Source organism: Blautia caccae, from assembly GCF_040095955.1.
Lineage (GTDB): Bacteria > Bacillota > Clostridia > Lachnospirales > Lachnospiraceae > Blautia > Blautia celeris.
On the sequence record NZ_JBBMFP010000027.1, the window covers coordinates 1 to 57671 of the forward strand.

A 57671-nucleotide genomic window follows, 5' to 3' on the forward strand; every position below is an offset into this window, starting at 1 on the left:
TCAGGAAGGAATCCAGGCTTGAAACTAAGAAAAAACAGATAAAGAGCAATCACCAGGAAGAAATTATAGGTAAATCAAGAAAAAATCCATGTCGGAAACTTAGAAAAGCAGATAAAGAGCAATCACCAGAAAGAAATTATAGGTAAATCAAGAAAAAATCCATGCCGGAAACTTAGAAAAGCAGATAAAGAGCAATCACTAGGAGGAAATTATAGGTAAACAGGAAAAAATCCGTGCCGGAAACAATGAAAACACAGATAAGGCTCTACCAACCAGAAGAAATAAAATCTCATCAGCCGAAAGTACGTTTGAGTACCCCAAAAATTCAAGTCAGAATCTTAATGAAACAAATAATTTCAAAGACGGAAAGAAGTACAGTCAAACAAAGTAGAAATCAAGGCATATGAAAAACAGGGCGGCAACCAAACGTAAAATTCAATTTTCACGTTTGACTGCTGTCCTGTTAAGCTTTAGTCTTACATAGAAACTTGATACACCGCACACCCGTGTTCAGGCAGCACAGCGTTTATTTCCTGATTTACACTCCTGTGGGTAGTTCCATCCCACAAATCGGTGAGATCCACATCCCCATGAAATTCCTTTCCGATTTCATCCAGGCTGGCACAGACAGAAGCCTCCCTGTCTCCTAAATTAAACAGAGCAATATATAAAGTCACTTCCTTTTCATCACAGGCAATCCAGACAGCCTTCTCTTCATTCAGACAAATTTGTCTGGGTCGGCAGGAGGGCGGCAGAAGTGCCAGAACTCTGCGGTTGGTGAGCAGGGACAGTGTCCAGTCATCCATTTTGGTCAGCTCTGCGCCCAGCATGAGGGGCGAGCCGAAGAGGCACCAGAGTGTCATCATGGTACGCTGCTCTTCTCTGGTGAAGTTTGTCATCCGTTCCTTTCCGAATCCTTTTCCAATCCAGCCAAGGGGGAGCATGTCGCAGTCAGGATAACATCCCTCGGAAACCTGTGTCTGCCACAGTTCGCAGCGGCGGAACATATCCTTTAAGTATTTCCATTCATCCCAGAAATCATCTGTTATGCGCCACATATTGGCATATTTCTCATAATGCCATGCCCTGTCTATGAGAGCGGGGCCCGGGGAGAGGGAGAATACAATGGGGCGGCCGCAGTGTTTGATGGCATTTGCCAGCATCTCCACTTCATGGGCAGCATTATACTGATTTTCCCGGTGGGGGCTTTGGTTGCAGGTGTTGCAGATATCATCGCATTTGATAAAGTCCACCCCCCAGGAGGCATACAGTTCCAGCAGAGAATCATAGTAAGCCTGTCCTGCGGGAGAGTTATGCAGTCCGTACATGTCGGGGTTCCAGGGACAGATGGAGGAGGGATTGGCAGCCATATCGGCGGTCACGTCACTCCCCTTTATTTTCATATGGTTCTGGGCTGCCATACGGGGGATTCCCCGCATGATATGAATGCCGAACTTCAGTCCCAGGCTGTGCACATATTCGGCCAGAGGGCCGAATCCCTTTCCGTCTGCAGAAGAGGGGAAACGCTCCGGGTCAGGCAGCAGGCGCGAATACTCGTCTATCTCCAGCTCCGAGAACGGGATATACTGGAACTGTTCCCTCATGGAACCGGCTTTGTGGGCATACCACTGGATATCAACCACAATATACTCCCAGCCGAAATCCCTCAGATGAGCAGCCATATAATCGGCATTGGCCTTTACCTGTTCCTCATTTACCGTTGTGTCATAATAGTCATAACTGTTCCAGCCCATAGGCGGAACCTTGGCGAAACTGTTTTTATTCATAAGAACCTCCTGATGTTGGTGATACGCGAAAACAGGTAGAAATTTGACTTCTATTGTTTCCTTTGACTTATCCTATATCAGTAATTATAATAAGAGTGTGCAAAAAACAAAAGAATAGAAATTTGATATGAAGAGGTAAATTTTTGATGGAGTACAACAGGGGTATCTTCGGTGTCCTGAATCAGGATGACATGGAAGAACAGCCGCTTGTCCTTCTGGACGGCGGTGTGGAGCGTCGGTGCGGGGAGGCATATGATTTTATAAATGACAGCAGGCCGGGGTACGAAGGCTTTCTTTTCCAGTACACGCTTTTGGGGGAGGGTGTGTATGAGAAAAACGGGTTCAGGCACGCCGTAGGACGCGGCCGGGGATTTCTCATACAGTTCCCGGAAAAAAGCAGATACTTTCTGGAACATGACAGGGAAGAGCCGTGGGAGTTTCTGTATCTGCATTTTCAGGGAAACACGGCCCTGCCTTTTGTAAGAAAAATAAAACACATATGCCCGGAGATCATGTCCCTGGATGAGAACAGTCCCCCTGTCCGCATGGCCCTGCATCTGCAGAAGCGCCTGACAAGCGGGGAGCGTCTGCAAAAATACGAAGGCGGTGAGTTTCTGTACCGTTTTCTCTGCGCCCTTTTAAGGGAAACGGAGCATCCGGTTACGCAGAAGAAAAGCTCCTCTGTACAGAAGGCAGCGGAGATTATGGAGGAGGAGTACAGGAGGCTTGGCGGAATAGAGGAGCTGGCAGCCAGGCTGGATATCTCCCCGGCACATCTCTCAAGGGCATTCAGGGAAGAGATGGGGACAACACCTCTGGCTTATCTTACAGGGCTTCGCCTGCAGTCAGCTATGAATGACCTGCTGGGAACGGAGCACGGCATTGACAGCATTGCCAGAACAAACGGGTTTTCCAATGGGAATTACTTCGCCAAAATATTCAGAAAACATGTCGGCATAAGCCCCGGCAGTTACAGGGAGAGCAATGGCAGTAAATACAGCAGGAAAGGAATGGGAGAATGAAGAAAATGGGAATGATCTTCGGCAGTTTGATTTTTGTGCTGGCCGCCGTGCTGGCGGTCCTTGCCGTAACCGACGCGCAGAAAAGCAGGTTACTTCAGCAGGAGATGAAGCGCATGGACAAACAGATAAGCAAAATGCAGAAATCCTCCGAATCTATGGAAAAGGAGTTGGAGGAACTGAAAAAGGAAACCGAAAAGCGCGCGTTGGAGGCGGCTGAAGGAGATACCGCAGAAGCGGGCCAAAACGGGGAAACAAAAGAAGACAGCCTGTCTGCTGAAGCCGGAAAAAATGCCCGGGATGCCGATGATACAGCAGCGTTATCCGCCGCAGAACCGAGGAGTAACGGAAGAAAAGTAGCCATCGACCCCGGGCACCAGGGCCCCGGAGCAGATACAGGCGGTACAGAACCCCTTGGCCCGGGTTCTGAAGAGATGAAGGATAAATTCGCGTCAGGCACCCAGGGCGTCTACACCGGAGTTCCCGAATATGAGCTGACCCTGGCAGTCTCCAAACAGCTTCAGACAGAGCTTCAGAGCCGAGGATATGAGGTGATCATGACAAGGGAGGACAACGACACAGCCGTAAGCAATGTGGAGCGCGCGCAGATTGCCACGGAAAACGGAGCCCGGATCCTGGTCAGGATTCATGCGGACGGCAGCGAGGACAACAGCGCAAACGGTGCCATGACCATGATTCCATCTGCCGAGAACCCATATGTGGGGCAGCTTCATGAGGAGAGCAGCAGGCTGGGTGAAAATATCATCAATGCTTACTGCCGGGCAACGGGAATCAGGAACAACGGCGTAAGACTCTATGACAATATGACAGGGATCAACTGGAGCACAGTACCGGTCACCATTCTGGAGATGGGTTTCATGACCAACCAGAGCGATGACGAGAAAATGCAGGACCCTGATATGCAGAAAAATATGGTACAGGGGATTGCGGACGGTATCGATGCCTATTTCAGCCCATAACGGCAGTTTACGGCAAAGGGCTGGTACGGCCCACGGCATGAGATTTCCGAAACTGCGAGGGAGATACTTTGAAATGCTTTTTAAAAGCCCTGCTCAGATGGAATTCATCATAAAATCCAAAGTTGACGGCAGCCTCATGGAGAGTAGCCTCCGGCTGGTGCGTCAGGAAATGCCCAGCCATTTCCAGTCTGGTCTCCATCTGGTAAGCGTAGAACGTTTTTTGGCAAGCTTTCCGGAAGCGGTTGTTCAAGGTGCGGGCACAGATAAAATGCGCCTCCGCCATTTCCCCGGCAGTGTAAAAAGTCTGAGGATTTGACTGAATCTGCCTGCATACTTCCTCTACCAGCGGGTCAGAGGGCTGCCTGTCCCCGGAAACTGTATGCAGTTCTGCGATTTCACACAAAAGCAGGTTGAAAAGCAGGGAGAGGCGGCAGAGCTTTTCCGGGCTGTCTGACCAGAAGACAGATATGAGTTCCTCAAAATACATGCGGATATGCGGATGGTGCCGGCAGTGCAGCAGGGTATGGCATGGAAGAAACTTGGATGATTCCATTTCTTCCATGTCATTTTTTTCGCCTGTTTCAGCAGCCGTGGGAAGTACGTGAAAATACATGTGCCTGTTTCCGGGGTTACAGAGTTTTTCACCCCGGTGATGCCTTCCTGCGCTGAGGATCAGCAGGTCATCCCGGTGCATTTCATAGATATGCCCGTCTTCTATGATCTCCCATTCTCCATCCAGCATATAGAGAAAATCATGTTCTGCAAGAATACGGTCAGGGTGGACCATACCGTTTACAGATGTGATATAGTTGGCGCTGGTAATCCGGCGATGTGCCATTTTTTCTAAAAGCAGCATGGGACTCCCTCCTTTTTCAATGACGTTTTCCATATTATACATGTTATGTTCCTCATTGGCAATGGATATGGGAATGTAGTTTTGATACACTTACCATGACAAGAACAATACGGTACATTCCCGGGCGTGGCCCAAAATTTATTTGGGGGCCGCGCTTCCATGCCGGGATTCAAAAACAGAAACAGATGGAGGATGAATCACATGAACAGACAGGATTTCAGCAGACCGCTTTCCCTTAGAAGTGTACAGGTAACCGATGATTTTTGGAAAAAAGAGATGGAGCTGGTGAGGACCAAAATGCTTCCTTATCAGTGGGATGCCCTGAATGACCGGGTGGAGGGTGCGGCACCCAGCTACTGCATGAGAAATTTTAAAACAGCCGGAAAGAAAAATCTGGAAAGAAAAGAGATGGGGGATGCGTATCAGGAGCCGTCCTACACCTTCCGCGGTTTTGAGGCGCTTCCCGAGGACCCGGAGCATCTGGAAGATAAATTTTACGGATTTGTATTTCAGGACAGTGATTTTTATAAATGGATCGAGGCGGTGGGATATTCCCTCACCCAGCACCCGGACCCGGAGCTTGAAAAGACAGCGGACGCTGCCATTGACATTGTCTGCGCGGCCCAGCAGGAGGACGGCTACCTGGACACCTACTATATCCTGAACGGCAGGGATAAAATATTTACAAATCTGAAAGACCACCATGAGCTTTACTGTCTGGGACATTTAATAGAAGGGGCAGTGGCTTACTATCAGGCTACAGGAAAAGATAAGCTGCTGAGAGCGGCCATGGGATATGCGGACTATGCCGCAGCACATTTCGGACCGGAGGAAGGAAAATGCAAGGGCTATCCGGGGCATGAAATAGCGGAGATGGCCCTTGTCCGTCTGTATGAGGTGACAGGAAATGAAAAATATCTCAACCTGGGACGTTTCTTTGTAGATGAAAGAGGAGCCAGACCATACTATTTCGATAAAGAGCATCCGGAGTGCGTCAAAAATTCTCCGGACGGCCTCCGCTATGCATACAATCAGGCACACATCCCGGTACGTGAGCAGGACGAAGCTGTGGGGCATGCGGTGCGCGCGGTTTATCTCTACGCAGGGATGACGGATATGGCAAGGATAACACAGGATGAAAGCCTTTATCACGCCTGTGAAAAATTATGGGACAGTATGGTGGAACGCAAGATGTATATTACGGGCGGCATAGGCGGCACACACATAGGGGAGGCGTTTTCCTTTAACTATAACCTGCCGAATGACACTGCATACGCGGAGACCTGCGCAGCCATCGGCCTTGTATTTCTGGCGAGAAGAATGCTGGAGATCAAGCCTGTTTCACAATATGCGGATGTGATGGAGCGCGCTCTGTACAACTGTGTGCTCAGCGGTATGGCTTTGGACGGCAGAAGCTTCTTCTATGTAAATCCGCTGGAAGTAAACCCGGAGGCCTGCTGCATGGATGAAAGAAAAGCCCATGTAAAGCCGGTGCGTCAGAAATGGTTCGGCTGTGCATGCTGCCCTCCCAACCTGGCAAGAATGCTGAGTTCCATAAGCTCTTACGCCTACACGGAGACAGAGGATACCCTGTTCGTGCACCTCTACATGGGAAGTATCATTAAAAAACAGGTAAACAGAAAAGAACTCACCATTACAGTATCCTCAAAGCTTCCCAAAAGCGGGCAGGTGGAAATAGAGGTGAGCGGGGAATCGGTACCATTTACCATAGCCCTCCGCATACCGGACTGGTGCGGGGAGGGAGATACCGGATTCTCCATCGAAGGGGTGAGGGACAGTGAGTGTACCAGAAAAGACGGATATCTGTATGTGACAAGATGCTGGCAGCCGAAAGAGCGCTTATCCCTTAAGTTTGCCATGGATGTGAAGATCATGGAGGCAGACCCGAGAGTCAGGGAGGATATCGGCAAAGTGGCTGTGACACGAGGCCCCATGGTATACTGTCTGGAGGAGGCTGACAATGGTACGGACCTGCACCTGCTGACGCTGGACTGCGGCAAAGAGGTAGAGACTGAGGAATTTACAGTTGCCGGGGAGCAGGTGATCGCTGTTGTCATGGATGGGTTCAGGCAGCAGGTACAGACTTCACGAAAGGGCCTGTACCATCCTCTGAAAACGGCTGTGAAGGAACCGGTTAAGCTGCGTTTCATACCATATTATGTCTGGGCAAACCGGGGAAAAAATGAAATGACCGTTTGGGTCAGACAGGAAAAATAGAAAAAGGCGTAAAAAAGAAAAAAATATCACATAAAATCGAAAAATAATCCATTTTTTTTCAGGGATGATTCGATTATAATGTACTCAGTCAAAGAAAGAAGAAAAAACACGGATTATATAAAGATTAAAAAAAGGAGAATGATTTTATGTGTGTGCAGGTCTGTTTTAAAGAAATCGACGAAATTGTGAAGTTTGTCAACAAAGTATCTGAGGCGCCCTTCCAGATTGATGCCTGCTGTGGCAGCTATATGGTAGATGCCAAATCCATTATGGGAATGATGGCGATCGGTGCAGGGAAGAAAGTAGAACTGAAAATCTATTCAGATGAAGGAATCGGAAATCTGGAGCAGTTGATCCGTACGTATGCTGCGTAAATAGAGAGATTCCCCCTGTCCCGCAAAAGAAAATAACCCTGTCTGCATAGCAGTTTGATTGGCCCCTTGTCAAGTAGGCAAGGGGCTGACCCTTGCTGCTGCGCAGGCAGGGCTTTTTACGCAGAAAACTGAGCGTATTTTTTCGGGGAAATACCCACTGCCTTTGTAAAAGATTTCAGGAAATTGCTGTAATCCCCGAAACCGCAGCGGATGCAGGCATCTGTGACGGAATACCCCTCAGATAGGTATGATTTGGCAAGAGTGATACGTTTGGCTGTGATGTATTTGTTGATAGTGGTACCCGTCTCACTTTTGAATATCCTGCACAGATAAGAGGTACTGATATAAAAATGTTTTGCCAGCCGCTCAATACTCAGATCCTCCGCAATATGCTGGTTAATGTAAGAAAGGATGGCGTCCATCTGTTCATGATGGCTTCCGGCAGGTTCATGCCTGGGCAGGTCATGGTCGCAGTTTCGCAAAAAAATACCGTTTAAAAAGGTCATAAGCTGAAGAAAGACGGCATGGTCCAGGATATCCTGTCCATAGCCTTCGTTCTCCGACAGTTTATGTATGAAATACAGGAAACGTTTCTGTTCTTCCGGGGACAGGGATATCTTGTGTCCGAAGTTGGTATTTCTGCAGGTAAAGCAGTAATTCAGGTCTGTCTTTCCGGTACAGCATCGTTTCAGGTAATCGGGATAGATGGATACAATGATCCGTTCATGCTTCACATTGTCAACCTGGGACAGGTAATGGCTCTCATATTGGTTAATGAAAAAAATGTCTCCGGGATTAAAATTATAAAACCGGTTATCAATCAGAAACTGTTTTCCGCCGGAGACAGAATAATAGATTTCATAGCAGTCGTGGATGTGGATATCCATGGGCTTTTCATAGCTGTACAGATGCGCGGCGGAGAAGGTCTGCGTTTCAATACAGGAGCGGATGCCCTCCTTACAGGAACTGCAGAGTTTCATGACGGTTCCTCCTTTGATCATTAATATCTTCCAGTATAAGATATCAGTGTAAGATTTGCAAGATTTCTGAAAGAAAAACACAGGAAACAGAAAATCTGTCATGATAAGATGGGTATAAAGATTCAGAGCGTGTCTGAAAATCCATTCCGATGATCTGCACGCTCCAGGGAAAGCAAAAGAAAGGCAGGAATCACAATGGAACTCAGAACAGCAGCATCACCAAGAGATGTAAAACACTATACAACCCAGCGCCTCAGAGAAGAATTTTTAATACAGAATGTATTTGTACCCGATGAGATCAGACTGGTATACAGCCACATTGACAGGATCATCACAGGTTCCGCCACCCCGGCAGAAAAAGAACTGAAGCTGGTGGCAGGCCAGGAGTTAAGAGCGGAATATTTCCTTCAGAGACGTGAGATGGGCGTGATCAATATCGGAGGTCCGGGCTGCATCTGTGTTGACGGCAGAACCTTTGAAGTGGCACCGCGGGAAGGCATGTACATTGGCATGGGAAAAAGAGATATCACATTTTCCAGTACAGATAAGGAAAATCCCGCCAAGTTCTACATCAACAGTGCGCCTGCCCACACTTCTTATCCCACAGTGCTCATAAAGCGTGAGGGAACGCCGGAGGAAGATGTGGTAATCATAAAAGAGGAGAACAAGGTGGAATTGGGAAGTCTGGAGCAGTCCAACCACAGGACCATCTGCAAATATATTCTTCCGGGACAGGTGGAGAGCTGCCAGCTGGAAATGGGAATGACAAGCCTGGAACCGGGAAGTGTGTGGAACACCATGCCCTGCCACACCCATGACAGAAGGATGGAAGTGTATCTGTATTTTGATATGCCGGAGGATGCCTTTGTTATGCACTATATGGGAGAACCACAGGAGACAAGGCATATTGTCATGAGAAATGAGGAGGCTGTGATCTCCCCCAGCTGGTCTATCCATGCAGGTTCGGGCTCCAGGAATTATACATTTATCTGGGGAATGGTGGGCGAAAACCAGGATTTTGATGACATGGACGGTATCAGAAATGAAGACATTCTGTAACAGCAGACAGGAAAACAGAAAGGAGATTCCATATGGAAACAAATAAATTATTTTCTTTAGAGGGAAAAGTTGCCCTCGTGACAGGAGCAGCTTACGGCATAGGATTTGCCATTGCGGAGGCTTATGCGGCAGCCGGCGCCAAGATCGCGTTTAACTGCAGGGGCCGGGAGCATATGGATAAGGCGCTGGCGGACTATAAGGCAAAAGGCATTGAGGCCAGAGGCTATATCTGTGATGTGACAGATGAGGCACAGGTTGAAAATATGGTGGCTGACATTGAAAAAGAACTGGGCACTATTGACATTCTTGTGAACAATGCCGGTATCATCAAGAGGATTCCCATGACAGAGATGAAAGCAGAGGAGTTCCGCCAGGTGATTGACATTGACTTAAACGCCCCGTTTATTGTGTCTAAGGCGGTGATTCCCGGTATGATCCGTAAGGGACACGGCAAGATCATCAACATTTGTTCCATGATGAGCGAGCTGGGCCGCGAGACCGTTTCCGCCTACGCTGCAGCAAAAGGCGGCCTGAAAATGCTGACCAAAAATATTGCATCCGAGTACGGCGAATACAATATCCAGTGTAACGGCATCGGCCCCGGTTATATTGCCACACCTCAGACAGCACCGTTAAGAGAGACACAGCCGGACGGAAGCAGACATCCCTTTGACCAGTTCATCCTTGCAAAGACACCGCAGGCACGCTGGGGAACCCCGGAGGACCTGATGGGACCTGCTATTTTCCTGGCTTCTGATGCGTCCGACTTTGTAAACGGCCACATTCTCTATGTGGACGGCGGCATTCTGGCATACATTGGAAAACAGCCGTGACAGAAAACAGATAAATTTCAATCGTTACGAACCATTCATCAAGTGAGGAGTAAAAAATCATGAAAATCGCATTAATAAATGAAAACAGCCAGGCAGCTAAAAACGGAATGATCTGCAGTGCGCTGAAAACAGTAGTGGAGCCAATGGGCCATGAAGTCTGTAACTACGGTATGTATACCGCAGAGGATGACTGCCAGCTCACCTATGTGCAGGTGGGAATCCTTGCGGCGGTTCTGTTAAATTCCGGCGCGGCTGATTATGTCATCACAGGCTGCGGCACAGGAGAGGGAGCCATGCTGGCCTGTAATTCCTTCCCGGGAGTCATCTGCGGCCATGTGGAGGACGCTCTGGACGCATACACCTTTGCCCAGATCAATGACGGCAATGCCATTGCCATTCCGTTTGCAAAGGGATTCGGATGGGGCGGTGACCTGAATCTCCAGTATATTTTTGAGAAGCTTTTTGTGGAGGAAAGCGGTCAGGGATACCCGAGAGAACGGGCAGTTCCGGAAAAACGCAACAAACAGATTTTGGACAAGGTAAAAGAAGTCACATACAGAGACCTTCCCGAAATTCTGGAGAATCTGGACCGGGAGCTTGTAAGAGGAGCCCTGGGCGGTGAGAAATTCCGGGAATATTTCTTTGCAGACTGCAAGTGTGACAAGATTGCAGATGCAGTAAAGAAGATACTGGACTGAACATAAAAAAGCAGAGGTATGAGATGTCAATAAGTTTAAAAGTACAGGATAAAAACGGCTTCACACTGGCAGTAGCCCGTGGGGAGAGGGAAGTAAACCTTCCTTACTCCGCCGAATACAGAGAAGGGGACCAGATCGTAGTGGAAGCGGCTGAACTGCCGGCCTTTTACTGGCTGTCCCTGGATGATGCAAGAGGGCACTCCCTGGTTTACCTGACAGGGAATATGTGGTATAAGATACCTTTTGGGGAAAAGCGTGTCAATATGTCACCCAAGACCTTTTCCGGCAGCAAACACCTGATCCACATCCGCAAAGCCTATTCCTTTGAGTATGAGGCGTACAGGAACCTGGCTTTGAATATAAATGATTGCCACGGGGAGACAAACTGCTACCCCCACGCGTCAGCCAATGTGGAGACCAGAGGCGAGTCCGTCTTCGCTGCCATGAACGCCATTGACGGAATCACTGCAGCGGCCTGCCACGGAGAATGGCCGTATGAGTCCTGGGGAATCAACCAGCGTGCAGATGCTGCCATAAAACTGGAGTTTGGGCGGACGGTGGAAGCTGACCGCATCATTCTTTACACAAGAGCGGACTATCCCCACGATAACTGGTGGAAAAAGGCCACAGTCACCTTTTCTGACGGCAGCACCATGGAACTGGAGCTGAAAAAGACAGGAGAAGCCCAGGAATTTACTTTTGAGAAAAAGAAAATAGAATGGCTGCAGATAGGAGAATTGATAAAATCAGAGGAACCATCCCCATTTCCGGCACTTGTTCAGCTGGAGGTGTATGGGACGGAGGCGTAGTTGGAAGGGGCTGTCTATTTCCCGACCAATGTCAATAAGTTAAGCCTACAGATATTGATTCAAGCCTCACTGATTAAATGGTCAAAAGTAGTTTTTAAGCTTTTGACCATTTTTTTGCACGACAAATAAAACAGATATAAACTCTGTTTTTCCAATGCTATTTTGTATTATTTATGCTATTCTATATAAGAAGCTGATTGCTGAGTTGGGACAGACTTTCCGTGGAGCCTTTCGTCCTTCTCTGATTGGAAGAATATTCTTCCGAATGAGTGCTTCTAAATCTGGTGGGTGTATTCTGTCTCTGAAATATTCCCGACAAATAAAACAGCTACAGTGAAGTTAATCTGATAAGTATATTTTCTGTGTTTCTGTTGGATTACAATGGTTGTGATAATCCGTTCACAAAAGTTGTAGATCGTTAGTCGGGCGAATATTTCCTGCAGGATATACTCCACTTTTTTTGCGTGAAAATTGGTTAATCCTATCGTATATTTCAGTTCTCGAAAAGATCGTTCAATCCCCCATCTCCATCCGTACAGCCTTTTGATTTCTTCTATTGGAAAATCCTTTTCATCTAAATTTGTAAGAATACACTCCATAGTATTCTCAGTAACCGGGAATCGCAGGATGTCTTATTCGTAAGGCATCGGTATCGCTGTGGCTGTTTTTTGATTTCTTTTGTTTGTTTTCTTGTAAGAATTAGCGATAAAGTACAGTCAAAAGTTCCACTGTCTGGTATTGGCAAATGTGTAAGAATTCCACGACTCCCCAGACCCTTTGCGCGAATTAAGAATTTCCACCCCTTTTCCTGTGCATGAGCCAAAATATTATAACTTTCATAGCCACGGTCTGCAATCAAAAGTACCGGATCTTGTATCTTAGAGCGCTTCATCATATCAATAAGCGCTTTTGTCTCATTCGGAGAACGTCCGGGCTGAATGACAGCATCCGTATAGATTCGATTCTTCAAATCATACAGAGCATTTAAATGAAGTTGGTTATATCCTTTCTCATGCCGTTCCAAAGAATTATGCCGCCTATAAGTATCCTTGTCATCAGGATTGTAAGCAATAGCCAGATCAGAACCATCGCAGGCAAGCAGACGAAATCCACGATAAGTTTCCAGCGATGAAAAAGAATCATTGAAAGAATGAAATAAGAAATCCATTGACTCAGGCAACAATTTCTGACGTTGCTGGCAAAAGGCAGGAACCGAAGCCATATCCGGAGAAAAATCCCAGAAATCTAACCATTCTTAACGAATGGTATTCCCACCCATAGATAAGAGAAACTGAATGGTATCTGAGAAAGAAATTTTTCGTTTTCTGGAAAAATCTTTTCCGGTCTGTTTTACAAATAGGTGAGATACAGATTGCATCTGTGAGATAATAGAAAGCAACTGATTCTTTAGGTCAATAGGTGAATTATTACAAAAAAAGAGCAGGTCATACATTGTATAATCTGCTCTTGAAGATGTTACTTTAACTTATTGACATTGATTTCCCGACAGCCCCTTTTTCCGTAACTGAATCATTATTATTTACTCATCTTCTTCACATAAGCCGAAGGCGTAAGCCCCGTACACTTCTTAAAAATCTTACTGAAATAATAAGGCGTATTCCCGCACCCCACAAGCTGCGCCACATTTTGAATCTGTTCATTATCCCGTGTGGACAAAATTTCCTTTGCCTTCTGCACCCGCAGTTTCATAAGAAATCCGGAAAACTTTTCCCCTGTCTCCTTTGTAAAGCACCGGCTTACATAATTTACATTCATATACAGATAATTCTCAGAGATCCATTTCAGCGTCAGATCAGGATTGGAATAATGCTCATAGATATAGTCGATCAGCCGCGAGATAAAGGGGCTGTACTGTTTTGTGTTAAAGGACTGCACTTCGGAGAGCTTATTGATATGATCAAGCACCGCGTCCGCTATGCTGACCGCGTCCTCCTCCTTGTGGAGCTGATACAGGAAATCCGTGATCTCCGGCAGCGTGTGGGAGGGAAGCTGTGTTCCCAGGGAAATAATAATATTGTCGCAGAGCTGCAGCAGAAAGTCCTTATTAGAGATGGCGGAGAGGATTTTCTTAAGCTCTGCCACGGTGTCTTCCCTGCCCATGGCATTTTTATCCGCCAGCACAGGCACCAGCCTGTTCACCCGGTCTACGATCTGTCCGTAGTTAAAATTGGGAACCGCGTCTGTGCCGTCTATAAAATAGAGAATGTCATACCGTTTCAGCTTTTTGATCAGCACGGTGAGCAGTGTTTTCAAGTCCGTGTATCTCATGCGGCTGTATTCCACGGATACGGTCTGGCCGGGAAAGTCCAGAGACTTGAAAAAGCTGTCAAGCTGCACATAAGAGGTTTCAAAATTAGGGAAAAAGACCAGGAGTACATTCTGTATATAGACAGCGTAGCGCTCCACCTCCGGCATATTTTTCCGGCAGTAATCATCAAAACGTTCCAGACACCTTGCCAGATTTTTCTCTTCCAGATAATAGACACTGCAGAACTGATAAGGTACATCTGTCAGGTTGATGTAATGCTCGTACAGATCGAAAAAGGTATCCGTCACCTGCGTGCCGGAGATTCCTTCCCGTATCATATTCCGAATCAGGGTTTTGTGCAGGTTATGAAAGGCCCGGCTGTCCTGCTCCGGTTTTAAGTCCCCTGCAAATGCGACCTTATAGTAATCTTTTGTGACCTCCTGAATACAGTCAATGATCTGCGTCTCCGTGCAGGGCTTCAGCAGATAGTGCTGGACGCCGCATTTCATAGCTCTTTTCGCATATTCAAATTCCCCGTATCCGGAGAGGATCACAAACTGTGTGCATAAATCCGTGCGGTTGATCCTCTCAATCAGTTCCAGGCCCGAGATACCGGGCATCCGGATATCTGTTATCACGATATCCGGGCATTCATCCAGAATGGTGTGATAGGCTTCTACACCATCGGTACAGGTTCCGACAAGCTGGATATTGTAAGATTTCCAGTCAATGATATTGGCGATGGCCTGGCAGATCATTTCCTCGTCGTCCACGATCAGTAATTTTAACATGGCTTGCTCTCCTCTTTCTGTGTACAGGGAATGCGTATCTCCGCTGCCGCGCATTCCTCGTAAGTTTCTTCGTCTTCTATCGTATATAAACGCAGTCCGTAGGCACTGCCGTAAGTCATCTGTATCCGCTTATGGATATTCAGGATTCCGATTCCGAATCCATGGGGCTGTATCTCTCCGTCCAGCAGCTTCTCCATGAAATTTTCCTCGAAGGAGGAGCCTGTATTCATGATCTTCAGAATCAATGTGCCGTCCTCTGTCCGTGAAGTGATGGTAATATAACAGGTTTCGGAGGATTCTTCCAGTCCGTAGCGTATGGCATTTTCAAGCAGCGGCTGCAGAGTAAATTTGGGAATGGGAATGTCCAGAAGGCTCTCAGGAATATCCACAGAGAAATCCAGCCGTTTCTGATAGCGTATTTTCTGTATGATAATATAATTGTCCACAAGGGTCAGTTCCCGGCGCAGTGTGAAATCCCTGGAATTGTTGCCAAGGGACAGGCGCAGCAGATTGCCGAGGGCTGTGGTGATTCGGGAAATCTCTTCTGATTTGATCATGCGTGCCCGCCAGTTGATGGAATCCAGGGTATTGTACAGAAAGTGGGGGTCCATCTGGCTCTCCATTGCCTTGATCTGCGCCTCTTTTTTCAGCAGTTCGTTGATGTAATTCTCATTGATCAGAGTATTGATCTTTTCCACCATGGTGTCGAAATTTTTGTAGAGAAGCCCTATCTCGTCCTGCCGGTATTCTATCGGGGGCACGGCAATCTCATATTTTCCTTCTCCGAACTGTTTCATATTCTCGATCAGCCGGTCAAAATGCCTGAATAGGGCAAAGACCAGTTTGGTGCTGAAAATCCCCACCAGTATCACAGCCAATACCATGATGAGGAAAAAGGACTGGCTGGAAAGGGTGATAGCCTGGTAGATGGAATTGTAGGAGACAGTACAGATGTAATTCCATCCATAGGTGGGGATCAGACCGCTTACCGCAAACAGTTTTTCATGTTTCAGGGTGACCACACCATAATCTCCCCGCAGTTTTTTATACAGCTCTGCGGATTCTTTGCGGGACAGCGCACTGTCGTTGAAGATGAGGCTGTTGTCATCGTACAGATAATAAGAAATATCCTCAAATTCCGTGCTGGCCTCCGTGGTTGCGGATATGAACGCATTCATATCTATATTTATAATAAGTACACCCAGAGTATCCAGGCTGAGCCCTTCTATTTTACGCAGTTCTTTCACTAAGAAAATACCGTGGTCAGGTCCGTAGTCCGTGACAGTCACCGTTGCGCCCTGGTTGTCATAGGCTGTCCGCTTCAGTTTACTGCGCACAGAATCCGGCACTGTCTGAAATTTCCGGTTGGAGGTACTGATAACGTCATCCCCCTGCATCACGGAAATATAAGAGATGGCGTCACTGTTGAAAATAAAGAAATAATCACACAGTGTGGAATATACCTGGTTGAAACAGAGTTGCTTTTCCGAATTCTGTGTGCTTTTGCCTGACCGGTCCAGGCTTTCCTGTATGGTCTGGTTGGCCAGTATGGAGTCTACGATCGTATCTATGTATTTTAACTGGTCAGAAATCTCCAGGGCGGAGTCTGTAAGGGAAGCTGCTATGGAATTATACAGTTTCTTTTCATAAGAATTGGATACAAACTCCAGACTGACAATACCTGCCAGAAACAGGACCAGAAATCCTGTCAGGATAACAGCCAGAATTTTATGTTTCAGGGACATGCTTTGTAATCTTCCCATTTTTTTCATGGTTTACGCCCTTCTTATATGTAATGATAAAAAAATTATATTAAAATAAAAGTAAAAGCGCAATTGATTTGCCCGGAAAAAATGCGGGAAGTCAATTTTTTACAGGTAAAGTAATTTTTTTGCGGACGCAGGTATGTTTTTTGAGCGCGGAAGTAAGTTTTATCAATTTTCATCCGGGGGAAACCATTATATAATGGGTTACATCAAGAGGAGCTTCTCAAAAGAAAATATGGAGGAAAAACAGGTGAAGAGGAAATTTTTAAAAAGAGCAGCAGCAGCGGCACTGGCATGTGCGCTGGCAGCAGTTTCCATGACAGCATGCGGATCAGATAAGGGCGGAAACGGAAGTAAAGAGGAAGCAGCGTCAGGGGAACTGACCATGGCCTGGTGGGGAAACCAGGTAAGAAATGAGCGTACACAGCAGGTGCTGGATAAATATAAAGAGGAAGAGGGAACCACAGTCAAAGGACAGTTCTTCCAGTGGGACGATTACTGGAGTAAAATGGCTACTTCAGCCGCAGGCAAAAAAATGCCGGACATCATTCAGATGGATATGTCATATCTGCAGCAGTACGTAGACAAGAGCCAGCTATTAGATTTGACACCATATATTGAAGACGGAACCCTGGATACCTCCAATCTGTCTGAGGACGCGATCAACATGGGCAAGGTAGGAGACAAGATTTACGGTGTTGCATCCGGAACCAGTTCTTCCTGTATGTTCTATAATAAAACACTGCTTGATGAACTGGGGATTACTGTAAAGGACAATATGACTCTGGATGAGTTCATTGAGATCGCGAAACAGGTTTATGAGAAATCAGGCTACCGTGCAAACCTGATCCACTACGGAATGTACATGGAAGTTTACGCAAGGGCAAATGATATCCAGGTGGTTGACAAGCTTGGCGGCAAGAGCGCAGAGGATTATGTGGATTACTTTAAAATCTCTGAGAACGGTGTAAAAGAAGGATGGCACATCTCCCCGAGTCAGGCTGCCGATACAGCCAGTGTGGAGGAGGACCCCATGGTATATGGCTCCAATCCTGATAACATGACATGGTGTACCATCAACGGCTCTGCCATGCTGACCGCTTACCAGACAGCAGCTCCGGAGGGAACCGATATAGCCATCACAACAATTCCTTCCACAGATCCGAAAAAATCAAACTATGTAAAACCCAGTATGTATTATTGTGTGAGCGCTGATACCAAGAACCCGGAAGAGGCAGTGAAGGTATTGAATTACTTTACAAACTCTTCAGAAGCTTACAAGATTCTTCTTGCAGAGAGAGGTATCCCGGTATCCAGCAAGATCGCTGAGGAGATCATGCCTCTGCTGAGCCAGGAAGACCAGGAAAATGCTGCATTCATCACAGATGTCATCACTCCGAATTCCAGTGCACTGCCTCCTCTGGCACCGGAGGGGACCAGTGAGGCCCAGGATCTGTTAAGGAAACTGGAAGAGAAGGTGAAATACGGGGAATATACTTCCGAGAAGGCTGCGGAGGAATATTTCAACAGCGCAAACGAAATTTACGCGGAACATCAATAAATAATCAGGGCTGCTGTAGTCTTTTGGACGGCGGCAGCCCTTTTTCTGCCTTTGGAAAGGAGAGAAGATTTTGAAACCTACTAGCAAAAGATTATATAAGTTTTTAAATAAGGAAAAGACAGCGGGAGTTGTGTTCTGTCTTCCTTTTATTATAGGATTTCTGGTGTTTTTGATCATACCTATGGGAATCTCTTTTTATTACTCGCTCTGTGACTACGACATTCTGTCACCGCCGGAGTTTGTGGGACTGAAAAATTACATAGATATGTTTACAAATGATGAAGTGTTCTGGCATTCCATCAAGGCTACCCTTTATTTCGCGCTGGTGTCTGTGCCGCTGAGGCTTATTTTTGCCCTTTTGGTGGCAATGATACTGGTGAAACCCACAAAGGCTACGGGATTTTACCGTGCAGCCTACTATCTGCCCTCCATCATCGGCGGTTCAGTGGCTGTAGCTATTTTATGGAAGAGAATGTTCGCACCCGACGGTGTTGTGAACAGCATTCTCGGAATATTCGGGATTGACACCAACTTTGCATGGCTCAGTGACACCAGAACAGCGATCTGGACACTGATCCTGCTGGCTGTCTGGCAGTTTGGTTCTTCCATGCTGATCTTCCTGTCCGCATTAAAACAGATTCCGAAATCTCTGTATGAGGCAGCAGACGTGGACGGCGCGGGCAAGGTGACAAAGTTCTTCCGTGTTACCCTGCCGCTTCTGACTCCCACGATCTTCTTCAATCTGGTTATGCAGATGATCAACGGATTCCTGGCATTTACACAGAGTTTGATCATCACACAGGGAAAACCAATGGATACCACTTTATTCTACGCGGTGTACATGTATCAGCAGTCCTTCTCCTTCAGCAAATCCGGTTATGCTTCCGCAATGGCATGGGTTATGCTGGGAATTATTGCAGTGATAACATTTGTGTTATTTAAGACCAAAAAATATTGGGTATATGAACAGGGGTGAGATTGTGAAAACGAAGAATATAAGAACAGTTGTCTATCATGTTTTAGTCTGCGGTTTCGGATTAGCCATGCTGTATCCGCTCTGCTGGATGTTCATGAGCTCTTTTAAGGAAACCAGTACCATATTTACAACAGCGGGAAGCCTGATCCCTGAGAAATTCACACTGGAGAATTATGCCAATGGCTGGAGAGGATTTGCAGGCGTATCCTTTGGCACATTTTTTAAAAACTCTCTTTTCATAGCAGTTGTGGGAACCATAGGAACCCTGGCATCTTCCGCATGTGTGGCATACGGATTTGCCAGATGTCAGTTCAGGGGCAAGAAGATCTTATTCGGCGCCATGCTGGCGTCTATGATGCTGCCGGGACAGATCCTTATGGTGCCCCAGTATCTGTGGTATGAAAAACTGGGCTGGGTCGGCAGTTTTTCTCCCCTTATCATTCCGTTTTTCTTTGCCATCCAGGGATTTTTTGTATATCTTATGATGAACTTTATAGAGGGTATCCCTACAGAGCTGGATGAGGCAGCCAAAATTGACGGCTGTTCCTATTACGGGATCTTCTTCCGTATTATTTTGCCGCTGATGGCTCCGTCACTGATCACAGGCGGTATCTTTTCCTTTATGTGGAGATGGGATGACTTTATGTCAGCGCTGCTCTATATCAATGATGCTGCCATGTATCCGGTTGCCCTGGCGCTGAAACTGTTCTGCGATCCCGGCTCCTCCTCGGACTATGGCGCAATGTTCGCAATGGCGACTCTCTCCATCGTGCCTATTGTGCTGATCTTCATTTTCTTCCAGAAATATCTGGCAGACGGAATTGCAACCTCCGGATTAAAGGGATGATAATATATGAAGAGCTACATATCCGAAACAGACAGCATGCATTATATATACGGCGATGACACAGAAGCCGTGCTGCGCACAATGGCGTACCGGTTTATGGGAAATCATCCGCCCATGCCCTTTCTTCTCAGGGCTTTCCATGAAAATGGGGCCAGAAGGAGAAAGAACGGGGACGCAGTCCTGGATTTTCAGCAGCAGTTTCCCGGGGCCCTTTTGGGGGACTGGGGGGCAGCAGCCGGTGAAATGTGGTGCCCGGAAGGGAAAAAGAGCCGTTTCCTGGTGAAGTGTGAGAGCCGGACATTAGTATATCTCAACCGGGAGCTGATACTTCTCTGTCCGGGAGCGGGAGAATATGAACTGACGGCCAAACTGCATGAAGGGATGAACCGGCTTTTCCTTGTTTCCAGAAAAGAAGCAGGATTTTGCTGTACGCTGACCAATAAAATGCCTCAGTGGGAGCCATGTTCTTATCTTATGCCCTTTGAGGAGAGGGGAGGAGAGGCTGGTTTTAACTTTACTTTGTTGAGGGCAGAGGAGGCGGATGAGAAAACAGCCGTGAATTTCTTTCTCAGGAAATCCTTCTGGGAAAAAACGGAGAAGGAGACAGAAAGAGTTTGGCTGCCGGCTGCAGACGTCCCCAGATTACCCTGGAAGGAAGCGGGCCAGATATGGTTTGCATGGACAGAGGTACGTGCTGTACCGGGTACGGACCTGAAAAAGGCGTGGGAAGAGCTGATACGCTTTTTGAGGGAGCAAAAAGAAAAGAATCCGTGTATCAGAGCAGTTATGATAGATGGATGCAGGATGGATGCGGATGATAAGGAATCGGGATGCTGCAGAAAACCATATCAGGAGCACTTCCGCGCTTGCTGCCAGATATCCTGGTTGATCCGCACAGAGGAACGAACATGCGGGATGACCTGTCCTGATTGGGAAAACAGCCGTTGGGAATGTCGTATTCCGGTGGAGGCAAAGGGAAACTGCGGTGATGTTCTCTTTCTGGGGCCTCTGGATTGCCGGGCGGAAGAGGCACTGATGACCTGGATCCCCGACAGACGGGAATTTCTTACAAAGCCCTTCCGGATATCTGATTCCGGTGTTTTCTGGAGAACAAAATATCCATCTGTTGTTATCCGTCCCTTTGCAGAGAGCTGTCTGTTCGGCCGCTGGACATATCCCCTGGGGGTGACTCTGTACGGAATGCTGCAGACAGGTCTGTATTATGAGATGCAGGAACTGATAAAATACGTGCGTGATTCCATAGAAATGGTGGTCATGGCTGACTGTTATGCAGTCTATGACCGGGAAAAATACGGATTTCCCGGTGTCAACCAGCAGCTTCTTTGGATGGACGCCCTGGATGACTGTGGTTCATTCGGTTCCTGTATGCTGGAATACCTTCTGAACTGCATGGAAGCATGTCAGAAAACTTTCCCGGACATACGGCGTGCGCCCCGCTGCGGCATAGGCAAAAGCAATGTTCAAACATACGCCGGGGAACAAGACAGATATTTTAAAGAAGAAGTACAGAGGATTGCCGGCAGAATCGGCAGATATATTTTAAAAGAACAGATCCGAAATGCGGACGGCTCTTTTAAGAGAAGAGACAACAGCATGTGGATTGATGATATGTATATGAGTGTTCCTTTTTTGATCAGGTACGCAGAAGTTTTTCATGATGACAATGCCATAGAGGAAGCCGTCAGACAACTGCTCCTATATAAGAAGCATTTTTATTTCAAACCGCGTGCTGTGAAGGGAAGCGGGCACATTTTGTCCCACATGTATAAACTGGAATTTGAACATGCGAATATGATCCCATGGAGCAGGGGAAACGGCTGGGTAGTTTTTTCTCTCAGTGAACTGCTCATGAGGGAGAATCCGGATGTACCTATGCGGGAGGAACTTATGTCTTATTTCCATGATCTGTGTGAAGGATATCTGGAGCTCCAGGATGAGGACGGTCTTTGGCATCAGATTCTGGACGAGAGGGATACCTACCAGGAGACATCCGCTGCAGCCATGTTCATCTGCGCCATGTCCAGAGGGATCCGTTATGGGCTGCTGCCGGAAGAACGGACGGCAGATTTTGCCGAATCTGTATTCAGGGCCTGGAACGGTCTGACGAAAAAGGCCATAGACAGGAAGGGAAATCTATACGGTGTCTGCCAGGGTTCAGGCTGGTCCTATGAACGGGAGTATTACAGAGCCCTGGAATGGAATTTCAACGATACTCATGGAATCGGTATCGTTATGCTGGCAGGCGTGGAGACAGACAGATTAAAACATTACCTCACAGAAGAGTGATTAGGAGGAAACTATGTGCAACTGGGAGCAGGCATGGCTTGCATATGAACCGATAGAAAATCAAAAAGATAAGAAGTATTTTGAATCTGTGTATACACAGCAGAACGGAGTGCTGGTTGAAAGCGCACTCAGAGAAATAAAGACAGCAGCCGAAAAACTGTTTTCTATCACAGTGAGAAGAGGAGAAAACAGAGAGGAAGCGGGGCTTATATTAGAGTTGAATCCGGCCCTGAATCTGGGAAAAGAAGGGTATCAGATCACAGAGGAAGAAGACAGGATCTATATACGCGCGGCAAAAGAAAACGGGCTTTTATACGGAACATTCCGCCTTCTTATTATGGTATCCTCCAGAAAAGAGATCGCCGGCATTTCTATTCGGGAGATACCGTCGAATCCTGTAAGGATGCTGAATCAGTGGGACAACATAGATGGAAGCATTGAGCGGGGATACGCAGGAAGATCCTTTTTTTATGAAAACGGGAAAGTCTGTGTGACTGAGCGGATCAGAGATTATGCCAGACTGCTCTGCTCTGTTGGAATCAACGGAATTTCTATTAATAATGTGAATGTGCGTAACGGTGCAGAATGGCTTATCTCAGAGAGGCATTATAAAGAACTGGAGCAGATTTCCCATATTTTTGCACAGTACGGGATTTCCATGTATCTATGCATTGATTTTGCAGCACCCATGACTCTGGGCGGGCTTTCCTGCGCAGACCCATTGAAGGAAGAAGTAAAAGACTGGTGGGAGAAAAAATGCGGTGAAATTTTCGGACGGCTTCCCAATATGGGAGGCTTTCTTGTAAAAGCAGATTCCGAAGGACGTCCCGGACCCTTTGCCTACGGGAGGAACCATGCAGACGGCGCCAATATGCTGGCCCGCGCGGTTAAACCGTACGGAGGGACCATCATATGGAGATGTTTTGTGTACAACTGCCAGCAGGACTGGCGTGACCGCAGGACAGACCGGGCATGTGCCGGATACGACAACTTCATGCCTCTGGACGGAAAATTCGATGATAATGTCATTCTCCAGATTAAAAACGGACCCATTGATTTCCAGGTGAGAGAACCTGTCCATCCTCTTTTCGGGGGTCTGCAGCATACAAACCAGATGCTGGAAGTTCAGATCGCCCAGGAGTACACAGGACAGCAGATCGATGTGTGTTATCTGGTTCCCATGTGGAAAGAAGTGCTGGATTTCTCCACGGGATGTGGAAAACCGGAGGACACAGTGGCGGATATCATTTCCGGCAGGACATTCGGACAGCAAAGATGCGGTATGGCAGCAGTAGCCAACACAGGAAGGGATGCCAACTGGACAGGCCATGACCTGGCAGGCGCCAATCTGTACGGATTCGGACGTCTGGCCTTTGCTCCGCAGCTATCCGCAGAGGAGATCGCCAGCGAGTGGATTTCCCTGCAGATCAGCAGAGACAGCGACGTGAACAGGAGTATTTCAGATATCCTTCTTCGTTCCAGAGAGGTCTATGAAAAATACACTGCGCCTCTTGGAATCGGTTTTATGGTGAACCCCGCACATCATTACGGTCCCAATCCCGAGGGATACGAATATTCCAAATGGGGTACCTACCACAGAGCCGACCACCTGGCAGTGGGCGTTGACAGAAGCGCAGGGGGTACCGGATACAGCGAACAGTATTTTGAGAAAAATGCTGCCCTGTTCAGAGAAAAGGGAACCTGCCCGGAAAATCTGCTTTTGTTTTTCCACCGTGTTCCCTACACATACCGGCTGCATTCCGGAAAGACATTGATACAGCACATTTATGACAGTCATTTTGAGGGACACGAACAGGTCCTGCAGATGCAGAAAGACTGGGAACTTTTGGAGGGCAGAATCCCGCAGCACATTTTCTTAAGAGTTAAGGAACGGTTCACGCGCCAGGTTGAAAACAGCCGGGAATGGTGCGATGTGATCAACAGCTTCTTTTACAGAAAATCCATGATTCCCGACGAACAGGGAAGAGAAATCTTCTGATATATGCAAATCCTTTTGCCGGATAACAGAAATGTTTCCGGCAGAAGGATTTTTTATTTATCTTGTGTTCAGAGGATTGGGAGCTGCCAGCGTGATAAGGAGCAGAATGTTCCATATCTGTATATCATAAAGAGTGCTTCCGGGCCCGGAGTGAACAGCAGATGCAGACAAGCTTTGGCCCATGATTTAGGAAGTCAGATGTACAAAGTAGATGGAATGGGGTATAATAGGTAGAAAGCCAAAATCAAAAAATAGTGAAAAATTTGCGGAATCAGGCATCATAAAGGAGATAAAAATGCTTACATCATTAATTATAGGAATCATATCAGGCTGGATAGCCGGAAGAATCATGGGCGTAAAAAAGGGAGGCTTCATAAAAACCATCGCAATTGGAATCGCAGGCTCCTTTGTCGGCGGAGGAATCATGTCGCTAGTGGGATTTTATGCATACGGTTTTCTTGCCAATATTATGGTATCTGTTTTGGGGGCGTGCATTTTCTTATACATTGCGAAGAAGATTTTTAAATAGTGGAAAGGTTGAGCTGACATCTGTGAAAACGCTTGAAAAACATAGTTAAATGAGGAGAAATCTGGATAAGCCTGTAGTTCAGCCCGGTTGGGTGTGGATTACAGGCTTTTTTTTGATTACTTTAAAAATCTTCAAAAACCCATTGAAATCAAGCCTTTAAAGGTTTATAATAATTCTCAGATAAAAGAAAATTCTTCGGGGCAGGGTGCAACTCCCTACCGGCGGTATAGTCCGCGACCCATGTAAATGGCTGAACCGGTGTGATTCCGGTACCGACAGTTAAAGTCTGGATGAGAGAAGAAAATGTATTTCATAATGCAGATTTCATCAATGCCCTGATTTTCAGGGCGTTTTTTCGTTTCAGCCGCGGAAGCGGCAGCGGAAAAAGAAGAATTTCCTTTTATGAAACCATCATAAAAAGGAGAGAATAAAAATGAGTAATGAAGCAATTGTAAACAAAAGACCTGCAGGTGCACAGAATCGTTCAAAAATCAGGACACTGGCACAGGTAGCCATGCTTGGAGCCGTGGCTACGGTATTGATGATGATTGAGTTTCCCATCCCGGTGATCGCACCGCCTTTCTATCAGATGGATTTCTCAGAAGTACCCGTGCTGGTCGGCGCGTTTGCTATGGGACCGGTGGCAGGTATTATGATCGAGCTTCTGAAGGTACTGCTGTATGCAGTCATCCACGGCTCCGCCACAGCTGGTGTGGGTGAAATCGCCAATTTCCTGATGGGATGCTCTTTTATCGTTCCGGCAGCATTTTTCTATAAATACCGCAGGAACAAAAAATTTGCAGTGATCGGAATGGTGATCGGAACCATTTGTATGGCTGTTGTGGGTTGTGTTGTGAATGCATTTATCCTGCTCCCCGCATACGGGGCAGCTTTTGGGATGCCGGTGAGCGCCTTTATTCAGATGGGCACATCTATCAATGCAGGAATCAATAACCTGTTTACCTTTGTGGTGCTGGCAGTGGCGCCGTTTAACCTGGTGAAGGGATGTATCATCTCTGCCGTAACACTGCTTATTTATAAGAGAATCAGAGTATTACTGCGAGGAGAATAAAGATGCCGGATATAAAAAAGGTGACGCCGCTCACAGAGAATCCCCATGTAAATCTCTACCACCTGGATGTGGAGAGTAAGACAGGAAGAAAGGGACATTACTATGTGGCGTCACGGGCAAAGACTGAGAATGAACTGAAGATCAAAACAAGGAAAAACACCCCGGATGGAGTTATTATCTACAGCCTCTATGGGGAGAAGAAAGACAGGGTCGTGCTGGTACGTCAGTACCGTTATGCTATTGACAGCTATATCTATGAGTTTCCGGCAGGCCTGGTAGAGCCCGGTGAGGACTACAGAGAAGCCGCGATCAGAGAGATGAAAGAGGAAACCGGCCTGACGCTTACTCCTCTTGATGTGGACCCGGCATATGAGAAACCGTATTTTACTACCATTGGCATGACCGATGAATCCTGCGCCAGTGTATACGGTTATGCTTCCGGCCAGGTGTCCGGGGATGGACTGGAGGATTCCGAGGAGCTGGAGATTGTGCTGGCTGACAGGGAAGAGGTCAGAAGAATCCTGAGGGAAGAGAAAGCGGCGATCATGACGGCTTATATGCTGATGCATTTTCTGCATGATGATGAGCCGTTTGCTTTTCTGAAGGAAATCTAAGACACAGAATCAATTATAGATCAGAAACCGTTCGCAAATTTTTCATAAAAAATTAACGGGATAGGCATTGTATCCCGGGCGGATGAGAGTATACTTAAGGTAGCCGGTGCAGGCAAAATCTGCCCCGGCTACTGTCAGATTGCGCAGACAGCAGTCAAAACAGGCAGGCATGGGAGATATTTATATATGAAGTGGAAGAAGTATGTAAAAGGTATTCTGGCGGCATTGTTTACAGTTTTAGGCGTTATACTGGTCATTGTTCTGGGACTTAAATTCCTCAGGTTTTTTATGCCTTTTGTCATCGGATGGATCATCGCCATGATCGCCAGCCCTCTGGTGCGCATGGTGGAAAAGAGGATGAAAATAGCCAGAAAGCACACATCCATGCTGATCATTATAGCAGTTTTAGCCGCCATAATCGGAGCAGGGTATTTTATAGGAACAAAAGCGGTGGAGGAGGCCAGTGACCTGATCAATCAGGCACCGGATATTTACAGTGGATTCCGGGAGGATTTTCGGGAGGTGGAGCACAATCTCAATAAATTCATGAAACAGCTTCCGGAAAATGTACAGACTTCCATCAATAATGTGCAGGACGATCTGGGAGAACGGATCGGAAAACTGGTGGGAAATATCAGCGAGTGGACCGTTGGCTACGCAGGTGATATGGCCAAGCATCTTCCGAGTGTGCTGATATCTATTATATTTACCATATTGTCCGCCTATTTTTTCATCGCGGACCGGGATGGAATCCTGGAGTTTGGGCGGAACAACACACCGCAGATCATCCAGGAAAAATGGAGACTGCTGGCAGACAGCTTTAAAAAGGTCTTCGGCGGTTATTTCAAAGCACAGTTTAAGATCATGGCTGTTATCTGGGCAATACTCTGTGTAGGGCTGCTGTTTCTGGAGGTGAGCTTTGCCGTGCTGGTGGCATTCCTTATTTCTTTTCTGGATATGCTTCCGTTCTTCGGAACAGGGACAGCCCTTATACCATGGGCTGTATTCAAGCTGTTGTCCGGTGATACAAAGTTTGCGGTTGGTCTGATCATCCTTTACCTGGTGACGCAGTTGGTGCGGAGGGTCATAGAGCCCAAGATGGTGGGGGATTCCATTGGCATGGACCCGCTCCTTACACTGATCTTTATGTATACAGGATACCGGGTCAGCAGTGTCATTGGCATGATACTTGCAGTGCCCATAGGGGCAGTTGTGATCAATTTCTATAAATCAGGTATGTTTGACAGACCGCTCCAGTCAGCAAAGGAAGCCATGGAGGATCTTTTGGAGTGGATCTGCCGCAACAATGGGGACGAAGAGCACATAGAGAATAAAGAATCATAGAACAGAACAAGATAGCATAAAGAGTAAAATCTTTATGCTATCTTAATGCGTCCTTAACATAGCTTTATGCCGTTTTAATATAAAAGAATTTAGAATATGTAGTTACAGGATAACACAGAAAGAGAATAAAAAGGGTGGAAGACTCTTATGTCAGGAATAAAAAAACATCACTGGACCACAACGAAACTTATTGTATTCGGTTATCTGGCAGTGATTACCACAGGTACGCTCCTGCTGATGCTGCCTGTGTCCAACCGGCAGATGACAGCAGCTCCGTTTATGGATGCCTGGTTTACCGCCACATCAGCAACGTGTGTCACCGGACTGGTGCTGCATGACACCTATACATTCTGGTCTGAATTTGGCCAGGGTGTCATCTTATTATTAATACAGATAGGCGGCATTGGATTTATGACGATCGCCATTTCCGCGCTCGCTATCACCAAGAGAAAGATTGGTTTGTCGCAGAGGCTTCTGATGCAGGAATCCGTGGCTGCACCCCAGGTGGGCGGAATTGTGCGCATGGCAAAGTTTGTGTTCGGCGGAACGGTATTATTCGAGGGGATCGGAGCCATTTTGCTGAGCTTTTATTTTGTTCCGAGACTGGGTACGGGAAAAGGTATATATTTTTCCGTATTTCACTCCATTTCTGCCTTTTGTAATGCGGGAATAGATCTGATGGGCTATTTTGATCCGGGAACTTCCCTTATGACCGCTTCAGGCAGCCCTCTGGTGAGTATCACCATTATGCTGCTGATCATAGTGGGCGGCCTGGGATTTCTTGTATGGGCAGATGTCAGGAACCATAAATGGCATTATAAAAATTATAAGCTCCACACAAAGGTCGTGCTCATGGCAACAGCGATACTTATTCTCGGAGGGGCTGTCCTCATGTTTTTCTTTGAGCTGGGGAAACCTTCCATGGAGGGAAGAAGCTTTGGGGAACAGGTACTCTGCGCGTTCTTTCAGGCCGTAACGCCCAGAACAGCGGGGTTCAATACCGTGGATCTGACAACGCTATCGGGCTGCAGTAAAATCCTCATAGTAGGGCTTATGTTTATCGGCGGTTCTCCCGGTTCCACTGCGGGAGGTATTAAGACAACCACCATGTCCATCATGATCCTGAGTATATGGTCTGAATTCAGAAAACGGAAGGATATCGAGTGTTTCCGCAGAAGAATGGAGGAGAATGCCCTGCGCCACGCAAGCTGTGTAACCATGCTTTATGGGCTTCTGATCCTGGTGGGATCTGTGCTGATCGCCTCTGCAGATGGAACTGCGATCCAGGACGCTCTGTTTGAAGCGGCCTCCGCGATCGGAACCGTAGGACTGTCTCTGGGGATCACTGCGCAGCTTGGAACCGTTTCACATATTGTTCTGATACTGCTCATGTTTATCGGAAGGGTCGGAGGCATTACCATACTCATTGCTTTCGGCAACCGGATTGCCAACATACCATCAAAACTGCCTATGGAAAAGGTATCTGTAGGCTGATTAAGGAGGAAAAGTAGAAAATGAAATCGGTTCTTGTAGTGGGACTGGGCCGCTTTGGCCGCCATATGGCAGCGAAATTAATAGAGGAGGGCAATGAAGTCCTCGCAGTTGATATAAATGAGGAGCGTGTCAATGACGCGCTGGACCTGGTGACAAATGCGCAGATTGGAGATACCACCAATGAGCATTTCATTGCCTCTCTGGGAGTGGGTAATTTTGATCTCTGCGTTGTGGCCATCGGGGATAATTTTCAGAGCTCCCTGGAGACCACAGCGCTTCTCAAGGATTACGGGGCGCCTTTTGTCCTCTCAAGGGCAAACAGGGATGTGCACGCAAAGTTTCTCCTCAGAAACGGAGCGGACAAGATAGTTTACCCGGAACGGGAGATGGCAGAACGTCTGGCTGTCAAATTCGGCACAGATAATATTTTCGATTACATTGAATTAACCCCTGACTACTCCATTTATGAGATTCCGGTCCCGGCACCGTGGGTGGGCAAGTCCATTGTGGAAAAGGGAGTGCGGAATAAATATCATATCAGTATTCTGGCAGTCAAGGAACAGGAGGAAATCTATCCTCTTCCCCGCCCGGAGTATATCTTTCGGGGAAGTGAGACCCTGATCATCATGGGACATTACAAAGATGTAAGAGCGCTGGCAAAGGCGAGATAGCCGGCGCTCTTTGCCTTTCCCCGCATAATTTATTTGATTCCCGCGGGAAATAGGCTATAATAAACCAAACAGCGCAGAAAGGGGGAGCCGGGATGGAGACGGATAAAAGCGGCAGGCTGAAGATCTTTTTCAGCTATGCGGAAGGAACAGGAAAGATAGGACAGATGCTGCGGGATGCAGCGGAGAGAAAAAAAGAGGGCTGCGATGTAGTGGTCGGATGTGTTCCCCTGGAGCTGGATTTGGGGGAGAAAATGGAAAAGCTTGCCCCCGTTTTTCATAATTATCAGGGGAATCTGTCCCCGGAGTTTGATCTGGACAGCGCGATCAGAAGAAGGCCCGGGCTTTTGGTCATAGACAGGCTGGCCCACGGGAATGCTCCGGGTTCCAGGCACAGAAAGCGTTATCAGGACATAGAGGAGCTTCTTCGGGCCGGGATTGATGTGTATACGACCCTGAATGTACAGCAGATAGAGAGTCTTTCGGATGTGATTTCCTCCCTGACCGGCAGACCGGCAGGGGAGCGCGTTCCGGATAAAGTATTCGATCAGGCAGACCAGGTGGAATTTGTGGACGCGGAACCGGAAAAGGTACGGGAGTGCCTTGGAAATAATGCTGCGGATACAGGTGTCCTCACTGCCCTGCGGGAGATGGCCCTCAGAAGAATGGCGGACAGGATCAATAAGATCGCGGAAAAGGGGGAGGATGTACAGGAGACCTCCTATCCGGGAGAACATATCCTGACCGGAATCTCCGCATCTCCCTCCAACGGTAGGGTGATCAGGACCGCGGCACGTATGGCGGATGCGTTCCACGGGGCGTTTACCGCTCTGTATGTGCAGACGTCCCACGATAAAAATCTGCCGGATGCAGATAAAAGGATATTAAAAGAGAATATGGAACTGGCGGAAAAACTGGGAGCCAGGGTCATCACCATGTACGGGGATGATGTGGTCCAGCAGATCGCAGAGTATGCCAGAATGGCAGGTGTATCAAAAATTGTGCTGGGCCGTACCAAATGGATCGGAGGCCTCTCTTTTTCCAGAGTCAGCTTTGCCGACAAACTGACAGCACTTGGCTCCAATCCCGATATTTATATTATCCCATCTATGGAGCAGAATACCGGTACTGCGGGATTTCGCATAAGGCACAGCAGAACCGGCTTCACCTTCAAGGATACCCTGAAGACAGTGGGCGTGCTACTGGCCTCCACGGGGATTGGCGGATGGATGTACAGCCATGGGATTTCAGAGGTCAATATTATTATGCTGTATATTCTGGGGGTAGTTCTCACCGCCATGTGGACAGAGAGCAAGGCATACAGTCTGGTGAGCTCCTTTATCAGTGTATTTACCTTTAATTTTTTCTTTACACTCCCCAGATATTCGTTTAAAGCCTACGGGCCGGAATATCCTGTTACCTTTATCATTATGTTCCTGGTGGCATTCCTCATTTCCACCCTGACGACCAGAGTGAAGGAGCAGGCGCACCAGGCAGCGGAAAAGGCATACCGCACGGAAATTCTGCTGGAGACCAGCCAGAAGCTGCAGAAGGCCAGGGATGTGTCCCAGATCATCCGGGAGATCATGGTGCAGATGGAGAAAATGCTGGGCCGGACGGTTATCTTCTATATGCCCGATGAGAAGGGAAATCTGGTTCCCAGAATGGAAAAACAGGATATGTCGGATGCCGGGCAGTATCTCAATGAGAAGGAACAGGAAGTGGTATCCTGGGTGTATCAGAATAATAAGCATGCGGGTGCCACAACAGATACGCTGCCCGATGCAAAATGTCTGTACCTGGCTGTGAGAGGCAGGAAGGAAGCTCTGGCAGTGGCAGGTATTGTTATGGGGGCTGAGGAACTCACTGCTTTTGAGAGAAGCCTGCTGCTTGCCATGTTGAATGAATGTGCCCTGGCACTTGAAAAGCAGAAGCTGGATGAGGAGAAAAAGGAAGTAGAGATGAACGCCAGACAGGAGCGGCTGCGGGCTAATCTGCTGCGGGCCATTTCCCATGACCTGCGCACTCCGCTGACAGGTATTTCCGGAAATGCCAGTGTGCTTTTAAACGGCAGCGCCCAGATGGAGGAGAGCCAGAGGCATAAGATTTACGGGGATATTTATGACGATGCCATCTGGCTCATTAACCTGGTGGAGAATCTGCTCTCCGTCACAAGGATTGAGAATGGGACCATGAACCTGAAGCGGCAGACAGAACTTCTGGATGATGTGATCAACGAGGCCATGCACCACCTTGACAGAAAGAGCGGAGAACACAAGATCACAGTGAAGCAGGAGGACGAATTCCTGATGGCCAGGATGGATACCAGGCTGATCGTGCAGGTGTTTATCAATATCATAGACAATGCCATCAAATATACACCGGCCGGGTCAGAGATTAAGGTTCATGTGTTCCAGAAGGATGGATTTGTGTGGACGGAAATTGCGGACAACGGAAACGGGGTGGCGGATGCGGATAAAAATAAGCTGTTTCAGATGTTTTATACGGCAGAGAACCAGAAAGGGGACGGCAGGCGCGGGCTGGGACTTGGCCTTGCACTCTGTAAAGCCATTATAAATGCACACAGCGGAGAGATCGGGGTAAGGGACAACAGCCCCCGGGGAAGCGTTTTCTATTTCACATTGCCGGCAGAGGAGGTAGTGATACATGAATAAACCATTGATACTTATTGTGGAAGATGACAAGGCTGTCAGAAATCTGATGGGAACCACACTGGATATGCAGGAATACCGGTACCATATGGCTAAAAACGGGGCACAGGCCCTGATGGAAGCGGTATCCCAGAGGCCGGATGTGATCATACTGGACCTGGGGCTGCCGGATATGGACGGTGTGGACCTGATAAAAAAAGTGCGGTCCTGGTCAAATGTACCGATCATCGTGGTAAGTGCCAGGAGCGAGGACGCGGATAAGGTAAACGCCCTGGATGCAGGGGCAGATGATTATCTGACGAAACCTTTCAGCGTGGAAGAGCTGCTGGCAAGGCTGCGGGCAAGCCTTCGCAGGGCTATGTATCAGAGCAGCGGAGGCATGGAGGACAACGCGGTTTTTGTGAACGGGGATTTGAAGATCGACTATGCATCCGGCTGTGTGTTTATCAGAGAGGAGGAGGTCCATCTGACGCCGATTGAGTATAAGCTGCTGTGTCTTCTGGCCAAAAATGTGGGGAGGGTGCTGACGCATAACTTTATACTGAATGAGGTATGGGGGAATGTGATGCAGAGTGATGTGCCTTCGCTGCGGGTGTTTATGGCGACGCTGAGGAAGAAGATTGAGGAGGAGCCATCGGAGCCCAAGTATATACAGACGCATATTGGGATTGGGTATCGGATGATTAAAAGGGAGTAGTGAGCATGAAAAACACCGCGGCCGGCAGTCCGGAGAGAAGACTGCCGGCCGCGGTGTTTTTCATGGGATTCAGGTTGTGGGGGAAAGAGGCTAGGGATGGCGTTGGAGAAAAAAGAAGCCGCCCCGCGGCTTCAAAATTGGGAATATAGGAAGGGTGGGGCGGTGGAGAGGTTGGCAGTCATGAAGTAGAGGTAGAGGAGCATGAGGAGGATGTAGAAGGAGAGCACCTGGAGGAGGAAACGGGCTTTGGGGTTGGTTTTAAGGTTTTTTATAAAAGTTGTAAAGGCTTTCATTGATCAGAACCCATCCTTTCCGTCCTATGTGGACTTGATCTTCAAAGAAGTATTTGGTGTATTCATCTGTTGAGAAATCGGCAAGTTCGACGTTGTAGGCGGAGGCAAGACTGCGGATGTTGGAGTAGTAGGTTTCTCGGGCAGTACGGGGAAAACCGGTGTAGTCGTAGTAATAGCCGTTAACAGGGAGAATGACCAGAAGAGGTTCGATGTCCATGTCGCGGCATACATCCAGGAAGCAGCGGAGGTCGTCGTATTCGGGGGAGGAGCCGTAGCCGTGTATCGCTTTTTTGTTGAGGTCTTTCTTTTTGGCCAGGTGGGGTTTCAGCTTTTTGTAGTTTTTGTCGTCTATGTAGAATTGGTTCTCCTGGTGGCGGGAGCCGTCTTCCTCGGCCTTGGCCAGCCATTTGGTCCAGTTTATGGATATGTCAGTGGCCGGCGGCGCTTTCTTTTTTGCGGTGAGGTCAAAGAGAAGAGGGACGGTGATCTTTTCTTTCTCGTTCAGAAAGTGCTGCCAGGCGCCGGCTATGAGGGTGTCCTCTGTGGTTGCGGTTTTGGTGACCCATACGCGCTCATATGTGCTTAAACGGTCTTTGGTTTTGGGGTCATCTTTCAGAAGCGTATGGGTGCGGTCTATGATGTATTGTTTTGTTTCCGGTGAGAGGTTTTCGTTCTGCAGCATGCCCAGATAGTTGTTCTCAGAGAAGCGGGAGGCAAAGGCCTGGGGCAGGATGCCGGGTTTTCTGAACCACTGGGGGGATAGGAAAAGGACGGCCTTTTTCTGGCCCTCCCCTACGGCGCTTAAAGCAATGGCATGGCTCAGGGACTGGTAATAGCCGGCACCTATGAGCATGGGCTCAAAGTCACTGTCCGCGAACATGGAGGAAGGATGGTACGGGGTGTCCTGCCCGTGCATAAACTCGGAGGAGCCGAATACCAGAAGGCTGTCAGGGCCAAGATTTTGTTTTATGGTTTCACGGGAACGTGTCTTTGTCTCGTTGGCCCAGGTGGAAAATGTCCGGGAGTCCGGAATCTTCCTGTCACGGACAGACAGGTGGATGCCTGCCGCGGTGACAAGGAACAGCACAAAGGCCGTGAAAAATGCAGTCAGTCTCTTCATGTTTCTTACGCCTGCCTTTCTCTGGTCAGCATTTGGATTTTACAAGATTGAGGATTTTTTCCGGGGTATCCATTTCTTCCCTGGTGACCTCTGAGGGGGCTATGACGATGCCGCATTCCTCCTCAAGGCCAGCCAGAAATTCGGCAAATCCCAGGGAATCCAGAAGACCGGACTGGAAAAGCTCGGTTTTTAAGTCTTCTTTCACAATATCATCCTCACAGATCTCTGCTAATAAATCTAAAATTTTTTCTTCCATTTTGTTTTCTCCTTTTTCTGTTAAAGTTTATTGAGGATATCAGGCGGTTAAAAGCTCCAGGAATTTTCCGGAGAAGATAAAGAAGCCGAATATCACCAGGTTTATGGTAAGCAGCCAGGAGACTGCCTTGTATAGTTTCCGGTTTTTATATTTCTTGTAGAAGCCTGATTTTTTCTGGTAAACTTCTGTGGCCGACAGCAGAATGCCGTGGTAGAGTCCGTATAGTATGTAGGATGGCGTGACGCCGTGCCACAGTCCCATAACGCCCATGTTGACAATAAATCCGGCACAGGCTCTGTTTAAACGGGTGGAGAACCATTTCTTCTTAGAGCATTTCATAATGAAACGGGTAAAGAGGAAATCGCGGAACCAGTGGGACAGGGTAATGTGCCAGCGGTCCCAGAACTCTTTTATATCCAGGCTCCGAAATGGAGCGCGGAAGTTGTCCGGCAGCCTGACACCCAGAATATAGGCGGTTCCCACTGCCATGAGGGAATAGCCTGCAAAATCAAAGAACAGGTAGAAGCCGTACAGCCAGGCGTAGCCTGCGGCGAAATACCAGGGGGCGTCCCGGCGTCCCATGGACTGCTCACATATAGTGAGAAGGGTGTAGAGCTGGGTGCCCAGCGCCAGCTTGTAGACCAGGCCCAGCAGTAGTTTGAAGATACCTTCTGCCAGCATGTCCAGATATTCTGCCCTTGGCAGGATGCGCATCCAGTCATCGTGAAACCGGCGGCTTCTGTCAATGGGACCGGAGCTGATGGAGGGAAAGAAAAGAAGGAATCCTGAAAATTCCAGGAGTGGGACCTCCAAAATGATTCCGTCGTAAATCTCTATGACCATCTGGATGCTGCGGAAACTCATATAGGAAATGCCGGTGAATCCGAATATGTTCATATGGAACAGCGGCGATAGTTTACATAATATAAGGGGCAGCAGCATGGCTGCCAGGAACAGGTAGTATTGTTTTTCATTCCTGCCGTTTTTGGCGCGGACAGCAGCGTAGCCGCGCACCACCAGATAGGACCATCCGTAAAAGAGAAGCAGATAGAGGAACTGTCCGGGGCTGTGGCCGAAGACCAGTACTATGAAGACCAGGGATACGGCCAGGGTATAATGCCCCATCTTTTTTTCCATGATGCCCAGAATGACGGCAGGAATCAGGAATAAAAAGAGGCAGATAAAGAAGGAAAGCCCTTCATAAAAACTCAAAGAACTGCGCTCCCGAGGGCCTTTCTGTCAACCTTGCCATTTCCGGTCATGGGAAGCCTGTCCATGAAGATGAGTTTTTTCGGTATCATGTATTCCGGAAGGAAGGTGCGCAGACTCTCTTTCAGCATTTCCGCGTAAGTACGCTCCGGCGCCGTCATGCCGGGGCAGACCAGATAGGCACTGATGCTTTTGACACGCCCGTCTTTTATGTTGGGGAGTACGGCAGCTTTTTCTATCTGGGGGAGACGGAGAAGATTGTTCTCTATATCCTCCAGCTCGATTCTGTATCCGTGCAGCTTGATCTGCAGGTCTATGCGTCCGCAGTAATATAGCATGCCGTCTTTCAGATATCCTTTGTCCCCTGTGCGGTATCCCTGTGCGGGGATTCCCTCTTCTGTGTATGTAAAAAAGTGCTTTTCTGTCTGCAGTGTGTTCTGATAATAGCCGGGGCTTACGGTATTGCCCAGTATGATGATCTCCCCTTTTTCTCCCTCAGGAAGTACGCGCCCGTCGGGACCGCAGATCTGCAGTGTGGTGCCGGGTTTTGGCCTGCCTACAGGCAGAGGGGAAGTGCCGGCAGCCAGCTCTGGCGTTATTTCCACCTGAGTGACAGCCACGGTGGACTCCGTGGGACCGTAGGTGTTCATGACTTTTGCAGAGGGGAAACGCTCCAGAAGCCTGCGGGCTGTCCGGTTGGCAAGGGTTTCCCCGCAGAACAGAAACAGGCCAAGGTTTGGCAGAGCCGTCTGTGCAAAAGCCGGGTCTGACAGGCACACATCGGCAAAGGATGGTGTGGAAACCATAATTGCGGCATCCGATCGTTTCAGGGATTCCAGCAGTTTCTGGTAATCCTTCTGCACATCCTTTGTCAGACACCAGAGAGTTCCGCCCACCGCAAGGCATGTATACAGATCCATTACGGACAGATCAAAGGAAAAGGGGGCCTGATTCAGGAATACCTTTCCCTTTTTGGCATTGGTGGAGGTTCCCAGGGTGATGGACCAGTCCAGGAAATTGCTGAGATTCCTTTCCGTGATTGTGACGCCCTTTGGGGTTCCTGTGCTTCCGGAAGTAAATATGATATAAAAGATATCATCCCCGGAAACCGGTTCGGGTACGGTATCGCCCATGCGGTTATCCATGCGGGACAAATCTGTATGTACCATGACATCAATATCCTGCAGGGAAAGGATTCGTTTATCCCTGCAGTCCGCATGGAGAGGAGAGAGGGAGAGAAGAATCGGGGAATCCAGGGCATCCAGGATCATTTCCACCCGGGAGTCCGGCACTGAGGTGTCAATGGGGCAGTAAGCCCTGCCTGATTTGACACAGGCCAGAAATGCCGCAGGCATCAGGGGATGTTTGTGGCCGTATACAGCTATGGGGGCATAGTTCTGTCCGCATTGCTGCTCAATATGACGGGCCAGACGCTCAGAATATAACTCCAGCTCTTTGTAAGTAACAGACTGTCCGTCGCAGCAGATGGCTGTTCTTTCCGGGCAGATGGAGGCATATTCCCATATTTGGTTCAATATATTCATAAAATTCACCTCAATTTCGACGTTTTTCTTACCTTCTTAATTACACCATAGAATTTAAAAGAATTAGCAGGTTCAATTTTAAAGAAATTCTAAAGAAAACCTTTCGATTCATTAAGAATAATTCGTAACTATTCAGCCAGCTGAATCGTTACGGGTATTCGCCCATTAAAAATCGCTTCGCGATGGGGCGAATACCTGCCGCCACTACTCTTTTGCACGGTCAGCGCAGTAAATGCGCAGACCTGACTGAACAGTTACAATAATTCTACATACAATGTATTTTTTATGAATAATTGTGCCGCGGTACTTGCGTAAAGCAGGCAAAACGAATATAATTCACAGTAGAATAAAACGGACAAGGAGAACATATATGAACAAGAATTTTGACGTTATCGCGCTTGGTGAGCTTTTGATCGACTTTACGGAAAACGGAGTGAGCGGACAGGGCAACCCCATTTTTGAGGCAAATCCCGGCGGAGCGCCGTGTAATGTGCTGGCTATGCTCAATAATCTTGGAAAAAAGACATCTTTTCTGGGAGTTGTGGGTAAAGACCAGTTCGGTACATCCCTGAGAAATACGCTGAACAGCCTGGGAATCGATACCAGTCATTTGTATGAGGATCAGGAAGTCCACACAACACTGGCGTTTGTCCATACTTTTGAGGATGGGGACAGGGACTTTGCGTTTTACAGAAATCCCGGTGCGGACATGATGCTGAGCGTTGACCAGATAGACGAAGAATACATAAAATCAGCCAGAGCCTTTCATTTCGGCACCCTGTCCATGACCCATGAGGGTGTGCGCCGGGCGACTGCAAAGGCTATTGATATTGCTAGAGAAGCGGGACTTCTCATCTCTTTTGACCCGAACCTGCGCCCTCCGCTGTGGAGCAGCATGGAGCTTGCAAAAGAACAGATCGCATACGGTCTTTCAAAATGTGACCTCCTGAAGATTTCCGAGGAAGAGCTGGAATTCATGACCGGGACGAAAGATGTGAAGGAAGGCGCCCATATGCTGCTGTCCCGGTATCCGAATCTGAAGCTGATGAACGTGACCATGGGAAAAGAGGGAAGCACAGCGTTCCATGAGGGCAGGGAAGTATTCCACGCACCGTTCCTGCAGGAGAATACTATTGAGACAACAGGAGCAGGCGATACCTTCGGTGCATGCGCACTGAATTATGTGCTGGAGCACGGAATTGAGGGTCTTACAGAGGACCAGCTCTATGAAATGCTGGAATTCTCCAACGGAGCTTCCTCTCTTATCACTACAAAGAAAGGGGCACTCCGTGTTATGCCCAAAAAAGAAGAAGTATTAACGTTTATCGCCGGAAAATAGAGTAAAATTGTCGAAATGTTGTTGTGAATTTTTAATATAATACAGCATTGACAGTAATCGGAAATTGTGATAAATTATAGACATAACAAAATAATAGTTTTGATTTCTGACGGATTACAATGTGGAGCACCACAGTGAAATCAAAATGTAAGTGAGAGCCGACCGTCTGGGCAACGTTTGTAATTGTGTAATTGACAAATGTTGCCCTTTTTTTTCAAAAGCATTCATATGCAGACAGCGGCGGAATCATGCAGAAAACAAGACTATTGCCATGAAAAGGAGGGTATTAACATGGGATTCAAAACAGACATCGAAATCGCACAGGAGTGCACAATGGAGCCAATTACCAAGATTGCAGAAAAAGCAGGTATTGATGATAAATATCTGGAGCAGTACGGTAAGTACAAAGCTAAAATTGACTACAATCTGTTAAAAGAATCTGATAAACCGAACGGAAAACTGGTTCTGGTTACAGCTATCAACCCGACACCTGCCGGAGAAGGAAAGACAACCACAACCGTAGGTCTGGCTGATGGCCTTCAGAAATTAGGTAAAAATGTAATGGTAGCGCTCCGTGAGCCATCCCTGGGACCGGTATTCGGTGTAAAGGGCGGTGCTGCAGGCGGCGGTTATGCACAGGTAGTTCCAATGGAAGATATCAACCTGCATTTTACAGGTGACTTCCACGCAATCGGTGCGGCAAACAATCTGCTGGCAGCAATGCTGGATAATCATATTTATCAGGGCAACGACCTGAACATTGACCCAAGAAAGATTACCTGGAGAAGATGTGTTGACATGAATGACCGCCAGCTTCGTTTCGTAGTTGATGGTCTGGGCGGAAAGACAAACGGCTGTCCGAGAGAAGACGGATACGATATCACAGTTGCTTCCGAGATCATGGCTGTTCTATGTCTGGCAAAAGACATTACAGACCTGAAGGAAAGACTGGGAAGAATCATCGTTGGTTATACATATGGTAAGGTTTCCGAGCAGAAACCTGTTACAGCTCATGACTTACATGCAGAAGGGGCTATGTGCGCACTGCTGAAAGACGCTCTGAAACCGAACCTGGTTCAGACTCTGGAGCATGTACCCGCAATCGTTCACGGCGGACCATTCGCTAATATCGCTCACGGATGTAACTCTGTGATCGCTACCAAGATGGCACTGAAATTAGGCGATTACGCTATCACAGAAGCAGGATTCGGTGCTGACTTAGGCGCAGAGAAATTCCTGGATATCAAATGCCGTATGGCTGGCCTGACACCGAGCGCAGTTGTTATCGTAGCTACTGTACGTGCCCTGAAATACAACGGCGGCGTGCCGAAAGCAGAACTGAACAACGAGAACCTGGAAGCACTGGAAAAAGGTCTCCCGAACTTACTGAAACATGTAAGCAATATCACAAACGTTTACAAACTGCCGTGTGTTGTTGCAATCAACGCATTCCCGACAGATACCAAGGCAGAGCTTGACCTGGTAGAAGCAAAATGTAAAGAACTGGGCGTTAATGTTGCACTTTCCGAAGTTTGGGCAAAAGGCGGCGAAGGCGGCGTTGCACTGGCTAAAGAAGTGGTACGTCTTGTGGAAGAACCGAATGACTTTACTTTCTCCTATGAACTGGAAGGAAGCATTGAGGACAAGTTAAACCAGATCGTTCAGAAGATCTACGGCGGCAAGAAAGCTGTTCTGACTGCAAATGCGCAGAAACAGGCTGCTCAGTTAGAAGCTCTCGGATATGGAAACTGCCCGATCTGTGTGGCTAAGACACAGTACAGCCTGACAGATGACCAGACAAAACTGGGCGCACCGAAAGACTTTGAAGTAACAGTTCGTAACCTGAAGATTTCCGCAGGTGCCGGCTTCATTGTTGCTCTTACCGGAGAGATCATGACCATGCCCGGTCTGCCGAAAGTTCCGGCTGCAGAGAGAATCGATGTTGACGAGACAGGAAAGATTTCCGGTCTGTTCTAAGCAAAATTCATATTGAAAACTAAATATAGGACAATTCAGGTACGGTTAAGCCGTACCTGAATTTTGTATACATAATTTAGCTAAAGAAGCGGGGGAAAATGTATGTATTTTGATGAATTCAATGCAGTCTGCAACGCGGCAAAAGGAAAGATAAACTTCATGGAGAACAATACCTTCGGATATATGGTATCTTCCATCACCGCAGGGCTTTTCATTGCCTTTGGAAGTTTTGTGACATTTACGCTGGGAACACCTTTGAATGCAGCAGGGTCACCAATGCTGAAAGCAGTGCAGGCTTTTGCATTTGCCGCAGCTTTGAGCCTTGTTATCATGGCGGGTGCCGAGCTGTTTACAGGTAACAATATGGTTCTCGGAAGTGCATCTTTCAATGGATGTATTCCTTGGGGCAAGACGGTCAAAGCATGGATATTGTGTTATGTGGGGAATATTCTCGGCTCTTTGCTGGGTGTAGCAGGATTCCAGCTCACCGGAGTGCCGAAAGGTGATATAGGTGCTTATTTCGCACAGGTAGCAGCTGCAAAGATGTCACTGACACCGGTACAGCTTCTGGTAAGGGGTATTTTCTGTAATATCCTGGTTTGTCTGGCTGTATGGTGCGCATTAAAGATGAAATCTGAATCAGGAAAGCTAATCATGGTATTCTGGTGTATCTTCGTATTTATGATCTGCGGATTTGAGCACAGCGTTGCCAATATGAGTATTCTGGCAGTTGGGCTTTTGAACGCAGGTGATGCGGCAGTCAGCATAGGAGGTTATTTCTACAACCTGTTATTCGTGACGATCGGAAATATGATAGGCGGTGTGTTCTTTGTGGCAGGCCCGTATCATGTTATGACCAAGACGAAATCACTTCAGGGTTAAATGTGATTCGGTCAGCGTAAGCCTGTTTGACCAAATATATGACAGCAGCCGAAATCTGTTTTATAAAAGACAGATTTCGGCTGCTTTTTTTGCATATAATGGAGAGATACAGCAAAAATCAGGAGTTGCCATGCAGGATCAGAAGCTGGAAAATCTTCTGAATCTGGCTCTGGATGCCACACCCCGGGAGAGGGAGAGATCTCTTGTGCTGGATGTGGGATTTGAGCCGGAGGAGCGGAGATGGGATTTGATCGTAAAATATTCAGGAAGTCTGCAGGGGGCACTGAATCCGGAGATTCGGGCAGTGGAACTGCTGGGTGGTTTTGCCATTCTCTCCGTGCCGGAAAGCCAGATTCAGGGTCTTACGGATTATCCTCAGATAGAGTTCATAGAAATGCCCAAAAGATTGTTTTTCGCAGTGGAGCAGGGGCGCGCTGCTTCCTGCATCAATCCGGTGCAGAGCGGATTTTCACCTCTCGGACAGCCGCTTTTCGGTGCAGGCGTGCTTGTGGGCTGTGTGGATTCAGGGGTGGATTATGCACACCCGGATTTCCGCAATGAGGACGGAAGCAGCCGTATTCTGAGGCTGTGGGATCAGACTGTGCCCGGCAGCCCGCCCCAGGGCTATGTCATCGGAACCGAGTATACCAAAGAGCAGATCGATGAAGCGCTTCGCAGACCCGCGTCATCGGAGCGGTATTCTGTGGTCCCAAGCCGTGATCTGAGCGGACACGGCACCGGTGTTCTCGGTATCGCGGCCGGCAGCGGAAGGGCTTCCGGAGGACTTCACAGGGGTGTGGCTTCAGAGAGTCAGATCATTGTTGTGAAGCTGGGAACACCGCAGGAAGAGGGATTTCCCAGGACGACAGAGCTGATGCAGGGGGTTGACTACTGTATCCGTCAGTCCATTGCCATGGGGATGCCCCTTGCTCTGAATTTAAGCTTCGGAAACAATTACGGTTCCCACAGCGGTGAATCACTTATTGAGGCGTATCTGGACAATGTATCCAGTCTGGGACGGACCGTGATCTGCGTGGGAACGGGAAATGAGGGAAATAAGGCTGTGCACACCTCAGGAATCCTGGCACAGGGAGAGAGTCAGGTGGTTCCGCTTCAGATCGGCGGTTATGAGACGGGAATGAATCTGCAGATATGGAAGCAGTATGTGGACCGGATGGATATCTCCCTGCAGCATCCAAACGGACAGGTGGCAGGCCCGTTTCAGGAGATATTGGGGCCTCAGCGATTTAATCTGGGGACTACGCAGATTCTCATATACTACGGAAAACCAAGTCCTTTCAGCCTGTCGCAGGAGATTTTCATCGATTTTATCCCCCAGAACACCTATGTGGACAGCGGCGTGTGGAAAGTCAATCTGATTCCGGGAAGAATTGTGGATGGAAGGTACAATCTGTGGATGCCCGGGGGTGCTGCTCTGAACGAGGGGACACGTTTTCTGTTTCCTGTGCCGGAAATCACCCTTACCATTCCCTCCACGGCAGGGCGGGTAATCTCTGTGGGGGCCTATAATTCCAGATATCAGGCCTACGCGGATTTTTCCGGACGGGGGTTTACCAGAGTTACCAATATGGTAAAGCCGGACATAGCGGCTCCGGGCGTGGATATTACAACTGCTTCTCCAAACGGCGGATATACATCCAGAACGGGAACTTCCTTTGCCACGCCTTTTGTTACAGGCTCGGCAGCCCTTTTGATGGAGTGGGGAATCGTGAGAGGGAATGATCCCTTTCTCTATGGGGAGAAAGTAAAGGCGTATTTCCGCAGGGGTGCGCGTCATCTGCTGGGAGGGCCTTATCCAAATAACCAGACCGGGTATGGGGCGCTGTGCGTGCGGGACAGTTTTCCGGTGTGAGAGTAAATCCCATCAGGAAAGGTGGGGGAGTGGTTGCATTAATAAAGCGATTGAAAGTGTTTTGACTTGGGAATATAATAGAAGGAGTCAGGTGCGATTGTAATTTGTCAGACACTGTCTGATAAATTAAGAAAGGGGGAAGAAGGGATTGCAAGAGAGTAACCGTATAGAGTTTAAAGCAGTGTTAAATGATAAACTGGAGAAAGAAATAGTGGCATTTTTAAATAATCATGAGGGTGGAGTGCTTATATTGGAGTTAAAGATGATGGGCATCCCATTAAAACGTTGGATATGGATTCGGTACAATTAAAAATTGCTGATAGAATTAAAAACAATATTCTGCCCTCACCTCTTGGGTTGTTTGATGTTACTACGGAGGAGATAGATGGTATACTGGTGACAAAAATTATTGTATCCAGTGGTTTGGAAAAACCATATTACATCAAAAATAAAGGTATGTCGCCAAGTGGATGTTATATGAGGCTGGGAACATTAACGCAGCCGATGTCAACGGCATTAATAGATGAATTATATGCCAGAAGAATCCATACTACATTGCGTAATATTCCGGCACCCAGACAGGACCTTTCGTTTGCTCAGCTTAAAATATACTATCAGGAGCGAGGGTTAGAGTTAAATAAAAAGTTTGCCAGCAGTTTGGAATTACTTACTCCAGATGGCAAATATAATTATATTGCTTATTTGCTGGCAGACGAAAACGGAGTATCAATAAAAGTCGCCAAGTATGCTGGTACGGATAAGGTGGATTTGATTGAAAATGAAGAATATGGGTATTGTTCATTAATAAAAGCAACGAATCATGTTTTAGAGAAAATGAAAATTGAGAATATTACCAAGGCTAAAGTGACCAGTGCGAAACGGATTGAAAAGAATTTGATTGAACCGGTTCCTTTGAGAGAGGCACTGATTAATGCAGTTGTGCATAATGATTTTTCACGGGAGATTCCACCAGTATTTGAGATTTTCAGTAATCGGATGGAAATTACCTCATATGGCGGATTGATTTCAGGTCAGAGTAAAAAAGATTTTTTTAGTTGCAGCAGCATGCCGAGAAATAGAGAATTGATGAGAGTTTTTAAAGATGTAGGTCTGGTTGAACAACTTGGCTCTGGAATGAGCCGTATTTTAAAGTTTTATGATAAAAATATTTTTGAAATATCTGAGCACTATATAAAAGTGATTTTTCCATTTTCATCATCCAATGATGAAAAGAATATCGCCAATGGCGATATAAATGGCGATATAAGTGGCGATATAAATGGCGATGAAAAGAGAATTTTGTTATTATTGCAGAAAGAGCCGGGAATCACAGCAAAAAGAATAAGTGATGAGACTGGGTTTAGTACTAGAAAGATTAGCAGAATTATAAAGAATTTACGGGAGAAGAAAATAATTGTACGTGTAGGCTCTGCCAGACAAGGATATTGGCAGATAGATAAGAAGTGAACGAAAAAGTTTGTAAAACAGGACATTGCCAAAAGCAGTGTCCTGTTTTATACTGGGATTATGATGCTAACCCACAACGACAAGAAGAAAAGGAGAGACAAAAAGAGATGGGAAAAACACTGAAAAGACTGGTCAGCTATTATAAGCCCTATAAGGGTTTGTTTTTTTCTGACTTGTTTTTTGCTATTTTAGGAGCGGGGATCACCCTTGTGATACCGCTGATCGTACGCTATATTACCAGCACGGTGGTGAATCAGCCTGTGCAGGAAGCCACCGATCTGATCGTAAAGCTGGGAATCTTCATGGTGGCGCTGGTGCTGGTTGAGGCGTTCTGTAATTTTTATATTGCCTATTACGGGCATATCATGGGAGCAAGGATTGAGCGGGACATGAGGAATGAGATTTTCGGACATTACCAGAAGCTGTCTTTTGCCTTCTATGACAACCAGAAGGTGGGGCATCTGTTGTCCAGAATCACCTCTGACCTGTTTGATATCAGTGAACTGCTTCACCACGGGCCGGAGGATCTGGTGATCTCTATCATTAAATTTATCGGCGCGTTTATCATTCTCATGTTTATCAATACAAAGCTTGCTCTGTCAGCGTTTTTGTTTGTGCCGTTTCTTCTGGTCTATGCGTTTATTTACAACAGGAAAATGAAGTCAGCATTCAGAGAGAACAGAGCCAGGATCGCAGATATCAATACACAGATCGAGGACAGCCTTTCCGGAATCCGTGTGGTGAAATCCTTTGCCAACGAAAAGGAAGAAATGAAAAAATTCCAGAGGGGCAATGAGCGCTTTGTGGATTCCAAGAAGCGCAGCTATAAGTACATGGGTACTTACAATTCCGGTATGGGCGCATTTACAACCCTGATCACTATAACAGTGCTGCTGGTCGGTGCATTTTTTATGACCAGGGGGAAAATGCCTGTGGAGGATCTGGTAACAGTGCTTCTCTACATCAATAACTTTACAGATCCGGTGAAAAAGCTCATTACCTTTACAGAGCAGTTCCAGAACGGGTACAGCGGATATTCCCGGTTTCTGGAGATCATGGCGATCGCGCCGGATATCAAGGATGTGCCGGACGCAGTGGAGCTTGGAGATGTTAAGGGAGAAATTGCTTTTCGCGATGTTTCCTTCCGCTATGAGGAGAGCCAGGAGGAAGTGTTAAGCCATGTGGATCTGACCGTGAAGGCCGGGGAATATGTGGCCCTTGTGGGAAGCTCAGGTGCGGGTAAGACAACCCTTTGCAGCCTCATTCCCAGATTCTATGATGTGAGCAGCGGAAGCGTATGCCTGGACGGCACGGATGTGAGAAAGATCAAGCTGCAGAGTCTCAGGAACCATATAGGTATTGTACAGCAGGACGTGTATCTGTTTGCCGGAACAGTGATGGAGAACATCCGGTATGGAAAGCCGGACGCCACGGACGAAGAAGTGCTTCGCGCTGCCAAAGCAGCCAATGCCCATGAATTTATAATGGGACTGGAGGATGGCTATGACACGGATATTGGACAGAGGGGCGTAAAACTCTCAGGGGGTCAGAAACAGAGGCTGTCTATTGCCAGGGTGTTCCTGAAGAACCCGCCCATATTGATCTTCGATGAGGCCACATCCGCCCTTGACAATGAGAGCGAGAAGATCGTGCAGCAGTCCCTGGAGAGTCTGGCAAAGGACAGGACTACATTTGTCATTGCCCACAGACTGTCCACCATCCGCAAAGCCCAGAGAATCCTTGTACTGACAGATGACGGAATCGCAGAGGAGGGGACTCATGAGGAGCTGATGCAGAGGGATGGTCTCTACAGCAGCCTTTATAAACTGTCCTTTGTATAGAAAAAGAAATATTTTTTTGGTTTAATGTGTTAAAACGTTGATTTTGTCTGGTGGAAAATGGTATAATCTTAAGTATCCGAAATTGAGTATGACTGTGAAGCGCAGTCTGAAATATGTTCAGGAGAGCTGACTGTCCGGCCGGGACTGCGCATTTACTGCGCCGGCCGTACATAAGAGCAGCGGCATCAGGTATCACCCTGTTACAGAGCGGTCTTAAAGAGTGGATGCCGGTAACGCTTCGCCGGCTGAATAGCTGCCGGGAAAGATTACATAGAAAGGAAGAGTAGTAATATGATAGCAGATAAAATGGTGAATTTGGTAAAAAACAGTTCAGCTATACGTGCCATGTTTGAGGAAGGCAAGATTATGGCTGCAAAGTACGGAGCAGAGAATGTATATGATTTCAGTCTTGGAAATCCCAATGTTCCGGCACCGGCTGAGGTGAAGAAGGCAGTTTTTGAGGAATTGGAGAAGGAGGACCCGGTTGTACTGCACGGTTATATGAACAACAGCGGATATGAGGACGTAAGGGCAGCAATCGCGGATTCCATTAACAGAAAATTCCAGACTTCCTTTGGTGAGAAGAATATTATTATGACCGTGGGCGCAGCGGGAGGATTGAATGTGATCCTGAAAACTCTGCTGAATCCGGGAGATGAAGTGATCGTCATTGCCCCGTATTTCGGCGAGTACAACAGCTATGTGTCCAATTATGACGGGAAAATTGTGGTAGTAAGCCCGAATACAGAGACCTTCCAGCCGAATCTGGAAGAGCTGGAGCAGAAGATCACTGCCAGGACTAAAGCTGTGATCATCAACTCTCCCAACAACCCTACAGGTGTTGTCTATTCTGAGGATACCATCAAGAAGATGGCAGATATCCTCCGCAGCAGGGAAAAAGAGCTGGGTACAGACATCTACCTTATTTCAGATGAGCCTTACAGAGAGCTGGTTTACGATGGAATTGAGGTCCCCTATTTGACAAAATACTATGAAAATGCTATCATTGGTTATTCCTACAGCAAATCCCTGTCCCTTCCGGGTGAGCGTATCGGTTATCTGGTGATTCCGGACGAAGTGAGTGATGCTGAGGATGTCATTGCAGCAGCGAACGTGGCCACCCGTATTCTGGGCTATGTCAATGCCCCGTCCCTGATGCAGAAAGTTGTCGCAAAATGTCTGGATGCCAAAGTAGACGTACCGTTTTACAACCGCAACCGTGAGGCTTTATATAACGGACTGAGAGAACTGGGATTTGAGTGCATTAAGCCGGAAGGCGCGTTCTATCTGTTTGTAAAATCTCCGGTGGAAGACGAGAAAGTCTTCTGTGCGGCAGCAAAGAAATATCATATCCTGATCGTTCCGGGATCTTCCTTTGCCTGCCCGGGTTATGTGCGGATTGCCTACTGCGTATCCTACGAAACAATCATGAATTCTATGCCTGGCTTTAAAGCCCTTGCTGAGGAGTTTCAGGTGAAGTAACAGGAGGTTTTAATGGAATCCGTAGTACATTGGTTTGCTGAAAATATGCCGTCCTTTCTGACACCGGAGGCAGCGGTCTTCCTGATTTCCATGGTTCCCATTCTGGAACTGAGGGGCGGACTTTTACTGGCAACCGTATTGAAGATTCCCATGCTTCAGGCTGTCATTGCCTGCGTCATCGGGAATATCATCCCTATCCCGTTTATTCTGCTCTTTATCAGGCAGATATTTAAATGGCTGAAGAAGACAAAACTGTTCCGCCCTCTGATCGAGAAGCTGGAAAACAGAGCTATGGGAAAGAGTGACAAGATTAAAAAATATGAGTTCTGGGGACTTGTTCTCTTTGTGGGAATCCCGCTGCCGGGTACCGGCGCGTGGACAGGGGCTTTGATCGCGTCCCTTCTTGAAGTGGATCTGAAAAAATCCGTTCCTGCCATTCTGCTGGGACTCTGTATGGCCACGATCATCATGTGCTTTTTGGGATATGGAGCGCTTGGTTCCGTATTAAGTTAAAAGGAAGAATGCCCTGCCGGATGCTGTACATGCAGCGAAGGCAGGGTGTTTTTATTTTTTTAAGAAAATTTTTAATGAATTATCATTACTTTTTGGGAAAGATATGATAAGATGGCGATATAACAGGAAAGGATTTTAAGGCCATGAGCAAACGAGAATTTTTAGAGGTACTGCGGGAAACACTCTCAGAGGAGCTTTCTCAAAATGTTGTGAACGGACATATACAATATTACGACCAGTATATCAGTGACGAGATAAGAAAAGGTGCATCTGAGACAGAGGTGACAGGGCGTCTGGGAGATCCACGTCTGATTGCCCGCACGATTCTGGAAACTTCTGGTGCATCCGGCTCTTCCAGCCAGGACGGATATGGCAGCCAGTCTTCTTACAGTCAATCTTCCTATAGCCAGTCATCCTACAGCCAGGATGGTACAGGAAGTACAGGCGGCGGATTTCAACATGTGCAGGAAAAAATGCATAATAATCCCACGGTCCGTCTGGTTCTGGGAATCCTGATCGTGATGGGCGTGATTGCTCTCATTATCAGTATTGTCAGCGCACTTCTGCCGGTGGTACTGCCTATTGCTGCGGTTTTGATCCTGCTTTCTTTTCTGCGCAGGAAGATGTAGAAGAAAAGTGAAGATGGAAAGGCTCTGTATATTATGGAATAAGTGTTGATTATTTCATAATATACAGAGCCTTTTATGCGTTACAGAGTTTCCAGCTCCAGAAGTGTGAGGTGGCCGCTGAATATCTTGTCTGCAGCAAGGGCGACAGAGCCGATGAGAGGTGCATTTCCGCCGAAAGTGGAGTGGAGGATGGACAGCGGGTTGAATTTTGCCGTAAGGGTTATTTTGGACAGCTTGTGATACAAGAGGTCCTCAATTATGGTATTGGTGCCATCAGAATCGTATCCCACGATTATGGTGGAGAGATTCAGAAGATTCAGGGTATTGGTCAGCGAATAGGCGATATAAGAGCAGAATTCTTCCAAAACAGTGATCGCCAGCGGGTCGTGCTGATTACCTGCTGAAATAATATCCAGCCAGCTTGGCGTCTTGGGCGTGGATAAGGGGGAATTGGAGTAAAAAGGGGCAAGCTCCTTTATCCTTTGCTGCAGGTTGTCCAGATTCGCATACAGATCAAGGCATCCCCGGTTGCCGCAGGCGCAGAGAGGACCGTCAAAATTGATGGATGTATGTCCGATCTCACCGCTCTGCCCGGAATCCCCATCATATAAGGCATGGTTCAGAATAAATCCGGCTCCGATTCCATTCATAATATGAAGATAAGCAAAATTGGATATGGAGGTGCCGGAGCCAAATAATTTTTCCGAAAACGCGCCTGCCGTTGCGTCATTGACCAGAAATACAGGCAGTCCTGTATTTTTACTGATGATAGAGACAATGGGCAGATTTTCGATACCGTAGAAATAGGGCGGATTTAAAATAATCCCCCGTGAGGAATCCAGCGGTCCGAGGGAGGCTATTCCAATTGCTGTGATACTCCGTTCTGTGCTCCCGGCACATTCGTTATAAGCCTTGAGGAGAATCTGCAGCAGATCCTCTGAACTGTCAAGGGTGTTATAGGGGGAATCCACCTGTTTAAATATCCTGCCCCCCAAATCAGAGAGAACGACCTGGCATAGTTTTCTTTTGATCAGCATACCGCAGATACAGGGAGAATTTTGGGCAAGTGTCAGCAAAATAGGTCTGCGCCCATAATTGGCGGAAGTGTTGTTGGAGGCATTTGTAGTTTCTTCCGCAAGGCCGGAACTGAGAAGCTCCGTCACTATGTTGCCCACCGTCATTTTTGACAGCCCGGTGCTCCGGGCAATATCAACTCTTGAAATTCCACTGCCTGTTGCAATATGTTTTAGAACAAGCATTCTGTTTTTTGATTTCACATCCTGAATGTTGGAACCAGTTTTTTCCTGCATAAAATACCGCCTTTATATAATAAAATCGTGATTGTGCATCCTTAATACAAAGTAACTTTATTCGTTTAAATTCATTATAGTATAGATGTCAATAAAAGGCAATAGTACGGATGGTTTACTTTATGGTTGCGCTAAGCGGAACTATAAGTGAAAAATGCACAAAAAAAATAGAATAAAAATGTGAAAAAGGTCGAATTGCACACTATATAGTAAAATGAATTGACTTTATAGTAAATTAATGTTACTATGTACTCATCAAAAAGAAAGAACCAGTAAACTGGTTTTCAGTACAAAGGAGGAGGTATTTTTATGTTTAAGAAGAAAATTGCAGGACTGCTGGCAGCTATGATGTGTGTATCACTGATCGGATGCGGAGGCGGAGGTGACAAACCGGCAGACGAGACAAAAAAGGCGGAAACAGAAGAAACCGGCAGTACTTCCGCTGACTCTGACGTGATCAAAATGGCTGTGGGGGCAGACCGTGTTGATTTCTACAGAGGGCTGGCAGATGAATTTGAGAAACAGAATCCGGGAAAGAAAGTGGAGATCATTGAGATCGTCAACGGCTCTGATATGTACACCAAGATCACCATGATGATGCAGTCGAAAGAGACATCCCCGGACCTGATCACAGAGGACGGCTTCATGATCATGTCTGACGCCGAGGCGGGCTATCTGGAACCGCTGGATGAATTCATGAAGAACTGGGAGGATGCAGGCCAGTTTGAGCAGGCTATTCTGGACGGTGCCAAGGGAGCTGACGGAGTGCAGTACGGTGTTCCGTTCTCTACAGATACACAGTGTCTCTGGTATGATAAGAAACTGATGGAAGAAGCAGGCGTTTCTGTTCCTTTCCAGCCCAAGAACTGGGATGAGATCATTGAGGCCGGCAAGAAGCTGAAAGAAGTGGGAGGTGACGGATTCATTCCATTCTTCCTGTATGCGTCCAAGACCTCACCTGAGGAGACTTCCATGAGGACATTCCAGGAACTTTACTCAGGAACCGGCGGAACTCTCTATGATTTTGATACAAAGAAATGGGTTGTTGATAAAGAGAATTTACTGAAGGTCTACAATTTTGTAAACGACGTTTACAATGTGGAAAAAATCGGTGCGCCACTCAGCATCGTGTCACAGCAGAAAGTAGAAGACCTTTTTGTAAGTGATTATATGAAGAATGGCAAACTGGGTATGATCTTCACAGGAAGCTGGGTACCAGGCAACTGGGGCGAAGGCAGAACCTATGAATGGCCGGAAGGTCTGGATACCTGGGCAGTTGCGAAGATACCTACATATGATGGCAGCGGAGATGGTTTCAGCACCATGTCAGGCGGCTGGACCTGGGCAATTCCAAAGAATGCCAACAATAAAGCCGGCGGCGAAGAGCTTCTGAAATTTATTGCAGGAAAAGACTGTCAGCTTAAATATGCCATGTTCTCAGGAGACCTGGCAGTGCGTAAAGACGTAATGGAGGATGAGACTTACTTATCACAGAAGATGTCTGTAGTAAAAGAGGCCGGTGAAATGCTGCCCTACGCACATTTCAGACCTTCTGTAGAGGGATATTCCACCCTTACAACTATGTTCACAGAGGTAGTGGAGAGTATTGCTATGGGCAGCGCAAGCCCGGATGATGCGGCAGCTACCTTTGAGTCAGAGATGAAACGAATTGTGGGCGAGGAAAATGTGACTGTGAAATAAGGGATCTGCATTCAGCTTGGAGCATTGCTCCAAGCTGAATCTTTAAAGGAGAGACTGAGGATGGTTGGAACAAGAAATCAACAAAAACGAAAGATATGGAAAACGGCACTTTTTTTCTCCCCATCAATTTTACTGCTGGGCGTTTTCTTCATTGGCCCCATGATCATGACTGTCTTTTTTTCTTTTACAGACATTTCACTGACGGGGAGTTCTGCACAGGCAATGAAATTCGTAGGTTTCAGGAATTTTATTGAGATTTTCAAAGACCCTAAACTGCTTACCGTATTAAAGAATACAATGGTATTTCTGGTGTTTTCAGGTATTATCGGGCAGCAATGCCTGGGATTTCTGCTTGCGTCCCTCATGAGGGGGAAAAACAGGCTGGTTCGTAAATTTGTCGGCTTTACAGTAGTGGCAGGCTGGATCACTCCGGAGGTGATCGCAGCGTTTATGTTCAGCTCCTTTTTTGCCGATGCCGGTACATTGAATAAAATCATAGGCATTTTCGGGGCATCACCGGTTTCATGGCTTTTTACATTTCCGATGGCCTGTGTTGTCATAGCAAATATATGGAAGGGATCCGCATATTCCATGATGATGTTTCAGGCTTCCCTGGACAATATATCAGATGATATTGTGGAGGCTGCCAGGATAGACGGCGCAGGCGGACTCCAGATACTGCTCAGGATCACACTGCCCATGATAAAGAGCACCATGGCAACTACGTTTGTGATCGTTACACTGTCCACCTTGGGCGCTTTCGGCCTTGTGTTCGCCATGACAGGAGGCGGGCCGGCTATTATGACTACAACACTTTCTATTTTCATGTATCAGAAGGCCTTCATTGCATATCAGATAGGATACGGAATGGCAATTGCCCTCTTTATTCTGGCAATCGGTATTCTGCTGAGCCTTGTATATATCAGGCTGATACGTGCAAATGACGGCAATTAGGAGGGGATCATCATGAAGAAAAAAAAGAAAAACCTACAGAAAGTCATTCCCTATATGGTATTGCTCATCATTGCGGGAGCATTTTTACTTCCTCTTCTGTGGCTGGTGTTTGCGGCTTTTAATCCGGAAGCCAGCCAGGCCTTCGCAGTGCCAAAGCATATGAGTGTTGAGAATTTCAGGGTTATTCTCACAGATGCCAAAAACCAGAGAGGATTCCTGAACAGCCTATTCATCTCCGTGGTACAGACAGGCATAGTGCTGGTATGTTCCCTGCTGGCAGCGTATCCTCTGTCAAGATATGAGCTGAAGACGGGGCAGAAGATCACTATGGGAATGCTGTTTCTGACTTCTATTCCCATAACGGCGGTTATGGTGCCGGTCTATCAGATGTTTATCATGATGAAGCTGGTGGACTCTATAGGCGGAACCATTATTTTTCTTTCAGCTTCCGGTCTTCCTTACGGAATCTGGATGATGAAAAACTTTCTGGATGGAGTATCCGTGGATCTGGAGGAGGCGGCGTGGATAGACGGTGCGTCTGCCGTCAAGAGTGTGGTTCATGTGGTGCTTCCGCTGATGCTCCCCGGATTATTTACAGTTGCCATGTTCACCTTTGTGGGAAGCTGGGGAAACTTTTTTGTACCGCTCATTTTACTGCAGTCCACAGAGAAGATACCGGCTGCCGTAAATATTTACCGCTTCTTTGGGGAGCGCGGACAGGTCATCTACGGACAACTGGCGGCTTATTCCATTGTCTATATGCTTCCTGTGTTTGTTTTATATTTCTTCTCACAAAACTATATGTCAAAAGGATTTGCAATGACCGGAGCGTCAAAGGGCTGATTGCAAATGCACATCTTACTGAAATTGGGAGGTTACGTTTATGAAGAAAATGTATATGATCGGAAATGCACATCTTGACCCTGTATGGCTCTGGCCGTGGCAGGAGGGATTCCAGGAGAATAAAGCTACCTGTAAATCTGCGCTGGAGCGTTTGGGTGAATACGAAGATGTAATATTTACCTCAAGCTCCGCACAGTTTTATGAATGGATTGAAAAAAATGATCCGGAAATGTTTTCAGAGATCGAAAAGAGGATAAGAGAAGGGCGCTGGGTGATCTGCGGAGGCTGGTGGGTGCAGCCTGACTGTAATATCCCCTGCGGAGAATCTTTTGCCCGTCATGCCTTGATAGCCCAGAATTATTTTATGGAAAAATTCGGTGTAACAGCCAAAACAGGATACAATGTGGACAGCTTTGGTCACCAGGGAATGATGCCGCAGATCCTGCAGTTGTCCGGCATGGAGAATTATGTATTCATGCGGCCGGGTCCTCATGAAAAAGGCCTGCCGGCCAGGAATTTTATCTGGGAATCAGATGACGGTTCCAGGGTACATGCTTTTCGGCTGCCGTTTTCCTACTGCACATTCGGCAGACTGGAGGATCACATGAGAGCCTGCAGGGAGGAATTTGACGCCGGTGTGGATGAGCTGATGTGTTTCTACGGTGTGGGTAACCACGGTGGAGGTCCTACGATCGAAAATATTGAAACTGTGAAAAAGCTGCAGAGAGAATGGGATGACGTGGAGATCATTTTTGCGGATCCTGACTTTTACTTCGAGAAACTTAAGGAGAGGGAATATGACCTGCCGGTAGTGCATGGGGATCTGCAGCATCATTCCAGCGGCTGTTACAGTGCGGAATCACAGGTGAAACGCTATAACCGCAAGGCGGAGAATGCGCTTCTGAGGGCAGAGAAGTTTTCTGTTCTGTCAGAGCTTGTGTCAGGGCATGGCTATACAGAGGGACTGACAGAGGGGTGGAAACGTGTTCTGTTTAACCAGTTCCATGACATCCTGGCAGGCTCCAGTATTCAGAAGGCATATGAGGATACCAGGAATGAATTAGGGGAAGCTCTGTCCATTGCGGCGAGAAATGAGAATAACAGTCTTCAGGCAGTTTCCTTCCATATCGGGATTGATCAGGAGGAGAATATGCTCCCCGCAGTGGTTTTCAATCCCCATGGCTGGGACGTAGAGGAATATGTAGAAGTGGAGACCGGAATGTTCGGTAATTCCTGCAGAGGGGAGTCTTATATCGTAAAGGACAGCAGCGGAAATGTGGTACCGTCCCAGAAAATATCTTCGGACGCGAAGGTAAACGGCAGAAACAGGATCGTCTTCAAGGCAGGCGTTTCGTCACTTGGTTACGCTGTATTCCGCATCTACGCAGTGGATCAGGAGCAGGAGGCAGAACACACATCGCAGGCCCTGGTATTAGAAAACGCTCTGGTCCGTGTGCAGTTTGAAGAGAAGACAGGAGCTGTTATTTCCATATGGGATAAGGAAAACAAGATTGAATACTGTGACGGAGCCTTTGGACGAGTTGTGGTGGTAAAGGATAACTCCGATACATGGAGCCACGGAGTCACGAGATTTCATGAGACAGAGGGATACTTTGAACCGAAATCCGTGAAAAAGACAGAGGATGGACCGGTAAGGAGCAGTATCCGTGTGATCAGCAAGTACAAAAGCTCTACCCTGGTCCAGATATATACATTATATAAGGAAGATAAATCCGTCAGAGTGTCTGCAAAGATCAATTGGCAGGAAAAATTCCGGTGTGTAAAAATCCAGTTCCCGGTTGCTCTGGATCAGTACAGAGGACTCTATGAAATTCCTTTTGGCTGTATAGAAAAAGCATGCAATGGGGAGGAAGAACCGGTTCAGCGCTGGATGGACCTGTCAGGTATGCAGGAGGCCAATAATAAAATAATCTGTGGTATCGGTATATTAAATGACTGCAAATACAGTGCCTGCATGGAAGGAAACTGTATGGAGCTGACAGTTCTTAGAAGTCCTGTATACGCCCACCACAATCCGTATATTCTGGATGAGGAGGAAGACGACTATCAGTTTACAGACCAGGGAATACAGAACTTCTCTTATACCATCGTACCACACCTGGGCAGCGGCAGAGAGGCGCATCTGGTGCAGCGTGCAGAAGAACTCAATCAGCCCTGTGTTACAGTGATCGAGACATACCATAAGGGCGAATATCCGCAGAAGGCGGAACTTTTGACGGTGAGCAGGAACAATGTGGTGCTGTCTGCCCTTAAAAAGGCAGAGAAGCAGGATGGATATATCCTCAGGTTTTATGAGACAGAGGGAAAGGAGTGTCAGGCAGATATCTGCATCCATTTCCTTGAAAAAACCATTCGCGCGGAATTTAAGCCGTTTGAGATTAAGACATTTTTCGTCAGCCGTTCCGTGGATTCTGAACCTGCAGAGGTGAATTTCATGGAATGGGAGAAGTGACGCGCTAAAAATGCCTGCGAGGAGATTGGGATATGAAAGACTATGTGATTGGTATTGATATAGGCGGCACAAAATGCGCAGTAGTGCTGGGTGAGGCAGGGGAAGCAGATGAGGACTGCCGAATATTTGACAGAGTATGCTTTGCTACAGAGGCCAGGAGAGGACCGGATTGCGTGATCCATGATCTGTTTGGAGCAGTCCGGGCACTTCTCGGGCGTAATGATATACAGACGGAAAGACTGCAGGCCATAGGGATAAGCTGCGGAGGGCCTTTGGATCATATAAAGGGAGTGGTTAAAAATCCGCCTAATTTATATGGCTGGGACAATATTCCCATTGTGGATATTATGGAAAAAGAATTCCGGGTGCCCACATACATACAGAATGACGCCAATGCCTGTGCACTGGCAGAATGGAAATTCGGAGCAGCCAGAGGCTGCCGGCATGTGATATTTCTCACCTACGGCACAGGGATGGGAGCCGGTCTTATATTGGACGGAAAGCTTTACAATGGTGCCAACAATATGGCAGGAGAAGTAGGTCATGTGAGAATGACGGAAAGCGGTCCTGTGGGATTCGGCAAGTCCGGCTCCTTTGAAGGATTCTGCAGCGGCGGAGGCATTGCCCAGATCGCCAGGATGAAGGTGTTGGAGAAGCTGCAGATCGGTGAACGTCCTTCTTTCTGCCAGAGCTTTGAACAGATAGAGGAGCTGTCAGCAAAGACCG

Annotated in this window: 47 protein-coding genes and 2 riboswitches (1 of these 49 running past the window's edge); of the genes, 35 read left to right on the top strand and 12 right to left on the bottom strand. The window is 47.4% G+C overall.

Annotated features, from left to right (window positions below; translation table 11 throughout):
- Positions 1–476: 476 nt before the first annotated feature.
- A complete protein-coding gene (locus tag WMO65_RS22025; RefSeq protein ID WP_148392447.1) occupies positions 477–1787 on the bottom strand; it encodes a glycoside hydrolase family 27 protein in 1311 nt (436 codons plus the stop codon).
- A 146-nt stretch (positions 1788–1933) separates the two neighbouring features.
- On the opposite strand from WMO65_RS22025, the gene WMO65_RS22030 reads away from it, so the two are divergent.
- Entirely contained in the window at positions 1934–2809 is an 876-nt protein-coding gene (locus tag WMO65_RS22030) for an AraC family transcriptional regulator (RefSeq protein ID WP_148392446.1), read from the top strand.
- A complete protein-coding gene (locus WMO65_RS22035) occupies positions 2806–3786 on the top strand; it encodes an N-acetylmuramoyl-L-alanine amidase family protein (RefSeq protein ID WP_148392445.1) in 981 nt (326 codons plus the stop codon). The genes WMO65_RS22030 and WMO65_RS22035 overlap by 4 nt, the downstream gene beginning before the upstream one ends.
- A gap of 7 nt (positions 3787–3793) precedes the next feature.
- Here the strand turns inward: WMO65_RS22035 and WMO65_RS22040 are convergent, their stop codons facing one another.
- Entirely contained in the window at positions 3794–4642 is an 849-nt protein-coding gene (locus WMO65_RS22040) for a helix-turn-helix domain-containing protein (RefSeq protein WP_158587250.1), read from the bottom strand.
- 201 nt (positions 4643–4843) lie between these two features.
- Between WMO65_RS22040 and WMO65_RS22045 the strand changes: the two genes are divergently transcribed.
- Both WMO65_RS22045 and WMO65_RS22050 read left to right on the top strand, forming a co-directional pair.
- Positions 4844–6880 carry a glycoside hydrolase family 127 protein gene (locus WMO65_RS22045; protein ID WP_148392444.1) on the top strand — a complete coding sequence of 679 codons (2037 nt, stop codon included), beginning with the start codon at positions 4844–4846 and terminating at the stop codon, positions 6878–6880.
- 146 nt (positions 6881–7026) lie between these two features.
- Entirely contained in the window at positions 7027–7254 is a 228-nt protein-coding gene (locus tag WMO65_RS22050) for an HPr family phosphocarrier protein (RefSeq protein WP_033141505.1), read from the top strand.
- Between the two features lie 116 nt (positions 7255–7370).
- Here WMO65_RS22050 and WMO65_RS22055 read toward each other — a convergent pair whose 3' ends face one another.
- Positions 7371–8234 (bottom strand): AraC family transcriptional regulator, encoded by an 864-nt coding sequence (locus WMO65_RS22055; protein WP_148392443.1) that lies wholly within the window; start codon positions 8232–8234, stop codon positions 7371–7373.
- Positions 8235–8429: 195 nt separating this feature from the next.
- Between WMO65_RS22055 and kduI the strand changes: the two genes are divergently transcribed.
- From kduI to WMO65_RS22075, 4 genes are read left to right on the top strand one after another with little or no spacing between them, the layout of a single operon-like run.
- On the top strand, positions 8430–9293 hold the full coding sequence (kduI, locus tag WMO65_RS22060) for a 5-dehydro-4-deoxy-D-glucuronate isomerase (RefSeq protein WP_148392442.1): 864 nt from the start codon (positions 8430–8432) through the stop codon (positions 9291–9293).
- Positions 9294–9325: 32 nt separating this feature from the next.
- On the top strand, positions 9326–10126 hold the full coding sequence (locus tag WMO65_RS22065; protein ID WP_033141503.1) for a gluconate 5-dehydrogenase: 801 nt from the start codon (positions 9326–9328) through the stop codon (positions 10124–10126).
- Between the two features lie 59 nt (positions 10127–10185).
- On the top strand, positions 10186–10824 hold the full coding sequence (locus WMO65_RS22070) for an RpiB/LacA/LacB family sugar-phosphate isomerase (protein WP_148392441.1): 639 nt from the start codon (positions 10186–10188) through the stop codon (positions 10822–10824).
- Positions 10825–10847: 23 nt separating this feature from the next.
- Positions 10848–11633, top strand: coding sequence for a DUF7402 domain-containing protein (locus WMO65_RS22075; RefSeq protein WP_033141501.1), 786 nt, complete (start codon positions 10848–10850; stop codon positions 11631–11633).
- Positions 11634–11908: 275 nt separating this feature from the next.
- Here the strand turns inward: WMO65_RS22075 and WMO65_RS22080 are convergent, their stop codons facing one another.
- The 4 genes from WMO65_RS22080 to WMO65_RS22095 form a co-directional block, all read right to left on the bottom strand.
- Positions 11909–12232 (bottom strand): transposase, encoded by a 324-nt coding sequence (locus tag WMO65_RS22080; protein ID WP_256157765.1) that lies wholly within the window; start codon positions 12230–12232, stop codon positions 11909–11911.
- A complete protein-coding gene (locus WMO65_RS22085) occupies positions 12208–12855 on the bottom strand; it encodes a transposase (protein ID WP_256170609.1) in 648 nt (215 codons plus the stop codon). Before WMO65_RS22085 ends, WMO65_RS22080 begins: the two co-directional genes overlap by 25 nt.
- Before the next feature lie 314 nt (positions 12856–13169).
- On the bottom strand, positions 13170–14693 hold the full coding sequence (locus tag WMO65_RS22090; RefSeq protein WP_187370576.1) for a response regulator transcription factor: 1524 nt from the start codon (positions 14691–14693) through the stop codon (positions 13170–13172).
- Positions 14687–16465 carry a sensor histidine kinase gene (locus tag WMO65_RS22095; RefSeq protein ID WP_148392439.1) on the bottom strand — a complete coding sequence of 593 codons (1779 nt, stop codon included), beginning with the start codon at positions 16463–16465 and terminating at the stop codon, positions 14687–14689. The genes WMO65_RS22090 and WMO65_RS22095 overlap by 7 nt, the downstream gene beginning before the upstream one ends.
- A 244-nt stretch (positions 16466–16709) precedes the next feature.
- Here WMO65_RS22095 and WMO65_RS22100 point away from each other — a divergent pair, with 244 nt between their 5' ends.
- From WMO65_RS22100 to WMO65_RS22160, 13 genes are all read left to right on the top strand, one after another.
- Complete coding sequence (locus WMO65_RS22100) at positions 16710–18020, top strand: ABC transporter substrate-binding protein (RefSeq protein WP_243128808.1); 1311 nt, start codon at positions 16710–16712, stop codon at positions 18018–18020.
- 70 nt (positions 18021–18090) lie between these two features.
- Entirely contained in the window at positions 18091–18996 is a 906-nt protein-coding gene (locus WMO65_RS22105; protein ID WP_033141498.1) for a carbohydrate ABC transporter permease, read from the top strand.
- Positions 18983–19843: a carbohydrate ABC transporter permease gene (locus WMO65_RS22110; protein ID WP_255785541.1), complete on the top strand. Its 861-nt coding sequence runs from the start codon at positions 18983–18985 to the stop codon at positions 19841–19843. Before WMO65_RS22105 ends, WMO65_RS22110 begins: the two co-directional genes overlap by 14 nt.
- A 6-nt stretch (positions 19844–19849) precedes the next feature.
- Positions 19850–22150: a glycoside hydrolase family 88/105 protein gene (locus tag WMO65_RS22115; RefSeq protein ID WP_148392437.1), complete on the top strand. Its 2301-nt coding sequence runs from the start codon at positions 19850–19852 to the stop codon at positions 22148–22150.
- Positions 22151–22163: 13 nt separating this feature from the next.
- A complete protein-coding gene (locus WMO65_RS22120) occupies positions 22164–24149 on the top strand; it encodes an alpha-glucuronidase family glycosyl hydrolase (RefSeq protein WP_148392436.1) in 1986 nt (661 codons plus the stop codon).
- Between the two features lie 211 nt (positions 24150–24360).
- Positions 24361–24678, top strand: coding sequence for a GlsB/YeaQ/YmgE family stress response membrane protein (locus WMO65_RS22125; protein ID WP_243128807.1), 318 nt, complete (start codon positions 24361–24363; stop codon positions 24676–24678).
- 187 nt (positions 24679–24865) lie between these two features.
- Positions 24866–24984, top strand: a riboswitch (FMN riboswitch).
- Positions 24985–25111: 127 nt separating this feature from the next.
- Positions 25112–25750 carry an ECF transporter S component gene (locus WMO65_RS22130; RefSeq protein ID WP_033142883.1) on the top strand — a complete coding sequence of 213 codons (639 nt, stop codon included), beginning with the start codon at positions 25112–25114 and terminating at the stop codon, positions 25748–25750.
- A gap of 2 nt (positions 25751–25752) precedes the next feature.
- Entirely contained in the window at positions 25753–26364 is a 612-nt protein-coding gene (locus tag WMO65_RS22135; RefSeq protein ID WP_033142882.1) for an NUDIX hydrolase, read from the top strand.
- A gap of 186 nt (positions 26365–26550) precedes the next feature.
- Positions 26551–27708, top strand: a complete 1158-nt coding sequence (ytvI, locus tag WMO65_RS22140; protein WP_033142881.1) for a sporulation integral membrane protein YtvI — start codon at positions 26551–26553, stop codon at positions 27706–27708.
- Between the two features lie 147 nt (positions 27709–27855).
- Positions 27856–29202, top strand: a complete 1347-nt coding sequence (locus tag WMO65_RS22145; RefSeq protein WP_148392435.1) for a TrkH family potassium uptake protein — start codon at positions 27856–27858, stop codon at positions 29200–29202.
- 20 nt (positions 29203–29222) lie between these two features.
- Positions 29223–29873, top strand: coding sequence for a potassium channel family protein (locus tag WMO65_RS22150; protein WP_054350752.1), 651 nt, complete (start codon positions 29223–29225; stop codon positions 29871–29873).
- A gap of 92 nt (positions 29874–29965) precedes the next feature.
- The gene (locus tag WMO65_RS22155; RefSeq protein WP_148392434.1) at positions 29966–32545 is read left to right on the top strand and encodes a DUF4118 domain-containing protein; all 2580 of its coding nucleotides are present in this window, start codon (positions 29966–29968) and stop codon (positions 32543–32545) included.
- Positions 32538–33239, top strand: a complete 702-nt coding sequence (locus WMO65_RS22160) for a response regulator (protein ID WP_148392433.1) — start codon at positions 32538–32540, stop codon at positions 33237–33239. The genes WMO65_RS22155 and WMO65_RS22160 overlap by 8 nt, the downstream gene beginning before the upstream one ends.
- Before the next feature lie 258 nt (positions 33240–33497).
- Here the strand turns inward: WMO65_RS22160 and dltD are convergent, their stop codons facing one another.
- The 4 genes from dltD to dltA are packed head-to-tail and all read right to left on the bottom strand — an operon-like array spanning position 33498 to position 37661.
- Positions 33498–34652, bottom strand: a complete 1155-nt coding sequence (dltD, locus tag WMO65_RS22165) for a D-alanyl-lipoteichoic acid biosynthesis protein DltD (protein ID WP_148392432.1) — start codon at positions 34650–34652, stop codon at positions 33498–33500.
- 25 nt (positions 34653–34677) lie between these two features.
- Entirely contained in the window at positions 34678–34908 is a 231-nt protein-coding gene (gene dltC / locus WMO65_RS22170; protein ID WP_148392431.1) for a D-alanine--poly(phosphoribitol) ligase subunit DltC, read from the bottom strand.
- A gap of 39 nt (positions 34909–34947) precedes the next feature.
- Positions 34948–36120 (bottom strand): D-alanyl-lipoteichoic acid biosynthesis protein DltB, encoded by a 1173-nt coding sequence (gene dltB / locus WMO65_RS22175; RefSeq protein WP_033144198.1) that lies wholly within the window; start codon positions 36118–36120, stop codon positions 34948–34950.
- Positions 36117–37661 (bottom strand): D-alanine--poly(phosphoribitol) ligase subunit DltA, encoded by a 1545-nt coding sequence (dltA, locus tag WMO65_RS22180; RefSeq protein WP_148392430.1) that lies wholly within the window; start codon positions 37659–37661, stop codon positions 36117–36119. The genes dltB and dltA overlap by 4 nt, the downstream gene beginning before the upstream one ends.
- Before the next feature lie 370 nt (positions 37662–38031).
- Here dltA and WMO65_RS22185 point away from each other — a divergent pair, with 370 nt between their 5' ends.
- From WMO65_RS22185 to WMO65_RS22225, 9 genes are all read left to right on the top strand, one after another.
- Positions 38032–39000: a carbohydrate kinase family protein gene (locus tag WMO65_RS22185; protein WP_033144233.1), complete on the top strand. Its 969-nt coding sequence runs from the start codon at positions 38032–38034 to the stop codon at positions 38998–39000.
- Between the two features lie 92 nt (positions 39001–39092).
- A riboswitch (ZMP/ZTP riboswitch) is annotated at positions 39093–39179 on the top strand.
- 112 nt (positions 39180–39291) lie between these two features.
- A complete protein-coding gene (locus tag WMO65_RS22190; protein WP_103732397.1) occupies positions 39292–40977 on the top strand; it encodes a formate--tetrahydrofolate ligase in 1686 nt (561 codons plus the stop codon).
- A gap of 102 nt (positions 40978–41079) precedes the next feature.
- The gene (locus WMO65_RS22195; RefSeq protein WP_033141881.1) at positions 41080–41859 is read left to right on the top strand and encodes a formate/nitrite transporter family protein; all 780 of its coding nucleotides are present in this window, start codon (positions 41080–41082) and stop codon (positions 41857–41859) included.
- A 130-nt stretch (positions 41860–41989) separates the two neighbouring features.
- The gene (locus WMO65_RS22200; protein ID WP_148392429.1) at positions 41990–43732 is read left to right on the top strand and encodes a S8 family peptidase; all 1743 of its coding nucleotides are present in this window, start codon (positions 41990–41992) and stop codon (positions 43730–43732) included.
- Positions 43733–44023: 291 nt separating this feature from the next.
- Positions 44024–45199, top strand: a complete 1176-nt coding sequence (locus WMO65_RS22205; RefSeq protein ID WP_243128806.1) for an ATP-binding protein — start codon at positions 44024–44026, stop codon at positions 45197–45199.
- Between the two features lie 107 nt (positions 45200–45306).
- Positions 45307–47040: an ABC transporter ATP-binding protein gene (locus WMO65_RS22210; RefSeq protein ID WP_033141879.1), complete on the top strand. Its 1734-nt coding sequence runs from the start codon at positions 45307–45309 to the stop codon at positions 47038–47040.
- Positions 47041–47331: 291 nt separating this feature from the next.
- Positions 47332–48522 (top strand): pyridoxal phosphate-dependent aminotransferase, encoded by a 1191-nt coding sequence (locus WMO65_RS22215; RefSeq protein ID WP_033141878.1) that lies wholly within the window; start codon positions 47332–47334, stop codon positions 48520–48522.
- Between the two features lie 12 nt (positions 48523–48534).
- A complete protein-coding gene (locus WMO65_RS22220) occupies positions 48535–49035 on the top strand; it encodes a COG2426 family protein (RefSeq protein WP_033141877.1) in 501 nt (166 codons plus the stop codon).
- A gap of 143 nt (positions 49036–49178) precedes the next feature.
- On the top strand, positions 49179–49664 hold the full coding sequence (locus WMO65_RS22225) for a DUF1700 domain-containing protein (RefSeq protein WP_033141876.1): 486 nt from the start codon (positions 49179–49181) through the stop codon (positions 49662–49664).
- 80 nt (positions 49665–49744) lie between these two features.
- Here WMO65_RS22225 and WMO65_RS22230 read toward each other — a convergent pair whose 3' ends face one another.
- On the bottom strand, positions 49745–50974 hold the full coding sequence (locus tag WMO65_RS22230) for an ROK family transcriptional regulator (protein ID WP_148392428.1): 1230 nt from the start codon (positions 50972–50974) through the stop codon (positions 49745–49747).
- Between the two features lie 309 nt (positions 50975–51283).
- On the opposite strand from WMO65_RS22230, the gene WMO65_RS22235 reads away from it, so the two are divergent.
- The 5 genes in view from WMO65_RS22235 to WMO65_RS22255 are tightly spaced (at most 60 nt apart) and all read left to right on the top strand, a layout consistent with a single transcriptional unit that may run on beyond the window.
- Positions 51284–52675 (top strand): extracellular solute-binding protein, encoded by a 1392-nt coding sequence (locus tag WMO65_RS22235; protein ID WP_052099525.1) that lies wholly within the window; start codon positions 51284–51286, stop codon positions 52673–52675.
- Between the two features lie 60 nt (positions 52676–52735).
- The gene (locus tag WMO65_RS22240; RefSeq protein ID WP_033141874.1) at positions 52736–53629 is read left to right on the top strand and encodes a carbohydrate ABC transporter permease; all 894 of its coding nucleotides are present in this window, start codon (positions 52736–52738) and stop codon (positions 53627–53629) included.
- Between the two features lie 12 nt (positions 53630–53641).
- The gene (locus WMO65_RS22245; RefSeq protein ID WP_033141873.1) at positions 53642–54472 is read left to right on the top strand and encodes a carbohydrate ABC transporter permease; all 831 of its coding nucleotides are present in this window, start codon (positions 53642–53644) and stop codon (positions 54470–54472) included.
- Positions 54473–54512: 40 nt separating this feature from the next.
- Positions 54513–56945: an alpha-mannosidase gene (locus tag WMO65_RS22250; RefSeq protein WP_148392427.1), complete on the top strand. Its 2433-nt coding sequence runs from the start codon at positions 54513–54515 to the stop codon at positions 56943–56945.
- A gap of 32 nt (positions 56946–56977) precedes the next feature.
- Positions 56978–57671, top strand: partial view of an ROK family protein gene (locus tag WMO65_RS22255; protein ID WP_033141871.1) — the 5' portion only. Its footprint extends 317 nt past the window's final position; only the first 694 of its 1011 coding nucleotides appear in the window; its start codon is at positions 56978–56980; its stop codon lies beyond the right edge, outside the window.

Coding starts and splice junctions, on each gene's coding strand:
- WMO65_RS22025 (WP_148392447.1), bottom strand. CDS start 1,787: ATGAATAAAAACAGTTTCGCCAAGGTTCCGCCTATGGGCTGGAACAGT.
- WMO65_RS22030 (WP_148392446.1), top strand. CDS start 1,934: ATGGAGTACAACAGGGGTATCTTCGGTGTCCTGAATCAGGATGACATG.
- WMO65_RS22035 (WP_148392445.1), top strand. CDS start 2,806: ATGAAGAAAATGGGAATGATCTTCGGCAGTTTGATTTTTGTGCTGGCC.
- WMO65_RS22040 (WP_158587250.1), bottom strand. CDS start 4,642: ATGCTGCTTTTAGAAAAAATGGCACATCGCCGGATTACCAGCGCCAAC.
- WMO65_RS22045 (WP_148392444.1), top strand. CDS start 4,844: ATGAACAGACAGGATTTCAGCAGACCGCTTTCCCTTAGAAGTGTACAG.
- WMO65_RS22050 (WP_033141505.1), top strand. CDS start 7,027: ATGTGTGTGCAGGTCTGTTTTAAAGAAATCGACGAAATTGTGAAGTTT.
- WMO65_RS22055 (WP_148392443.1), bottom strand. CDS start 8,234: ATGAAACTCTGCAGTTCCTGTAAGGAGGGCATCCGCTCCTGTATTGAA.
- kduI (WP_148392442.1), top strand. CDS start 8,430: ATGGAACTCAGAACAGCAGCATCACCAAGAGATGTAAAACACTATACA.
- WMO65_RS22065 (WP_033141503.1), top strand. CDS start 9,326: ATGGAAACAAATAAATTATTTTCTTTAGAGGGAAAAGTTGCCCTCGTG.
- WMO65_RS22070 (WP_148392441.1), top strand. CDS start 10,186: ATGAAAATCGCATTAATAAATGAAAACAGCCAGGCAGCTAAAAACGGA.
- WMO65_RS22075 (WP_033141501.1), top strand. CDS start 10,848: ATGTCAATAAGTTTAAAAGTACAGGATAAAAACGGCTTCACACTGGCA.
- WMO65_RS22080 (WP_256157765.1), bottom strand. CDS start 12,232: ATGGAGTGTATTCTTACAAATTTAGATGAAAAGGATTTTCCAATAGAA.
- WMO65_RS22085 (WP_256170609.1), bottom strand. CDS start 12,855: ATGGCTTCGGTTCCTGCCTTTTGCCAGCAACGTCAGAAATTGTTGCCT.
- WMO65_RS22090 (WP_187370576.1), bottom strand. CDS start 14,693: ATGTTAAAATTACTGATCGTGGACGACGAGGAAATGATCTGCCAGGCC.
- WMO65_RS22095 (WP_148392439.1), bottom strand. CDS start 16,465: ATGAAAAAAATGGGAAGATTACAAAGCATGTCCCTGAAACATAAAATT.
- WMO65_RS22110 (WP_255785541.1), top strand. CDS start 18,983: ATGAACAGGGGTGAGATTGTGAAAACGAAGAATATAAGAACAGTTGTC.
- WMO65_RS22115 (WP_148392437.1), top strand. CDS start 19,850: ATGAAGAGCTACATATCCGAAACAGACAGCATGCATTATATATACGGC.
- WMO65_RS22120 (WP_148392436.1), top strand. CDS start 22,164: ATGTGCAACTGGGAGCAGGCATGGCTTGCATATGAACCGATAGAAAAT.
- WMO65_RS22125 (WP_243128807.1), top strand. CDS start 24,361: ATGGAATGGGGTATAATAGGTAGAAAGCCAAAATCAAAAAATAGTGAA.
- WMO65_RS22130 (WP_033142883.1), top strand. CDS start 25,112: ATGAGTAATGAAGCAATTGTAAACAAAAGACCTGCAGGTGCACAGAAT.
- WMO65_RS22135 (WP_033142882.1), top strand. CDS start 25,753: ATGCCGGATATAAAAAAGGTGACGCCGCTCACAGAGAATCCCCATGTA.
- ytvI (WP_033142881.1), top strand. CDS start 26,551: ATGAAGTGGAAGAAGTATGTAAAAGGTATTCTGGCGGCATTGTTTACA.
- WMO65_RS22145 (WP_148392435.1), top strand. CDS start 27,856: ATGTCAGGAATAAAAAAACATCACTGGACCACAACGAAACTTATTGTA.
- WMO65_RS22150 (WP_054350752.1), top strand. CDS start 29,223: ATGAAATCGGTTCTTGTAGTGGGACTGGGCCGCTTTGGCCGCCATATG.
- WMO65_RS22155 (WP_148392434.1), top strand. CDS start 29,966: ATGGAGACGGATAAAAGCGGCAGGCTGAAGATCTTTTTCAGCTATGCG.
- WMO65_RS22160 (WP_148392433.1), top strand. CDS start 32,538: ATGAATAAACCATTGATACTTATTGTGGAAGATGACAAGGCTGTCAGA.
- dltD (WP_148392432.1), bottom strand. CDS start 34,652: ATGAAGAGACTGACTGCATTTTTCACGGCCTTTGTGCTGTTCCTTGTC.
- dltC (WP_148392431.1), bottom strand. CDS start 34,908: ATGGAAGAAAAAATTTTAGATTTATTAGCAGAGATCTGTGAGGATGAT.
- dltA (WP_148392430.1), bottom strand. CDS start 37,661: ATGAATATATTGAACCAAATATGGGAATATGCCTCCATCTGCCCGGAA.
- WMO65_RS22185 (WP_033144233.1), top strand. CDS start 38,032: ATGAACAAGAATTTTGACGTTATCGCGCTTGGTGAGCTTTTGATCGAC.
- WMO65_RS22190 (WP_103732397.1), top strand. CDS start 39,292: ATGGGATTCAAAACAGACATCGAAATCGCACAGGAGTGCACAATGGAG.
- WMO65_RS22195 (WP_033141881.1), top strand. CDS start 41,080: ATGTATTTTGATGAATTCAATGCAGTCTGCAACGCGGCAAAAGGAAAG.
- WMO65_RS22200 (WP_148392429.1), top strand. CDS start 41,990: ATGCAGGATCAGAAGCTGGAAAATCTTCTGAATCTGGCTCTGGATGCC.
- WMO65_RS22205 (WP_243128806.1), top strand. CDS start 44,024: ATGGATTCGGTACAATTAAAAATTGCTGATAGAATTAAAAACAATATT.
- WMO65_RS22210 (WP_033141879.1), top strand. CDS start 45,307: ATGGGAAAAACACTGAAAAGACTGGTCAGCTATTATAAGCCCTATAAG.
- WMO65_RS22215 (WP_033141878.1), top strand. CDS start 47,332: ATGATAGCAGATAAAATGGTGAATTTGGTAAAAAACAGTTCAGCTATA.
- WMO65_RS22220 (WP_033141877.1), top strand. CDS start 48,535: ATGGAATCCGTAGTACATTGGTTTGCTGAAAATATGCCGTCCTTTCTG.
- WMO65_RS22225 (WP_033141876.1), top strand. CDS start 49,179: ATGAGCAAACGAGAATTTTTAGAGGTACTGCGGGAAACACTCTCAGAG.
- WMO65_RS22230 (WP_148392428.1), bottom strand. CDS start 50,974: ATGCAGGAAAAAACTGGTTCCAACATTCAGGATGTGAAATCAAAAAAC.
- WMO65_RS22235 (WP_052099525.1), top strand. CDS start 51,284: ATGTTTAAGAAGAAAATTGCAGGACTGCTGGCAGCTATGATGTGTGTA.
- WMO65_RS22240 (WP_033141874.1), top strand. CDS start 52,736: ATGGTTGGAACAAGAAATCAACAAAAACGAAAGATATGGAAAACGGCA.
- WMO65_RS22245 (WP_033141873.1), top strand. CDS start 53,642: ATGAAGAAAAAAAAGAAAAACCTACAGAAAGTCATTCCCTATATGGTA.
- WMO65_RS22250 (WP_148392427.1), top strand. CDS start 54,513: ATGAAGAAAATGTATATGATCGGAAATGCACATCTTGACCCTGTATGG.